Source organism: Hyphobacterium indicum, from assembly GCF_003129605.1.
GTDB classification, from domain to species: Bacteria; Pseudomonadota; Alphaproteobacteria; order Caulobacterales; family Maricaulaceae; genus Hyphobacterium; species Hyphobacterium indicum.
Genome location: NZ_QBDX01000002.1, coordinates 37,501 through 95,171, shown reverse-complemented (window position 1 = coordinate 95,171; position 57,671 = coordinate 37,501). Strand labels below are relative to the sequence as shown.

Here is a 57,671-nt window from a genome sequence, read left to right as displayed (position 1 = left end):
GCGCACATCACGATTGGTGATGATGCCCAGGAGCTTGCCCGGCCGGTCGGCCCCGCCCTCGACGACGGGAATGCCGGAAACCTTGTGATGCGCCATCAGCGCCTGCAGATCGGCCAGGGTGGCGTCGGGGCCGATGACCACCGGATTGACCACCATGCCGCTTTCAAAGCGCTTCACGCGGCGCACTTCCTCGGCCTGCTGCTCAACGGTCAGATTGCGGTGCAGAATGCCCAGCCCGCCTGACTGCGCCATGGCAATGGCCATGGGCGCTTCGGTGACGGTGTCCATCGCCGCCGACAGGATCGGGATGTTGAGGTTCACACCGTCGGCAATGACGGTGCGGGTGTCCGCGTCTGCGGGCAAAACTTCGGATGCGCCGGGTTGCAAGAGCACATCATCGAAGGTCAGGCCTTCGCGAATCTCCGCCATGGAGACCTCCTTGCTGCTTGCGGGGGCGGATTAATGCGGAATCGCCGGCGGCGCAAGGGGGGATGTCTCATCCTTCGTCATTCCGGGGCACCCCTTATTGTCATCCCTGCGAAGGCAGGGACCCAGAGCAACATTGAAGCTCCACTGCCCTGCCCTCAATCTGTGCAGCGTGGATGACTGCGGCTGGTTGGCACACGGTGTGCCGGTGGGACGGGCGCAACTGGGTCCCTGCCTTCGCAGGGATGACGGTGATTTTCCGGCCTCATGGTGAGGTGCTTTTCGCAGAAATGCCTCGAACCACACAGGGCGCTACGCCTGCACCGCCACCGGGTCGGGGCCGTCATATGCGGCGAGCGTATCCCAATAAAGCTGCGGCGGCTTTACCTTCAGACGCGCCCGGGCCTCGTCCAGCGGCAGCGGCAGGAGCGCTGTCAGATCCGTGGACGGGAAATGCGCCGCATTGCGTGCGAGGCGCTTGGCCTCGGCCATCATCCGGCCCACCGGCCAGGCCGGGATTTCGGAGCGGATTTTCAGCCCCGCCATGCGGCCCAGCCAGATCGGGCCGCGCCCGCCGGTCTGGATGCCGGAAAACAGGAGCAGCAGGGCCTCGCCCAGCGGATCGCGGCCATAGCCGGTCAGCACGTGATAGAGGTCATGGGTGAGATTCATCATGTAGGACATGGCATAGAGATGCGGCCAGTCGTCCTTCAGGGCCTGCATGCGCGCGGGCGCATTGTCCCAATTGGCCTGATAGACGCCCTCGGGATGCAGATTCTCGCTGTCGAGATAGTGCAGATAGGCCGCCGCAAACGTGCCGGGGCCATGGCTTTCCAGCGTCCCGCGATCCATCAGGATGCGGCCGATTTCGGTATGATCCGCCATGACGCGGCGGCCATAGTCCGACGCCGCAAAGCGATTGTGGAAGCGCTCATAGGAGCGGCCATTCACCGCCTCGAAAAAGGCGAAGACATAGCGCGTATCCTCCTTGTCGCGGACAAGGCCCTGAAAGGCTTTCCAGGCGCGCAGGGGCCGGATCGGCTGGGCCGGCGGAAAACCACCTGCGGCCGCTGTGGCGGGCGCGTCCGGGCCCGGCCCGTTCTGGAATGACTGTGTATCCGGCATGATGCCCCGCTCCTCGGAGACACCATAAGTGAACACTGTTTACTTATTGGTCAAGGGGAAGGTGAGGTGCGGTTTGCGAACCTTTGACGCCTTCCCCTCCCCTTGATGGGGAGGGTCGGCGATCCGTCCGGATCGGCGGGGTGGGGTGATCAGCGCAGCTGTTTGATGTTCTCCCCCACCCCTACCCCTCCCCACACAGGGGGAGGGGAAAATGTAGCCAACCCCTCACTTCTCCGGCGTGTCGCCGCGATAGCCTTTTGCAATCAGGTAGGTTTCAGCGCTTTCGGAGCGGCTGGCCGGGGGTTTGGCGTGGCGGATGGTTTCAAATCTGTGCTTCAGACGGTGCAGAAGATCATCCTCGGTGCCGCCCTGGAATACCTTGGCGACGAAGCTGCCACCGGGGCGCAGCGTCTCCAGCGCGAACTCGGCGGCGAGCTCGACCAGGGCGACAATACGCAAATGGTCGGTCGATTTGTGGCCGGTTGTCCACGGGGCGAGATCGGACAGCACGATATCCGCCGGCCCGCCCAGCGCCGCCTTCACCTTTTCCGGGGCATCGGCTTCAGAGAAATCCAGGGTCATCATGATGGCACCCTCGATCGGGTCCATTTCCAGCAAATCAACGCCGACGACATGGGCCGCGCCCTTTTTCAGCGCCACCTGCACCCAGCCGCCGGGGGCGGCGCCGAGATCGACGATGCGGGCGCCGGGTTTGAGCAGTTTGAAGCGCTGGTCCAGCTCGATCAGCTTGTAGGCGGCGCGGGAGCGATAGCCTTCCTGCTTCGCCCGCTGGACATAGGGATCATTCAACTGGCGCTGCAGCCAGCGGGTCGAGGAGAGCTTGCGGCCGCGGGCGGATTTCACCTTTTCGTGCAGAGACTTGGCGGCACGGGCATCGCCGCCCTTCTTCACCGGGCCGGAACGCCGGCGGCGCTTCTCCTCGGGGGGATTTTCCTCGTCACTCATTCGGCGGCCTTCGGTGTGGATTTTGCTGCACCGCCACCGGTCTTGCGCGGGCGGCGGCGTTTGGGTTTGCGCATCAGGTTGAGCAGCAGGCCTTCGCGCAGGCCGCGGTCGCCGACGCGGATCTTCTCGACCGGCCATTTGTCCATGACCACTTCGAGGATGGCACAGCCCGCCAGCACCAGATCGGCCCGGTCCTTGCCGATCACCGGATTGGCGGCGCGGCCGTCAATATCCTTCGACGCCAGGTCCAGGCAGGCGGCGCGCGCATCGGCGGCCGTCATCCAGCTGCCATCAACCAGCGAGCGCTCGTATCGCGGCAGGCCCATATGCACGCCGGCCACCGAGGTGATGGTGCCGGATGTGCCGATCATGTGGGCGCGGCCGGAGGTGAAGAGCGGGCGGAGCTTGCGCGCCCCGCGCGGTGTCCGGATGGCGTCGGCGGCAAAGGCCTTCATCGCCTCATACCATTTGTCGCCATGGACCGCTTCGGGGATGTGTTCCGACAGAGTGACGACGCCCACCGGCGCGCTGGCCCAGGTGCGGATGGGCGGGCGTCCGCCGCTCTCGAATCCGCCGCGCTCGCGCCATTGGGCCAGATCCACCCAGGACAATTCGGTCGAGCCCCCGCCGATATCGACGACCAGGGCGACGTCATAGTCTTCATCCATCAGATCGAGGCAGCCGAGCACCGCCAGACGGGCCTCCTCCTCCGGGGTGATGATATCGAAATCAAGGCCGGTTTCGGTCTTGATGCGCTGCATCAGCTCGGGGCCGTTTTCCGCCAGCCGGCAGGCCTGTGTGGCCACGGCCCGGTATTTGATGACGTCGCGGCGGTTCATCTTTTCCGCGCAAACGCCCAGCGCCGAAACAACATTGTCCATCGCGGCGTCGTTCAGCCGGCCGGTCTCGGTGAGCCCGCCGCCCAGCCGGACAATGCGCGAGAATGCGTCAATGATCCTGAAACTGCGCCCGGCCCGCCGTGCGATCAGCATGCGGCAATTATTCGTGCCCAGATCAATCGCCGCAAAGGCCGGGCCCGGCCCGCCCTTTTTGTGCTGGCCGGGCGTTGGCCCCGTGAATCGCGATTGCGCGGCAGCAGGCTTGTCCTGCGCCATTATATACCTACCTCTCGCCGTCTCGCGCGTCAGCCCGGTGGGCTCGCCGCGTTTCGGCCTGATCTTTGCCTTCATCCCCCAGCATAAGGCGAAGTTCGTCAGCATCAAGCGAAACCGGCTCATACCGGCACAGCTTAAAAAGGATCGGTACACGCATGACTCTGGAACGCGACGCAAAGTTCGGCATCGGCGATGTGGTGCGCCACCGGCTCTTCCCCTTCCGGGGCGTGGTGTTCGATGTCGATCCGCAATTTGCCAATACGGAAGACTGGTGGCTGGCCATTCCGGAAGCCATCCGGCCGGCCAAGGACCAGCCCTTCTACCACGTCCTCGCCGAGAATGAGGACAGTTTCTATACCGCCTATGTCTCGGAGCAGAATCTGCTGCCGGACGCGGTCAGCGGCCCGGTCAAACACCCCCAGACCCGCGAATTGTTCGAGAGCTTTGACGGGCAGCGCTATCTGCTGAAGGCGGGCGATATGCGCCCGAACTAGCGGGTGTAGCGGACGACTTTCTGGTCAATCGCGCCGAAGATGGACTGGCCATCCTTGCCCGTCATCTCGATGCGGATGGTGTCGCCGGGTGTCATGAAAGGTGTTTTCGGCACGCCGTCATAGATCGTCTCGATCATGCGGATCTCGGCAATGCAGGAATAGCCCTTCCCGCCTTCGGACACCGGCTTTCCGGGGCCATCATCCATCTTGTTGGACACCGTGCCGGAGCCGACAATCGTGCCATTCGTCAGGGGCCGCGTTTTCGCCAGATGTGCGATCAGCTGGGCAAAATCGAAGGTCATGTCGACCTCGCAATCGGGCTCGCCGAATTTCTCGCCATTGAGGTGGCTGACCAGCGGCAGATGCACCTTTCGGCCATCCCAGGCCTCGCCCAGCTCGTCCGGCGTCACGGCGACCGGTGCAAAGGCCGAGGGCGGCTTGGACTGGAAGAAGCCGAAGCCCTTGGCCAGTTCGCCCGGGATCAGTCCGCGCAGGCTGACATCATTGACGATCATGATCAGGCGGATTTGCTCTGCGGCCTCATCCGGCGTCAGGCCTTGCGGGCCGGATCCGGTGACAACAGCGACCTCGCCCTCGAAATCACAGCCCCATTTATCGTCGCCCAGCGGGATATCCTCGGTCGGCGCGAGGAAGGCATCCGAGCCGCCCTGATACATCAGCGGGTCGGTCCAGAAGGTTTCCGGCATTTCGGCATTGCGCGCCTTGCGAACCAGCTCGACGTGATTGACGTAGGCCGAGCCATCGGCCCACTGATAGCTGCGCGGCAGGGGCGACAGGGCTTTCGCCGAGTCGAAGGGAGAGATTTGCGCGCTGCCGTCATTGACCTTGTCAGACAGCGCTTTCAGCGCCGGTTTGCACCGGTCCCAGTCATCCAGCGCGGCCTGCAGCGTTGGCGCGATGTCACCGGCATCGGCATAACGCGAAAGGTCCCGGGAAACGACGACGAGCTGGCCATCGGGATGTCCGTTGCGGAGCGAGGCGAGTTTCATGTGGGTGATCCTTCAGCAGATTGGCTTTGCCGCTTTACTAACGTGCGGACCGGAGGGTTCAAGGCCTGTCTGCGGGATCAGAAATGCTCGGCACGGATGACCGCGACGTCCGAGACCGTCACAATGCCGATCTGGCGCGCCACAATCGCATAGACTTCATCGAGGACGCGCGGCAGATCCCTGGCGTCCAGCACGGCGAAGAGCACATACATGCGCTGGCTTTCGCTGATTTCCCCCTTGCGCGACCAGGAGCCGTTCCTGCCGCGTCCGGAGACGGCCGGAAGCACGGTGTAGCCGCCGAGTTCGAGCTGGTCCAGAAGCCGGCAAAGCCGGTCCAGCATCGGGGCCTCGATAATGATTTCCAGCTTTTTCTTGGCCGTCGTGTCCATGGTTATCCGCCCAGCATCATTCCAGCGACCGCATAATAGAGCGGAATACCGAATATCAGGTTGAAGGGGAAGGTGATTCCAAGCGACAGCGTCAGGGATATCGCCGGTTTGGCCTTTGGCAAGGCGAGCCGCATCGCGGCGGGCACCGCGATGTAGGACGCGCTGGCCGAAAGCGTCATCAACAAGGCGCCGCTCCCGGGTTCCATGCCGATCAGCAGGGCGGCGATCAGGCCCAGCGCGGCCCCGATCAGGGGCATGTAGAGGCCATGCAGAATGACCGGGAAACGGATATCGCCGGCCTGACGCACGAGCCCCCGCCCGGCGACCAGGCCCATATCCAGCAGGAACAGGCAAAGCACGCCGCGGAAGATGTCATAGAAAAACGGCTCGACGACCAGGCGGCCGGAATCTCCCGTGGCCCAGCCGATCAGGAAAGCCCCGATCAGCAGGACAATAGACCCGTTGAAAGCCACATCGCGGACCAGTTCCCTGCCGGATTGGCCTTCCTGTTTTCCCGCCAGCATCAGCCCGGAGAATATCGCGGGCGCTTCCATCGCAGCGGCCACGGCGACCATGAAACCGGCCGCCGCCAGACCAAGAGCGGCACCGGCATCGGAGGCCGCAATGAAGGTCACGATGGAAATCGATCCGTAATGCGCGGCGATGGCGGCCGCGTCTGTCCGCCCGGTCCGGCTGGTTGTGCGCAGCAATCCGAAACTGATGAAGGGGATGGCAAAGGACAGCACGATCCCGGCCCCGATCGCCAGGGCCGCATCCGCCAGGCTGCTGCTGGCCATCTCGACGCCGCCCTTGAAGCCGATCGCCATGATCAGATAGATGGAGAGCGCCTTCGCGACCGCTTCCGGGACTACAAGGTCAGACCGTACCATTGCCGCGCCCAGCCCGAGGGCAAAAAACAGGATGGGCGGCGAAATCAGATTGGCAACAGCAAGATCAAACAGGCCCACCGGCAACTCCTATCAAGGTCCGGAGGCGGGTAGCAGGGCTGCGAGTCATTCGCAAGGACAATTTATTGATGGTCAACCTGTGTGAAATCATTGTCCACGGTCAGCCATTCCAGCTCGCCATCCGCGATACCAAAGCGCGCACCGTGTATTTTCAGACGGCCGGCTTCCACCTGTTCCGCAATAAACGGATAGGTCATCAATCGCTCCATGGAGCGGCGGATGGAGTATAATTCGGTCCGTTCGGACAGACGTTCGATATCGCCGGTTTCCGGCAATTCGGCCTTCGCATCGGCGAGCGCCTCGGAAATCGGCTCGATCCATTGGTCGATAAAAAGCGATTCCGGGTCTTTCTCGCCGCACACGCAGGCATTGACGCCGCCACACTGGCGATGCCCGAGGACCAGAATGTTCGGCACTTCCAGCTTGCGGACCGCGAATTCGAGCGCCGCTGAAACGCCGTGGTGCGCCCCGTCAATTTCGCAGGGCGGTACGATATTCGCGACATTGCGCACGACGAATAATTCACCCGGGCGGGCATCGAAAACCTGGGCCGGGTCGACGCGGCTGTCACAGCAGGCGATGACGATGGTGTGCGGCCGCTGCCCCTTGTCGGACAGGGTTTCATACAGCCTGTGCTGCCGCGGATAGAGCTCGGCCCGGAACCGGTTGAAACCGTCAGACAGGTCCGCGGGCATGGAACGTTTGGGCATACAGGTCTCTTTGTCTGGCCTGATGGCAGACTAAATCCTGTTGCACCCTATCGGCAAACACATGCCGCAGAGTCTATGCCGGATCCGGTGTTTTCCAGGAATTCACATAGTCGCGGTTTTCAACGCTGGAGGCCCCCTCGCCGACATCCAGCGGGTCGCGCGTGTCGATCATGACGGCGTATTCGTCGGTCGCGTCCTTGGTCTGTTTCAGCATGTTCTTCAGCGCCTTGGGATGCGGTCCATGGGTGAAACCGGCCGGGTGGAAGGTCATCATACCGGCATCGATATTGTCGCGGCTGAAGAAGTCGCCCGCGTGGTAGAACAGGACTTCATCATAGTCGTCATTATTGTGGAAGAAGGGCACTTTCAGCGCGCCCGGATCGGTCTCGAACGGGCGCGGCGCGAAGGTGCAGACCACGAAGCGATCCGACAGGAAAGTCGTATGGGCGCTCGGCGGCAGATGATAGCGATGGCTCATCAGCGGGCGGATATCCTTCACATTCAGGCGCACCGGCGCGAGCTCGCCATGCCAGCCGACGGCGTCCAGCGGATTGAAGGGATAGGTGATGTGGGAAACTTCGCCGCGCTTCTTCACCTCGACCACCCATTCATGGTTTTCGTCTGCCTGCTGGGACTTGAAGGCCTGATCGATCTTCGGCGCATCCAGAATGGCGGGGTCAAAGACGGCATGGGGTCCGACCAGCCCCTTGTCGGGCAGGGTGTAGTGGGTGTTGGTGGCCTCGATCATCAGCACGGCCAGCGGTTCGGACGGGGACAGCCGCCACATCGTGCCGCGCGGCAGATAGACATAATCGCCCTGCGTGATTTCGATATGGCCGAAATCGCAGAACAGATCGGCCGTGCCGCGGTGGATGAAGAGCAATTGATCGCCATCGGCATTGCGGGCCAGCGATGTCATCGGTTCGGCCAGCTTCCAGAAGCGCACATCGGTGGCGTTGTTATGCAGGACGGCGCTGGAATTCCACGGCGAGTTTTCCGCCGCATTCAGCCTGTTGAGATCAAAGGCGCGCGGTTGCAGCGGGCCTTCAAACTTCACCCAGCCCGTCGGCGGGTTTTTGTGGTGCAGGAAAGCCGCCGGCCCGAAAAAGCCTTCCTTGGACATTTCCCGCTCATAGGTGCCTTCCGGCATGTCGGCATGGGCTTGCCGGGAGGCGTTGCCTTCCACGCGAGAAGCGTAAATCCATTTGCGATTGGCCATGCGTCATTCTCCTGCCGAACGGGTTCATATCCAATTTAGTTACAAATGAAACTAAATGGAAGCCGTCAATTTCGCCCGGCAGGATGCACAAGGGGGATCAGGGCAAAGGCCAGCTGTCCGGCCAGACCCAAAGCGCCCGGCAGGGTCAGCCAGTTGGCCACAAATCCCCTCACCCCGCCGTCTGCGATGACGGCGGAGAGGACCAGTTCCAGTGCGATCAGCACAATGAAGGCCACCAGCCCGACCCGCCATTTTGCGGGCAATGGCCATGCGGCCCGGCCTCTGGCGAGCCCGCCGAAGACGACCCAGGAGACGCCCAGAATGACGGGCAGCTCGATCCCTACGGCGATCAGATCCCCGGCGCGCGGCGCGATGACCAGCGTGCGCAAGGTGCCCAATGCGAAACCGGCCAGAAAAACCGCCCCCGCATAGAGGGCGCCCAGCCGGATGGCGGTCAATCTAGTCCTCATCACCATAAATCGCGATGACGGGTTCGCGGCCTGAGCCCCAGCTCGCCCGATACATGCCGGGCGTATTAAAGCTCCAGGCGGTCTCTCCGCTGCCCGACAGGACAATCACGCCGCCATCGCCGCCGAGATCGGTCAACGCGCCCTGGATCACCATGTCGGCGGCATCCTGCGCCGCAAAGGCGCGCTCTTGTGCGCCGCGATCCATCACCTCCAGCTCATGGCAGATGCGCGCGGCAATGTTCAGGCGGATGAAATACTCACCCGTGCCGGTGGCCGACACGCCGCAAGTCTCCGTGGCGTAAGTGCCCGCGCCGATGACCGGGCTGTCACCCACCCTTCCCCAGCGCTTGGCCGTGGTGCCGCCGGTCGACGTGCCGGCGGCGATGTTTCCGGACTGGTCCAGCGCGACCACGCCGACCGTGCCGAAGCGGTGTTCGCGCTCCATCAGGTCGAGTGCGCCTTCCTGGATCTCTTCGGGCTCGGGCGCGCCTGCGGGGCGTTCCGGCAGGGGCAAACCCATATCGCCCACGGCGCGTTCCATGGAGCGCCAGCGGCGCTCGGTGAAGAAGAAGGCCGGATCGACAAATTCCAGTTCCTGTTCGCGGGCAAAGATTTCGGCCCCCTCACCGGCCAGCATGACATGGCGCGAATTTTCCATCACGGCGCGGGCGGCGGAAATGGGGTGGCGAATGCCCGTCACCCCGGCGACGGCGCCGGCATTCAGGCTCGCCCCGTCCATGATGGAGGCGTCCAGCTCATTGCGGCCCTCGGCGGTAAACACCGCGCCGCGCCCGGCATTGAACAAGGGATTGTCTTCCAGATCGCGGATGACGGCCTCGATGGCGTCCAGCGACGACCCGCCTTCCGACAGGATCGCCCCGCCGGTTTCCAGCGCGGCGTCCAGCGCGGCGCGATAGGCGGCCTCGGTCTCGGCGGTCATCGACTCGCGCTCGATCACGCCGGCCCCGCCATGCACCACAATCGCCCAGCGGGCTTCGTCCTGCGCCAGGCTGGCCGACGCGGCGAGCCCCGCCAGAAGTGTTGCTGTGAGTGTCGCTGTGAATATCCGCATATCCGCCTCCCTTTGGTTAGCCCCATTCGGCCTGATTATGGCGGGAATGCAAGGGGGGTATCAGGCGATGATATGCGCCGCGCGGCAGGCGACATCGCGATTGGTGGGGCAACAAACCCGCTTGTGCCCGTCGCGACAATCGCCAAGGACCAATTAGAACTGATCGGACAGGACTATTCGAAGCCATCTCAATGCCGCGCGGCTAAACACTCGATTGTTGCAGGCGATGTCAAAAATCGCAGCTTGGACGCCCCCCCTTCGCCTACGCTAGCATTGGAGTGCCTAGGTTAGTTTATCGCTTCCACCAGATGCATTCTAAGTTAAGCTTCGTGTCGATAGAAAGCGCGCGGGAGGGTAAGACTTGGATCAAGACGTCTTTGCCAAAGAGGTGGCTGGTGATGCGCTTGCTGCTTTTAAAGTTATATATGAGGCCGCCTCAGAGGGCTTCCTTTCCGGAAAAGTCGACGGCGCAAATGTGCTTGCTGACTTAAACCAATGGAATGGCAAACCGGCATTTGCGGGACTCCGCTCGGCGATAGCTGCCTCCGAAAGCGGGAACCATCGCCTTCGCGAGGAGCCCGCAATTGCAAGAGTTGTTGTGGAAACACTTGATGGAAAAGAACTCGTATTCTTCGTCTGCCGATCAATGCCACCGAGAGCACTGGCAAATTTGCGATTAGCAAGCCAGCGCTCACCGGTGGGGCGCCTAGCAGCCCTCGAACCTGGTGATGAATTGGTGATCCCGCAGTATGGAGTAGTATTCGTCCTTCGAACAACCAGTTTGAAACCGGTCCGAGAAGATGGCGAGTGGGATTCCAGCAAGAGTGTTTTTCGCGATTTAGAGGAAGCTACCTTTTCGCTTCAGTCGTTTCGAAAATATCTAGCAGACACTGAAAGCACAGATGGCCTCCTAGCGGCATTACTGGACGAAGAAGCGCCAAATCTAGTCGCAGGCGAAATCAAGGAACGTATCACACGGCTAGGCCTACGTGATCAGCCAATTCTTGATAAAATACAGGACGAAATCTTTCGATTGCCGATTGATCATCGACTATACATTTCCGGCCCACCGGGCACCGGAAAGACGACCACTTTGATTCGTCGGCTTGGTCTTAAATTGGATCTCGATTTTCTCTCCGAAGAAGATACAGCAGCCATTGAGCGCTCAGATGGAGCAAGTGGCCACACATCGAGTTGGACGATGTTTACGCCAACTCAATTGTTACGCCAGTATTTGAAAGAATCATTTCAGAGAGAAGGAATTCCGGCTCCCGACGCACGCGTAATACCGTGGGAGGTGATGCGCCGTGAATTGGCGCGTTCCGTTTTTCCAATTTTGCGAAGCGCCACGCGCAAACGCGGATTTGTCGAAAATCGGGAGATCGAAAACCTGCGCGACAGTGCAATTCGCCAGCAGATAGCATTCTTCGAAGAATTCAAAGATTGGCAATCAGAAACGTTTTTCGCTGACCTGATCGAGCGAGCCAAAACAATCAGGTCGCAGAAAAAGACATCACTTGTGAAGCTTGGCGAAGATCTTCTTCGGCTTTGCGAGGCCGCCACTAAAATTGGTGCAGAGCGAACACTTATTCGAATTAGCGCGCAATCCTCGGATGTAATCAATGCAATCCAAAAAGAGCGTGAAGCAATAAACCGAATTCTCGAAAATCAGATGAATCAACAGCTGGCCTCGAACAAGAGGTTCTTGGATGAACTAATCTCGTACTTAGAAGAGGCAAAAAACCCCGCCGACGAAACAGATGAAGATGAAGATGTGTTCGACGTCGAGGATAATGGCGACGAAGCCCCTGCAAAAATCGTAACTCGGCGAGACGCCTTTGATGCATATAAACGGGCATTGAGCGGACAAGCTCGCGCGAAGCTGAAGGGGCGAGCTGTCAAGCCAGGCACAAGAAACGCTCTTATCCTCGAGTGGCTCGGGGAGCGACAGCCCGATTCCGCAATCATTGATGAACTCGGAACTAGGCTGGAGCTCTTGGATGCGCTCAGGCCGTTTCGAGCATGCGATGAGCAATATGTGTTTGGCTTGCCATCGAGATATCGCGCATTCCGTCGTGCAAGTCGTCGAGATGGCACCTGGTTTAGCGTGTCAGAAACTGTGCGAAACCAGATTCACCCACTTGAAACCGACGTGATCATTCTTGCCAGCATTTTATCCGTTCGCTCGCTGTTTGATTTGGCACCGGCATCAACGAAGCAGGGGTTATTAGAACGCTTCTCAGCACTCCACGACCGCTTTGTGAATCAAGTATTCATTGATGAAGCAACTGACTTTTCGCCAGTCCAGCTGGCGTGTATGAACGGGCTGGCTAGACCAGTCTTGGATTCGGTTTTCTTATGTGGAGATTTTAATCAAAGACTTACTCCATGGGGCGCAAGCAATCGAGCTAGTTTGCAATGGGCGTTTCCAAATTTGGAGTTCCGGGAAATCAATATTGGTTATCGGCAAAGTCGGATACTAATTGATTTTGCCCAAGCAATCGCAGAGCGCCTTGATGGCGAAATTCCAGACGTTCAGAGCCCTGATCGTGTCGAGCCCGAAGGGCGCGCTCCGACCTTGCTGGAGGGCGTCGAAGCATTGACTGACCAAGCCAACTGGATAAGCGAGCGTATCCGAGAGGTTTATCGAGATGTTGGAAATCTTCCCGCGACGGCCATATTCGTTGAGTCTGAGGACCAAGTGAAACCTGTCGCCAGCGCGCTTGAAGATGCGCTTTCAGACATCAATATCGATGTAAAACCATGCCTAAATGGTGAAGTAATGGGAGACGATTCGAGCGTACGTGTGTTTGACGTCAAGCACATTAAGGGCTTGGAATTCGAAGCTGCCTTCATGTTGGGAGTGGATAGGTTGGAAGCGGAAGATGAAACTGCTTTGGCGAGATATCTTTACGTCGGCTCCACACGGGCTGCTAGCTATTTTGGCGTAGTATGCGCCGCAAAACTGCCGACGCTTTTAGCCCCTCTGAGGGAACGGTTTGTGGCGAACTGGTCTGCCAGCTAAGCTTTTGGGCCAAGGCCAATAGTTATTGCGATTACAGGTCAAGCTACTGGTGCCAGCGCCTATGATTCTGGATCTTATGACCGCCGAAATCTCTAGCGGACCTTCTGCGCTATTAGGTTCGCCAAAAACAGACACATACCCTTTAACCCTCCTCTGAACGCGGCCGCCCGCGCCGGCGCGGCGAGAGACGCCGGACCGGCTTCGCCTCCGGATCATGCGCGCTATGCGTATGGGAAACGGGTGGGTGTCCCCGTTTTTCTGTCTGGCTTCCTGTCCGGCTTTGATCCACCGTCCCGTCTTCCCCACCCGATCACGACGATCTTCCCTACCCGACCGGTATGACCGCCCTTTTCTGTTTTAATGTGCTAACACAATGACGGAATGAAATCATGGCGGGCGTGGAAAGGTCTGGATGGGCGCTCGTGAGCGGCTGATGCCACGCCGTGCAAGCGGCACACATCGCCTTATCCCCGTTGCGCCCGAACCGCTTACACTTGCCGCGTGAAAGCCTGCGCAGGTTGCGGCTCTGCGCCGGCCGTGGTGCGCGCCGGACTCCGGAAAACAGCCGGAGACAATTGGAGACAGTTGGAGTCGCGCTGGAGATGTCTGGAAAGATGAGAACAAGCGGAAACGCCTTGCCCCACACACGATCCGGGCGCGCGCCCGCCCGGCCCGCCGGAGCAATTGTAGTTGTAGTTGTAGTTGTAGTAGTAGTCGTAGGAGACAAAATTTGAAAAACCGGAATCTTATCCACGCCCGGCGCTGGCCATGCGCCGTCCGGCCCGAACCCGGCCCGATTGCCCGGGCAGAACGGGGACAGGACTCGCGGGAAGGGAATCCCGATTACAATCCCTGCACACATGCGGCATAGTTCGGCCCGACAGGAGGTGACAGCGTGATCAAGGCGATAATGGGACTTTTCAGGCGATCGGGCGGCGGCATGGCGGCGGCCGGCAAACGCGCGGCTCAGGCCAGCGCGGTGAAAGCGGCCGGCACGCATTCTTACGGCGCGCATGCGGAAGTGTCGGAAGACGCGCGCGATGTCGAAAAGGCGCTGTTTTTCAAAAGCTTTCCGCGCCCGAAAATCATCGCCCTGCGCGCCTCCGAGGTCGATCACGAGGCCGCCCAAGCCTATGCCGAAAAAGCCCGGCGTTTCTTTGCCCACCCGATCAATCTCTTCAATCAGAGCAATGTCTTCTACGAGGAATCCGAAGCCGGATATATCGAGTCCATCTATGGAAACGAGGCGAAAAGCTCGGCGCTGTCCGGCGAAGAAGATGCGCCCAACGAGAAGCTGAAAACCATCGAGGAAGAAGACCGGTATTATGTCGGCACGCTGACGCGGATGCGGCATACGACCAATCAGAATACGGCGACCTATTTTCTGTGGCTGCTGACCGCCGGGATGGTGCTCGGATTTGCACCTTTTTTTGCCGCTTTCATCGACCATGCACGCGGGCGCGATGTGTTCGCCGGCCTGCAAATCCTCCAGGATCAATGGATGTTGCTCAGCCTGATCGGGCCGGTCCTCGGCCTCGGCTTTGCGACCTTTTCCTACTATGTCAGCTACAAGAACCAGCAGATCCGCAACACACAGAATTTCAACGGCTATATCGAAACGCGGCTGAACCGGATCAATACGATCCGCGCCGATGCGTTGAAGGAATCGGCGAATGCGGAGAAGGAAAAATCCAATGAGGCCGAAGTGCTCACCTCGGCCGTCGACTGGATGCTCTGCTATCACTGGATGATCTGGCGGTCCTTCCTGAACGAGCAGGGAATCCGCAACATATTGTTCCAGATCCGGCGCAATACCGATCTTTATAAATGGGGCAGTTTTCTGGTTCTGCTCGCCGCCAATGCCGGCTTCGTCGCGGCCAGTTTCTCCTTCGGTCTGGAATGGCCCGAGGCGCTGACCATCGCGGTCGCGTCGACCATCTGGTTTACCGTCCTGCCCTATTTCTACATCTTCCACATCTGTGCTGACCCGGCGTCTCTGGTGGAGCGGAAAATGTATGCCAGCGAATGGGCACGCTTTCATACGTCCGGGATCGACAAGGGGCTGGAAGACCAGATCCGGCGCGACAAGGGAGAGATTCTCCACTATCGCAACCGGTTGAAAAACGAAAGCTTCTAGCTTCAGGCGGTGAGAACGACCTTGCCCTTGACGCGGCGTTGCATCAGATCGTCAAAGGCTTTCGTGACCTCTTCAAGCGGGTAGCTCGCCGAGACCATGGGCTTGATCTGACCCTTGGCATAAAGCTCGAACAACTCGGCCATGTTCTTTCCGTTCTCCTTCGGAAACTGGCCGGCCCAGGCGCCCCAGAAAACCCCGCGGATATCGCGGCTGTTCAGCAAGGCCAGGTTCAGAGGCATCTTCGGAATGTCACCGGCGGCAAATCCGACCACCAGGAAACGCCCGCCCCAGCCAAGACCGCGCATGGCCGGTTCCGAGAAGGGTCCGCCAACCGCATCATACACCACATCCGCGCCCTTGCCGCCGGTCAATTCCTTGAGGCGGGCTTTCAGGTCTTCCGTTTCGTAATCCACCAGCTCGTCCGCTCCGGCCTGTTTCGCCGCGGCGAGCTTGTCTTCGCCCCGGGCGCAGGCGATGACACGGGCACCATACGCCTTGCCCAGCTGGCAGGCCGCCGTGCCCACACCGCCGCCCGCGCCCAGCACGACCAGGGTTTCGCCTTCTTTCAATTCGGCGCGCTGTTTCAGGGCGTGAATGGTCGTCGCATAGGTGGTGATCAGGGCCGCCGCTTCTTCAAACGGCATGGCATCGGGAATGGGCGCGACCTGGGCGGCGGCGGTCGCCACCTTTTCCGCAAAGCCGTTCAGCAGGGTCGCCGCGACCACGCGGTCACCGATTTTGAAGCCCGTCACGCCTTCGCCAATGGCCGAAACCGTGCCGGACACCTCGCCCCCCGGGATAAACGGGAGGGGCGGCTTCATCTGGTATTTGCCTTCCACCAGCAGGATATCCGGGAAATTCACGCCCGCCGCCTTCACTTCGATGACGAGATGACCGGCGTCGGCTTTCGGGTCTTCGACCTCTTCGATGCTGAGCTGCTGGTAGGGCGCAAATTCCTTGCAAACAACGGCTTTCATGAATTGTCTCTCTCTTGCTTCGCGTGATCCTGCATCAATTGCTCAACATAGGCGATATGGGTCTGAAGCACATAGACCTCATCAAAGAAGGTCCAGGGCACTTTCATCGCCCGAACATCGGATTTGAGGGTGGCGATCCGGGCCAGCAGCGCCGAATGATCCGGCGTCTCGCTCTTATCGAACAGGCTCTGCTCTATCACCCGCAAATCCCGATAAGAGCGTTTAATGCGCCTGTGAATTTGCCACAAATAGACAGGCGGGGCGGATTTGAACAAGGGGAGCAGCAAGGTGAGGACCGGTATGGCCAGGATCCAAATGCGATCGACGAGATTCGCGGCCCAGAAAGGAAGATAACGCTGCAGGAAGGCGGGTCCGCCACGATCATAATATCGGGCCGCCTCATCAGACAGGTCGAATGTGACCAGATCCCTGTTCGGAAAGTCCGCCGGCGCCGACAAAACGGTCCCATCCCGAAAGTCAGTATGCATGGCCTGCAACAACAATGACTGGATTGCCGGATGCAGGCCTTCCTGAATGACAGCTGCAGCCGCAGCGGCGACAAGCGGAATGTCCTGTGCCGGAATATCAGCGGCGGGATCAAGAACGCCTTCATGCAGAGTCACGATTGATAAATAGGGAAGCAAACGTACATAGGCCGGGCCGCGCTCAATCTGCATGACAATAATCCCGGGATCCGCCACAAGGTCACGAATGTAGGCAGGATCAGGCGATGTCATGAATGCCGCAATGTCGGCGTTACCGGTCCTCAGGGCCGCCGCAGCATCGCTTCCTGCCTCCTCGACCCAAATGGCGTTCTCAACGCCATTCAATTCGAACAATGTGGACAAGAGAACGCGTGTTCCTGACCCGATATCACCCGCAGCGATCCGCATGCCATCCAGCTCGCGGATGTCACTGACTGGCGTTTCGGCCGACGCGAATATCCAGAGCGGCTCGTAAAAAAGTGCCCCGAGCGATTGCAGTCGCCCCATGGCAACAAGCTCCGCACCGACGCCGCCCTGGACGATGGCGACATCCGCACTCCCGGCCATCAGCCGGTTTATATTTTCTGCAGAGCCGGCGGTTTCGATGAGTTCGACCGTCACGCCCTCGCTTTCCAGAAACGACGCCAAGCGGCGGCCGGCAGCATCATAGGCACCGCCTTGGCTGCCTGATGCGAGTGTGATTGATCTTGGCGGTGCCGGATCAAGCGACAATGCGATCCAGACCAGAATGAAGGTGACTATGAGTGAAATAGCTGACCCGATGAACCAGATCCACTTTTCGCTCACACTCAGTTTTTTCCAGCGCGCCAGAAGATTGCTCATCGCTCCCCCATTCCCTGTTCCCGTTGTTCAATCCGCGATACACGCCGTTCCAGTGAATTGAAATCGTCCCGGTTAAGAAAGACGTGTGGGCGCTCCTCAATGGGCGGCGGGTTGGCTTCCATGGCGTCATATTGTTCTGTCAGCCAGGCGGCCCATTCATCATTTTCCAGCCAGTCCGCCCGGCGCGCGGTTACATCGGCCCAGTGCTGGTCCAGGTTATCAGCGGTCAGGCGGACGCCGAACTGTTCCGGCGAGACGGGAGGCCTTCTATCCTCACCCAGCATGCGGTCGAGAATGGCAAGCCCCAGCGCGGGCCGGTAATGCGACGGTTCATAATACCAGGGATTCAACACATCGCCGGAGTGTGAGGGCGGCGCGCTCTGTGAAACTTCTGAAAATCCGGCAAAATCCCAGACCTCCAGCGGCTCCCCCGGAAAGCACGGCGCGCGTGACGGCGCCGGGTTGCGCGCGGCGGCCAGCCGCACCAGGTCGCGGCGGATCTGAAGATCAATCGGGTCGATCCCGGCTCGCCAGCGCGCTTCCTCAATGCGGGAATGAATAGGGTGGATGAATATCCGCACCTGAACGCCGCGCGCCAGCAGGGCATCTATTCCCCGGAACACAAAATCGGATCGTTCAGGATCATACACAAACCCCAAATAGCTGCGATAGCGTTTGGCAAGTTCCGTATCGAAGCGTTCGCGGGAATTTTCCGGCGCATAGGCGGTTTCCCAATCCACATCCGAACCGCCCGTCGCGTTGTCGATCACGGTCTGCAACGCCCGGGCAAAGGCATCCAGCGACAGCGAGGTCTGTATGTGGGATTGGAGTTGCGAACCGCCCGCCAATGGCGTCAGCCAGTAGGTCGCATCAGCGCGTGGGTAATCGCCGAATTCGCGCAGATCCAGGCCGATAATGGCGCAATCGAGATGATTATTTTCTGCTGCCAGCACAGCCGCATTGGCAAGCTCGAAGGCGTTGGTCCCCCCCATCGCCATGTTCTCAAAACCGCCCGGCCAGTCAGGGATGTTATCCGGGAAACCATCATGCGAGCGCGAGGATCCGAAGAGCAGGGTTCCTGCCTGTGTTTCGACCAGACCATGACCCACAGCGACCCGGTAGCCATCGGCATGAGCACGGGTGCGGCGCTCGTTTACACCCGGTATCTCGCTCCACGCATTCACATGATACGGATCGACGATGAAGGTGAAGCTGCCAAACAGGATCAGCCATGCCGCCAGCGTCAGCACCAGGCGCACAGCATAACCCTTCATCGTCAGGGGCGGTTTGGACTTAGAAGTTGTAATAGATAAACTCCGCGGTGTTCCAGGCGTTTACGATCGACAGGAAAAGCAGGAAGGCCAGCGTCCCCGATATCCAGGGGCGCGTGGTAAATCGCAGACCTTTTTGAGGCACCAGTCCTGCTGTTTTCAGCGTCGCGTCATCAAACCATTTCATGAAGACTGACGCGGTATCCGGCAATCCCCAGACAATCGCGAGGCCAATGGCGATGGCGATGAAGGGTTCGTCACCCACGCCCGGTCCGATGCCGTGCAGCCCTGCCATACCCTGTAACATCAAAAGCGCGGCATCAAATGATGTCGCACGGAAAAAGACCCAGGCGATGACGACAAAAAGAAAGGTAAAAACCACAGACACCCAGGGTGCGGATGGTAAGAGCCCGTTGGGCCGCACCTTGTTGAGCCAGTTGCACCAGCCCAGTGCCAGCCCGTGCAGGGCGCCCCAAAAAACGAAAGTCCAGGCCGCACCATGCCAGAGCCCGCCCAGCAGCATGACCACGGCAAGATTGATTGCCCGGCGCACCTGACCATTGCGGTTTCCCCCGAGTGGAATGTAGAGATAATCGCGCAGGAATTGCGATAAGGTGATGTGCCAGCGCCGCCAGAAATCAATGATCGACCGGGCCCGGTAAGGCGCATTGAAATTGATCGGCAATTTATAGCCGAACATGCGCGCCAAACCGATGGCCATGTCGGAATAGCCCGAAAAATCGAAGAATATCTGGAATGTGTAGCAAAGCGCGCCGGTCCAGGCTTCCAGCAGGCCGACTTCATCGCCGCGGGCCGCCGCCCCGAATGCGCTGGCGGCGAAGGGTTCGAAATTATCCGCCAGCAGGACTTTCTTGGAGATGCCGATGGCGAAGATGGACAGGCCGACACCGATATTCTCCGACCAGTCGTCCTTGCGCTGCGTGTCTTCATATTGCGGCGCAATCTGATCGTGGCGGACAATCGGACCGGCAATCAATTGCGGGAAAAAAGATACAAAAAGCCCATGGCCCAGCCAGCCGGAGGGCCGGGTTTCACGGCGTGCGACATCGACCAGAAAGCTGATCTGCTGGAAGGTGAAAAAGGAGATGGCGAGCGGCAGAGCAAAGCCCGGTAGTGGCAGATCAGTCCCTGCCACGGCGTTGATGTTCGACAGGAAGAAGTCCGCATATTTGAACAAGCCGATACTGGCGAGATTGAGCACCACGCCAATCGCCAGCCAGGGCTGTGGCCTCCATCGCGCAATGGCGAGACCGAAAAGGTGATTGATGATAATGGAGCCGAGCAATAGCGGCAGGTAGCGGACATCCCACCACGCATAGAAAACGAAGCTGGCAATCGTCAGCGCCACCAGCGCGGCATGGTGCGCCACCCATCGGCGCAGCACATAATAGACGCCGAGCGTTGCGGGCAGAAAAAGAAACAGAAATTCGAAGGAATTGAACAGCATTCATCCGCCCCGCGCGTGGCCGCAAATAGACTGTGCTTCACCGCGAGGGTCAATTGACGGAAACAGGCCGGACAATGCCGCGAATGTGACTTGATGCCCGGTCGGGAAGAGGCAAGATTTGTCAAAGCTGCATTCGGAGACTGATATGAGCGTACTGGATAAGGCTGCCGAAACCCAATTGGCGAATATCGAGACGAAGACCGGACGATCCCGCGCCGAGTTGTCGAAAGACATTCTGGCACAAGGCCTGTCCAGGCATGGCGAAATGGTGAGCTGGGTAAAAGAGACCTGGGGGCTCGGCCATGGCGATGCAAATACGCTGGTGCATGTCGCGCGGCGGTCTGTTGAAGACGCGGGCGCTCCCGCCGACCCGCTGGACGCCATCTATAGCGGCACAAAGGCACATCAGCGCCCGATCCATGACGCGCTGATGAAACGTATCAACGGTTTTGGCGCGTTCGAGACGGCTCCGAAAAAGAGCTATGTCGCTCTGCGGCGGAAGAAGCAGTTCGCCATGCTGGGCCCCAAAACCAAGGACCGCTTTGAACTCGGCATCAATCTGAAGGATGATGCCGATCACCCGCTGATGAAGGCCGTGCCGCCCGGCGGTATGTGTCAGTATATCGTCTCGCTGCATTCCCCAGACGAGGTTGATGATCGTATCATCGCCATTGTCCGTCGCGCTTATGACGCGGCAGGTTGATCCGGGCGCAGGATGAACCTGCACTCATGTTGCGTGTCAGCCCATATTCAGCTTGCAAGGGGCAGGCTTCCCGCATGAAACTGATTTATCGACGGGGAGGTTTGTCATGTTGTTCCGATTTCTGATCACTGTCGGGTCGCTGGTGGGGTTTGTCACCGGCGGTCTGGACCTGCTCGAGCGCTTCGGCGTTCCGGTCAATCAATGGCTGGCGGGCCTGCCGGACGTTGTCTCCGGCCTGTTTTACCGCTTCGGGTTTTTCGTGGACGAAACAGCCCTGGCCGTTTTCGGCGCGTCGGAGCCGGAGATGATGGTGCGCAACCACTCTGCGGATAGCGCAAATATGGATGGGGTGGCAGCCGCAAGCCCGATGATGGCTGGTGCCTCGAACGAAGCCCTGATCGTCTCCGGCGTCTTCACCCTGTTGATGCTGATCATCCTGATGATCGCCCCGCGGCGCCGGGAGCGGTGATTTTTGACTGGGTAAAAATGGTGCCCGGGGACAGAATTGAACTGCCGACACGCGGATTTTCAATCCGCTGCTCTACCAACTGAGCTACCCGGGCGCCTTGCAGGCCTTGCAGGACAAGGCCGTTTGAGAGGCGGGTTTATAGGCGGCAGATTGCAGCCTGTCCACGCCCTCTTGCGTTGAAAGATCAGTCTTCTGCAGAGGGATCAAGCAGGTCAGGGGGAGCTGGCGGACCGGGTATTGTGTAATCCTCTGCCAGCCAGTGGCCGAGATCGGCATCGGCACAGCGTTTCGAACAGAAGGGCAGCCATTTCTTCTCCGCCGGCTTCTTGCAGATCGGACACTTCACACCCTTCATCTCGCCGCCACAACCTCCATGAAATCACGCGGAACATCCTGCCGCGATTCGAGTGCGAAACGAGGACCGATCCGGTCAGTCATGGCGGCACGCCAGCCGATCGAATCCGCCTCAAGCCAGAGGGCGATTTTCGCAGATGTGCGCAGGACCAATTGCGTGGCGCGGTTGGCCATTGCTTCTTTTTCAAGCCCTCTGAGAGCGGTCAGCGCCAGTGTTTCAGCGGAAGCTAGCCCCGTCTGCCCGTCATTGATCACTTCGGCAATAGAGCGCCCGGTCCGCTGACGCACCAGCTCGATCAGGCCAAAGGGCGACATCGGCAGAACATCTATGCGGGCAGGGTCGGCTTTCAGGGCGCGCTTGAGCGCCCCTTCTACCGCCTTGCGGTCAGGCTGAGCGCGCAGATGCAGGCAATCCACCACAACATTGCCGCCAATCCCGCGCAGGCGGAGCTGACGGGCGATTTCGGGCATTGCCGCAACGTTGAGATCCAGCGCCAGTTTGCGGCCGGCCTTGGCGGTGCGTCCGGCACTGTCGATATCAATCGCGGTCAGCGCCGATGTCGGCTCGATGATCAGCACGCCGCCCCCGGGAATCGGGATGCGAGACGTCATGGCCGCCTCGATGGCGGCTGAAATATCTATTCCGGCCTCATCAGCCCAGATTGCTTCGGCCTCGGGATAGCGGCGCAACAGCCGCTCAGCCAGATTGGCATCGGCCTCAATCAGTTGCGGTGCATCGCCCGATACGTCACGCTCGGCCAGCGTCAGGGTCGGGCCCTTCTCGGCAAAGGCTTCACGGGTCACGCGCACAGGGATCGCCGCGCCTTCATGCAGACCGGACGGTCGCCCCGCCTTGCCGAAGGGCAGAAAACCTGGCTCGCCACGGCCCAGATCGACAAAGGCGGCATTGAGCGCCCCCTCGACCTTCCTCACGCGGGCCAGAAAAAGTTCGCCGGCAAAGGCGCGCTGGCCCTGTTCGGACCAGCGGTCGAAATGAAGCTCAACAATCTGCCCGTTCTCGACGATGGCGGCGCGGGTTTCACCGACCCATTCCTCGACCGCAATCTGCCGGTTCATGAGGACAGCACCGGATAGCCAAAGCCGCGGAGGAGATTTGCGGTTTCATAAAGCGGCAGCCCCATCACACCGGAATAGGAGCCCGCCAGGCGCATGACGAAGGCCTCGGCCATGCCCTGAATGCCATAACCACCGGCCTTGCCCTGCCATTCGTTGCTGGCGACATAGGCGTTGATTTCATCCTCTGACAGGCGTTTGAAGGTGACCCGGGTTTCCACAAGCCGCGAGGCCATGCGGCCATCGGGGGCCGTCAGTGCCACGCCGGTCCAGACGCGGTGACCGCGCCCCGATAGCAGAGCCAGGCACTTGCGCGCCTCGGCTTCATCCTCGGTCTTTGGCAGAATGCGGCGGCCCACTGAGACCACTGTATCCGAGCCGAGCACGATGGCATCGCTTGCTTCCACGGCCGCAGCTTTTGATCGCGCTAACCTTTCGGCCAGTTGCCGCGGTGTCTCGCCCGGGATTTCGGATTCGTCGATATCGGCGGGGCGGATCTCGTCCGGCTCCACACCGATGCGGCGCAGCAATTCCAGCCGCCGCGGAGAGGCGCTGGCCAGCACAAGGCGCAAGGGCTCAGTCATGCCAGCAACACGCCTGAAAATTACTTGAAGCGATAGGTGATCCGGCCTTTGGTCAGATCATACGGCGTCATCTCGACAAGCACCTTGTCGCCGGCAAGAACGCGAATACGGTTCTTGCGCATCTTGCCCGCCGTGTGGGCAATGATCTCGTGATCATTTTCCAGTTTCACGCGGAAGGTGGCATTCGGAAGCAATTCCGTCACCTCGCCGGGAAACTCCAATAGTTCTTCTTTCGCCATGAGCTCCTCTTGTTGGCGGTGAATCAACGCTCAACCCTAACACAAATGGTCAAGCGGCGCGGTATATAGACTTGGCGGCCGCCACAAGTCGAGCCCAAAACCTGTTAATTGATTGCGAGATCAGTTGCTGCCCGCGCGATGGTGCAAGGCGCCAATCAGGGTGAAGAGGCGGCGGGCGGTCTCGAAATCAACGTCGATCTTGCCCATGAAGCGTTCCCGCAGGAGTTCGGCTCCTTCATTGTGCACACCCCGGCGCCCCATATCGATAGCTTCGATCTGTGCCAGGGAGGAATCACGCACCGCCTCATGATAGCTTTCGCAGATCATGAAATAGTCCTTGAAGATGCCCCGGAACGGGCCGAGCGAAAACATGAAGACGTGAACGGCCTCGCCGGCTTCGGTGCGGATATCGATGGCCAGCTTGCCATCATCAATCGAGAGATTGACGTTATAAGGCCCCAGATTATCGCCCTCGGGCGAGAAATGATTCGACTCAAGCAGGTCAGAAACCGCGACACGGCGTTCGCGATCCGCCGTCGTATCGCTGCCGGACAGGCCCAGCAATTCGATCGAGACAATATATTCCGAGGCACTCATTCGTCCGTCTCGTGTTTCGGACGCCCCTTGGCGGGCCAAGGCTCGGCGATATCAACCAGCAAAGCATCGATACATTCCACCTTGATGCGTAACTCGCCGCTGCCGGAAAAAGCGAGGCATATTTCGCCCCCGGGCGCATCGCCTTCCTCGAATATCAGGGATAATAACGACACGATGGCGCCCGGGGCATCCTGCTTCAGGCGTTTGGATCTGACATGCAGAACGCCTGAGACATCCAGGGCGGAACGCGTGCGCCATCCCTGACGGGCCTTGCCGTCTTCCCAGCGGAAACGGTTGAAAACCGCCGTAAACCGCCGCGTCTTGCGGTCAAAGGTGAAGTCACCCAGCTGCGCCACAGCATCCTGTAACGCGGCAGAAATCACAGCCAGATCGTCAGCATCCTGCGCTGCAAGCCTGATTGGTTGGCGTCGTGCCACGGTCCGGTCCTATTCCTTTATCCGTTCGATATCTGCGCCACAGCCGGCCAGTTTGGCTTCCAGATGCTCGAATCCCCGATCCAGATGATAGACTCGCCCGATCGTTGTTTCACCTGTGGCAACCAGTCCTGCTATCACCAGCGACACAGAAGCGCGCAAATCAGTGGCCATCACTGGTGCGCCCCGCAGTTTTTCAACGCCGGTCACAACCGCCTCATTGCCCCGCAGATCAATCCTTGCGCCCATTCGCATCAGCTCGGGCGCGTGCATGAAGCGGTTCTCAAAAATTGTCTCGCGAATGACGGACCGGCCTTCGGCCACGCACATCGCAGCCATGAACTGGGCCTGCTCATCGGTTGGGAAACCCGGATAGGGTCGCGTTTCCATATCGGTGGCCCGCAAGCGCCCTCCAGAGGCTTTGATGCGGACGCCCTCGTTTTCTTCGGAGACCGATGCGCCTGCCGCTATCATCAGGTCCCATAGAGCGGAATTATGCTTCCAGACCGCATCACGCAGCAGGACATCGCCGCCTGCTGTGGCCGCAGCCAGGGCATAGGTTCCCGTCTCGATCCGGTCCGGCACAACCGCATGACTGGCACCGGTCAAGTGGTCGACTCCTTCAATGGTGATGGTGGCACTACCCGCGCCAGATATTTTCGCGCCCATGGCGTTCAGGCAATTGGCGAGATCCTGGATTTCCGGCTCGCGTGCAGCGTTTTCCAGCACTGTTTCGCCTTTCGCCAGAACCGCCGCCAGCATGGCGTGTTCGGTCGCGCCGACGGAAACGAAGGGGAAAACAATCTGCGCGCCTACAAGGCCGTTTTTCGCCCTGGCCTCAACATATCCATCAGCAAGCTCGATCCCGGCTCCCAGCGATTCGAGCGCCTTGAGGTGGAGGTCGACGGGACGAGCACCAATGGCGCACCCTCCTGGCAGGGAGACGCGAGCCTCTCCATTGCGGGCCAGCAAGGGACCGAGAACATTAAAGCTCGCACGCATTTTTCGGACCAGGTCATAGGGCGCTTCGGCACTGGACAGGCTGGCCGTTTGCAAGGTCATTTCACTGCCATTGCGGGTAATATCTGCGCCCAGATGTTCCAGCAAGGTAGACAGAAACCGCGTATCGGCGAGATCGGGCATCCGTGTGAAGGTCAGTTTTTCGCCGGTTAGCAGCGTGGCGACCATCAGCTTCAGCGCCGAATTCTTGGCGCCTGAAATCGTCACTTCACCGCGTAAAGGGTTGCCGCCGCGTATTTTTATCGAATCCATGAAACCCTGCTTTTGCCTGTGAACCGCAACAGTTCAACCCCTGCCAATGGCCATTTCAAGGCATTCTGGCAGCCTTCGCTGCGGCTTTCCGGCGGCGCAAATTCTTGCGTAGCGCCGCCGCAAGGCGAACTTCGCGGCTGGTGCCAGGTTTTGGGCGGCCGGATGTTTCACGAGAGGCGTCTTTCTTACTCATGGACACTGATGTGACGATGCTGCACCTTCTCGTCAAGGCGGACTTGGCGAGCGCGGTAGCATGGGGTATACGCCGCGATCCATGGCTTTGGCCGCAGTAGCTCAGTGGTAGAGCGCATCATTGGTAATGATGAGGTCGGCAGTTCAATCCTGCCTTGCGGCACCATTTTCATGACTCTTTTTCCTGAAACCTCTCCTTTCGAAACCGGCTTTCATTCCACAGATGACGGTCATTCGCTGTATTGGGAAAGATGCGGGAAAAAAGGCGGCCTACCCGCTGTCTTTCTGCATGGCGGGCCAGGGTCCGGCTGTACCTCAACCCATCGCCGGTATTTCGATCCGGATGTGTTTGACGTGGTGCTGTTTGATCAACGCGGCTGCGGCCGATCAAAGCCGCTCTTCTCGCTGGACGGAAATACGACTCAAAACCAGATCGCGGACATTGAGACCTTACGATCACACTTCGGGTTTGAGCGCTGGATCGTGGCCGGCCCCTCCTGGGGATCAACGCTCGCCCTCGCCTATGCCGAGACCTGCCCGGATGCCATCGGTGGCCTTTTGGTAGAAGGCATTTTTCTGGCGTCAGACAAAGAGCTGGCCTGGTGGCATTGCACGCCCGGCGCGCCCGGCCTGTTTCCCGATGCGTTCGAGGATTTTCTCGGCGGAATGGCCGGTCCGGATCATATGAATGTGCGAGCTTTTTTCGCCTCGGTCCGCGATGCCATGCATGAGGAGATTGATTCACGAATGCCAGACCTCAAGCGTCTGGCAGATCCCTCTGTCTCTCTGACAGAATTGCGGCGATCCTTGCTTTACCGGTGGACCGAATACGAGGATCGCATCTCCCGGCTCGACGCCTCGCCCGAACATGTACGCCAAAGCCTTGCCGGACGCGGGCCGGAATTCGTGGCGGCGCATTCGCTCATAGAAGCGCAGTATTTTGCCAATGGCTGTTTTCTTCAGCCGGACGAGCTGATCCGCAATGCAGGTCGCCTTGCCAGCATTCCGATGGAAATCATCCAGAGCCGGTATGACATGGTGTGTCCTGCCGACGCTGCGTTCCGGCTGAAAAATGCCTGCCCGCATGCAAGGCTGACCCTGATCCAGCAAAACGGCCATGCCATGACCGAAGCCGTTTATCCCGCCCTGAAAGCGTCGCTGGCCCGGCTTGCAAAAATTGCCGCCTAGCGCCGGGGTAAAGGCCGCGCACGGTCTCCGAACCACCACAATGTCGCAGCACTCGCCGTAAACGCGATGTTGGAAATGAAGTATCCGATGAATTCAGCTTCCACATCGTCAGCTATGAAATGATCTGCGGTGCCATTCATGACGGCAAAGAAAACAATCAGGTAAAGCGCCCACAAGAGCGGTGTCAGAACCGGCCGAACGAGTGCGCGAACAGCGGATACCCAAGCATAGCCGGACTCAAGTGCTGCATCGCCGCGGAAACTTTCGCCGAGCGCATCAAACCGTGCCGTTTGCAACGCTGTTTCACGTTCGCTCTGCGCTGCTGAAGCTGCGTTCCGGGCACGCAGTTCTTCCATTTGCAATTCGTGTGTCCAGCGTTCCCGTTCCTGGCCGAACTCCGCACGGCGCTCGAAATACCCGGTAATGCGTCCCAATGCTGTCCCCAGAGTGCCGAGAAGACCGCCCGACAGGGCCGACGCGCCGATATCTGCGATATCCATCGTCTATACCTCCGCACCGAAATGTACAGTGCATTTCGCGTTTATGATGCGCGCAGTATCGCGCGAGGGAGAGTCAAACGTTTCTGTCATGTGGAACCTCCTAGAGTTCAGCGCTGGCCGTGGCGTGCGCACGGGCCAGTTCCAGCGCGGAATGCGACGCTGATTGAAAGCCTGCAGAAGCGGCAGAAATGTTGAGCGGCAGCACATTGAGATCGGTACCGTCAGCGTCGATTTTTCCAGTCGCAGCCGTTGCCGGCGAATAAATCGTCAGGCTGGGCGCGGCGCACATCTCTACCGGGAACCGCCAGTCAAATATTGCAGTCGTGGATGGACCGGACGTCGCACTCAGAAGGCTGCCCTGCTCAGTGGCACTGCCCGGCTCCACACCTTGCGGCCAGGTTTTCGCAAAATATCGCTGGCATGAACGTAGATTGTCGGCGGCGCTCAGGCGCTCGAACCGGCTGGCGACGGGGCCGCATTCCAGCTGGACGTCAGCGAGATCAATATCGACCGAGGTTTCTCCAGGCGATAAATGGAATTCCAAGCCGAGAAAATGTGCTGTTCCCAGGACTTTTCCGGACAGGCTGGTGACGGCGGCCGGGATTTCAAATCTCTGCCAATCCGTCGTCAGTGCAAGGGACTCCTGTACAAGATTCTCGGTCGCCGATCCGCCTGAGCCAAAATTCCGGCTGAGTCCTGAAATGAGTGTGACTGCGCGCGACCCCCGGGCGAAAAAACTCATCATGGCCTCGCCTGCTGGCAAAGACCGGACATTTTCCACACGCTGTTCAATCCGGGGGTTGCCGCTTGCCGTACCGGTCAGGCTCCAGTGCAGATGGTATGCCGGGGCACCGGGAATATCTGCCTGACCTGGCGCAAAACTTTCTTGCGATATGCTGGCAGCCATTCCGCCTTCCGACGCCAGGAGCCACCGGTCCAGCGTGTAGTTTCCCGCTGAAATTCCGGAGAAATCGGTACCCCGCTGGGCAATTGAAAAATCGCCATTGATCACAAGATTCCGGCGCTGGCCGGGCGCCGTGCCGTTGATGGAAGCTACTGTCAGACCGTCGCTGGCCGGAATGGAAAGCCGGGTTGGTGATGCACACAGCAATTCGGTCCAGCCGCTGCCATCATCGCTCATTTTCAGGAGAAGCTCATCGTCGCCGATCAATCCCAGTTCGGCGCGGCCGGAATACCCGCTCTGGAACAGCAGGGAGAGCACATCGCTGCTGGTTTCCTTGTTCAGGGTATATCGCAGATCACCTGAGCCACCCTCCCCCACCGTCTTTGCCGTCCACAAGGCAGCGTTCAGCTTGGCCGAGAGCGGGTTTGCCGCATTTGCCGTGGTGCCAATCCCCAGAAAGTCGAGGCCTTGCAGTTCGCCGATCGTGTCACCGGCGGCAATCCAGCCGGTTCCGTCGAAAATGACGGCACCTGCTTCGTCGCTGACCCAGACGGTCAGACCTTCAACCGGCAGAATCTCCGTCCACTCCCCATCCCGGAAAAATGCCAAACTGTCCGGCGACATCAGGGACCATGCCTCCCCTGACCTCCCCGCTGTAAGAATGTAGGCATCGCCTTCGGCCGAGCCAGATGGCTCCGCCTCTACCGTGCGGCTCAAGGCGCGCGCCTGAACCAGACCATCCAGCCGCCGGAATGTCTCATTTACAGTGACGTGTTTCTGGGCCTGCGCCGCCATGACGTAATCAAGTCCGAGCCGGGGAGAGTTTTCTGTGTTCATGCTAGCGAAGCTCCTTATTCGGACCTCAAGGCTAGACGCAGACCGGGACGGGGCGGATAACGTCAGGCGCTCTCCATGCCTTCGCGGCTTGACCTCTGGCCTTGCCCGCGCCTTTTTCTTCTCAAGAAAGCGGCCTGCAGGAATTCATTGATGACCGAAACGCTCCACACTCTGATTGACGGATTACCCACACGCAGCGCCGATCACTGGCGTGCACTGGCAGACGCAGCTTTACGCGGTGAAGACTTCGATACGACATTGGTGCGGCGCACGCCGGATGGCATTGAACGCGGGCCTGTTTTCTTCCAGGCGGATCGCCTCGGTGCCGCTGCTGCGCCTCGTACTGATGGGTTTCTGCCCTGGCAGATCCGGCAGTTTTTCACCGAATCCAGCCCGTCAGAGGCAAATACGGCAATCCTGGCAGACCTGATGGGCGGCGTTTCTGAAATCGGGCTGCATATTGACCCGCAGGGCGTTTTTGGCGTGGCCATTTCCGATCAGGATGACCTGGGCCGAGCGCTTGATGGCGTAGACGTTTCGATTGCGCCCGTGTTTCTGGAACCCGGACATGATTTCGACCCCGGCCTGTTTGCAGGCTGGATGAAAAAGGCGGGCGCGAACCGGGCCGGACTGGGTGTCGATGCCGCTGATGACCGCTTGGCCGACCTGGCCAAAAACCACCCTGGTTTTTGCATCGCCTGCATTGACGCCCGCGTCATCCACGAAACCGGGGGGACCGAAGCGCAGGAGCTTGCCTTTGCAGCTGCAGGGTTTGCTGAAGCCTTCGGCAAGCTCATTGAGGCAGGCCTTTCTGCCACCCAGGCGGCCGCACAGATCGAAGTCCTTTTTGCCGTCGACGCCGATATTCACCTGTCGCTTTCCAAAATCCGGGCAGGCTATCTGGTGCTCCAGAATATTCTGTCAGCATATGACGCCGCCTCCAGCGCGCCGAAGATTCGTGCAGTGACGTCTGGCCGGATGATGACGCGCCAGGCGCCGTGGACCAATATGATCAGAACGTCCGCCGCCGGGTTTGCCGCGGCCTGTTCCGGCGTGACCAGCCTCACCATCCTTCCGGCGACCCACGCCCTCGGCCGGCCCGACCGGCTGGCGCGCAGGGCTGCCAGAAATCTGCACATTCTGCTGCAGGAAGAATCGCATTCCGGCCTGGTGGATGATCCGGCACGTGGTTCCTATCTGCATGAGCATCTGACGGTTCAACTGGCGGAAAATGCCTGGAAAATGTTCCAGTCGATTGAAGCCGATGGCGGTTATTCCGCGATCAGGGCCGGCCGCGAATTCGTCTCTCAGGTTGAAACGGCGAGGCAGACCTTGCTTGCCATGTATGAGCGCGGCGAACGCGTCCTGTTCGGTATCAACCGGTATGCTGCACCTGATCTGCGCGAGATGAAATATAAGGAGGGCCGGACACCACCCTCCAGCGTGCTGCTGTTTCCATCCATCCGGCTTGAGGATGCCGCGCAAAACGGAGCGAGTTCATGAGCCATCGCGTCGATTTCTCGAAACATGAATTCAAGGCAAATCTGTCCGGGAAAGGCACCGCTCAGACTCGCTGGAAAGCCCCGGAAGGTATTGAAATTAAATCTGATTATAGCGCGGAAGATGTTGATGCTCGCCTGTGCACGACCCTTCCGGGTGCCGCACCGTTCATTCGCGGCCCCTACCCGACCATGTTCCTGCAGCGTCCTTGGACGATCCGCCAGTATGCCGGGTTTTCAACGGCCAGAGACTCAAATGCTTTCTATCGCCGTAATCTGGCTGCGGGTCAGAAGGGTCTGTCGGTTGCTTTCGATCTGGCGACGCATCGTGGATATGACAGCGACCATCCACGTGTCGCCGGGGATGTCGGCATGGCCGGCGTGGCCATCGATTCCATTTATGACATGCGGGAATTGTTCGACGGAATACCGCTCGATGAAATGAGCGTTTCCATGACGATGAACGGTGCCGTCCTGCCGGTTATGGCCCTGTATATCGCAGCCGCCGAAGAACAGGGCGTCAAACCGGAACAGCTGTCGGGCACCATCCAGAATGACATTCTGAAAGAGTTCATGGTGCGTAACACCTATATTTATCCGCCTCAGCCTTCGATGCGGATCATCTCGGACATTTTCGCCTATACGGCTGAAAACATGCCGCGATTCAACTCCATTTCGATCTCCGGCTATCATATGCAGGAAGCAGGGGCACCGGCCGATATCGAGCTCGCCTATACGATTGCCGACGGCCTCGAATATATCAAAACCGGCATTGAGGCGGGGCTGGATGTCGACAGGTTCGCGCCACGTCTCTCCTTTTTCTTCGGCATTGGCATGAATGTCTTCATGGAGATTGCCAAATTGCGGGCCGCACGTCTTCTGTGGGCCGGGCTGGTGCAACAACGCTTCGAGCCCAAATCGGACAAGTCCATCTGCCTGAGGACCCATTGCCAGACGTCTGGCTGGTCCCTGACCGCGCAGGATGTATTCAACAATGTCGGACGTACGGCACTCGAAGCTATTGCGGCCATCGACGGTCACACACAGTCGCTTCATACCAATTCACTGGATGAAGCCTTGGCGCTACCAACGGATTTCTCTGCCCGCATTGCGCGCAACACCCAGCTGGTTCTGGCCGAGGAAAGCCGCCTGATCGACGCTATCGATCCATGGGGCGGATCCCATTATGTCGAGCGCCTGACACAGGACCTTGCAGCTCGAGCGCTCGATCACATCCACGAAATCGACGCACTTGGTGGAATGGCAAAAGCCATTGCTGAAGGCACTCCAAAGCTGCGGATCGAGGAAGCCGCTGCCCGGACCCAGGCTCGCATCGATAGTGGACAACAGACAATTGTCGGCATCAATAAATTCATCCTCGAGGAAGACGAGGACGTTCCGGTACTGAAAGTGGACAATTACCAGGTCCGCAAGGAACAGGAAGAGAAACTGAAGCGCATACGGGAGGAACGCGAAGACAGTGCTGTTGAGGCCGCGCTTATGGCACTGACCCGTGCCGCCCGCGAAGGCGGAAACCTGCTTGCGCTATGTGTGGACGCTGCCCGGGCAAAAGCCACTGTTGGTGAAATGTCAGCTGCGATGGAGCAGGTCTTCAATCGCCATGAAGCTGAAATCCGCGTTATCAAAGGGGTGTATGCCGACGAAGCCGGAACTGATGCCAAGGTGGCTGCAGCGGTCAAGGCCGCCCGTGCCTTCGAAAACCGCACCGGCCGTAAGCCAAAAATCCTGATCGCAAAACTCGGCCAAGATGGCCATGATCGCGGACAGAAAGTTGTGGCATCCGCTTTCGCAGATATGGGCTGGGAGGTGGTGATCGGCCCCCTTTTTCAAACACCGGAAGAGGCGGCCGAGCTGGCAGACGAGGAGAATGTCCACGCGGCGGCTATGTCATCACTGGCGGCTGGCCACCTTACCCTCTTGCCAGCTTTACGGAATGCCTTGCGTGATCGCGGACGTGAGGACATGCTGGTTATCGTTGGCGGGGTTATTCCGCCGGACGATGAAGCCGTCTTGCGTCAGATGGGAGCCGCAGCGGTCTTCCCGCCCGGAACCGTGATCGCGGAAAGCGCATTGAATCTCCTGCAACGCATGGAGGTCGCCGTAAAGTCTTGAGGAGACCGGCAATGTATAAACTGATCATCATCGGGCTTTGCGCAAGCGTTGCCGCATGCGCCTCCAGCCCAACCATCTATGCCCCCGCAAATGGTACTGACCGCGGGTATTCCGAGCGGCAGATCGAAGCAGACCGGTTTCGCATCCGGTTTGATGGCGGTTCTGATGTCAGTTTTGAGGAACTCGAAAATCTTGCCTTGAGGCGTGCTGCCGATCTCACTCTGGAACAGGGAGGAGACTGGTTCGAAATCGTCTCGCGTTCGAGTGATGGGGACAATGAGCGTCCGGTTCGCGTCGGGGGCTCTGTAGGCCAGACATTCGGGTCCCGGCGTTATTCAGGGAGCAGTGTCGGGCTAGGAATCCAGTTTGCGCCAGGAGCCGGTGACAAGACCGTCTATCTTGAAATTTTGATCCGGTCGGGCCCACGTCCGGGCAGTCCTGAAGCCTATGATGCCCGGGACGTGCTACGCGCAATCGGCTAGCTCAGCTTTGCCTTCGCCTGGCTGACCCAGTCCTCGCGGGCGATCCGGCCCCGGGTCTTCAGTCTTTCGTCCCATTCAGTAATTTCGGCTGAGGTCCAGTCTGCAATCTGGGCAAAAGACGTAATACCATCGGCATTGAGCGCAGCGGCGGTCTTCGGTCCGAGTCCCTTGATCGCCGTCAGATCATTCACAACTGGTGTCGCTGAGGCGGTTTTTTCCGCTTTTTTTCTCGGCGCATTCTTTTTCGATTTAAGAGACTTCGCGGCTTTCATTTTCGACTCAGATGCTTGCGTTTCTCCAGCCGTTTTGCGGGTTTCCAGCGCTGCCTGATGCCTTGCGGCAACGCTGGAAAGACTATCATTCTCGCGTTGCAAGCGACCGATTTCATCCTTGGCGGCTTGCAATGCGCGTCCGGCTTCACCAGAGGCCGACCAAAGCCGCCAACCCAGCCCCAGTCCGATCAGGAAAGCGAGCAGCAGGAAAAACCACATCTGCCAGATTAACCAGAGCATTCACCCGTCTCCTTCATTACCCAGAATAATCCGGACAAGTTGATCCTGATCCGCATCTGCGATTACGCCAATCCGCGCTTCTGCGACGCCAAAGATAATGAGCGCCGCCCTTACAGTCTGTGCACGCTGTATCGCCAGGCTTTCGGCTTCGGTGTCGCCACCGACGACTGGCCTTACACTGACACTCAACTGGTCCGCCGGGCACGCTGAAATAACAGCCGCGACATGCTCCAGTCCAACACGCCCCGCTGGCGAAAGCGATGCGCTCCCGGGATTGAACCTTAAACGGCCCATTGCAAAGGCCGCCTCAAGTAAAATCATGCACTCGGCTTGTGTGGTTACGCTGCCCACTATGTCGTCATCGGCCAGAATGAGGAAAACCGGCTGAATGCCGTCCGGCAGGCTGGACAGTGTTCCCTGGATTTCCTGAGCATCATCATTGCTTCGGGCGACACCGTACAGAACAGCTGTATTGGAATCGAGAATGGCCGCGCCTTGTTCAAGCCGTTCCAGACCGGTCAGGAGCGCCATCGCGGTATCAATCCAGTCATCCGGGCTGTCCGTACCTGACCTCGCCGCGAGCCGTGGCTGTATGCGTCCCCGGAATAGAGGAAGCGCCTGATCAAGCAATCCGGTTCTCGCAGCATCGCCCGGCGCAATGCCTGTCAGCGTAACGTTTTCCGGCGTCGACACAGCAATGATCCGGCTTGCCGCCTCGCCCTGCTGGGCGGTTGTCTCGTCGATGATCCGCGTAATGCCACCGGCCAGCCAGCCACCCGACCATTCCGAGGCCCACACTGCATCCATCGCCGCCTCATAAACGGCTTCATCTGGCCAACGCCCCGACAGCGTTGCAGTCTGACCATCGACCGTAACGCTCGCCCATCGGAATCGCCGGTCCGAAATGGCCGTTTCGGCAGCAGACTGAAGCCGTGCTTCGAGACGCCCTGGCGATGTCGGGCTGAAGACAGTCACATAAACAGAAAATGCCAGGAACACGGCAATCCCGATCAGCAATGTACGGCGTTCCGGTGACATTCAGCACTCACTTTCCCAAGGCATCATAATACAAGATGCCCCTGCATCCAGAGTCTGTGATTCTTTGGCAAAGAAAAAGGGCCGGAGCATGGCTCCGGCCCTCATTTACTGCCTTGAGCCAGTTAGCGGCGGGCGCGGAGCGTTACACCCCAGGTCCGCGGCTGGCCGAGAAAGGCGTTGAATGACCCCGGCTGGAAGGGACCGTCAAAGCCGACCTGAATGTAGTCCTCATCGAACAGGTTGTTGGCGAAGAGTTCCAAAGCCCAGCTCTGGTCATCTGCCCCGATTCCGATACGGCCATTGAAAACAGCATAGCCGTCCTGGATTTTCTCAGGATCCAGATCAGAGCCTGTATTCTGATCCGACATGTAGCGGCCACTCAAATGCGCCAGCCATTCCATGCCGTCACCGAACGGCCGGACATAGCTGATGGAACCCGACGTATACCATTCCGGAGCCAGCGAGAAGTTCTGGCCGGAAAGACGGTCGACATCCGGTGTGCCAGTAGGAGCAAAGCTGTTGTAGGTCGCGTCCGCATAGGTGACACCGCCCTGGATTGTCAGGCCTGGAACCGTTTCCGGGAACCAGAGCAGTTCGAATTCAGCGCCTTGCGTGACAGCGCCTTGATTCAAGGATGTCACGAAGAAGGCCAAGCCGTTGAACGTGTTCAACTGGAAGGATTCGAAGTCCGAATGGAACAGATAAAGGTTTGCCAGGAGCGTATCGTTGAGCGCTTCAGTCTTGATACCGATCTCAAACGAATTCACGATTTCCGGATCAAACTGGGCCGGATACGGGCTGGTGCCCGCCAGGACATTCGTGAAATTCACCTGATTGGACCCGGCCTGTGTGAAGCGATCCAGGTTGAATCCGCCGGCCTTGTACCCCCGCGAATAGGTCCCATACATCAGGAAATCATCGTTGAAGCGATGCGACAGCGAAATCAGGCCGGTGACTTCGTCTTCCGACAGAGATTCGTTGAAGTTGATGTTGGAGTAGACATCACGAGCGCTCGGCAGGCAGGTAAAGGTTCCGAACTGGATCAAGCTGGCAACCGGCACCTGGGAAGCTTGCGAGAAGCCTGCGAGGATTGCCTGGTTCTGGGCCGTCGAGAAATCGAGAGCTTCGCCAAACACGGCCTCCCAGACGTCACAGGCCGGAGCATTCGCCGGAGAGAATTGAGCCGTAGCGTCCTTCTCGGTTGAGTTCCAACGCAGACCGAAGGTGATGTCTGTGTTTTCCGCTACAGCAAAGGTGTTGTGAGTGAAGAGGCCGAAAGTCTGTCCATCCTGCTCATAACGGTCGCCACCGCTGTTTGCGCTTCCTGCCGGGAAGCCCTGACCCGGTGCAAATGGCGTGAAACCGGGAATGAAGGCGCCGCCAAGTCCATTCGCCAGGGTGGTAACGAGCGTTGGGTTACCGCCCCCAATCAGACCCAGATAGGCTTCGAAATCGGAGCCATACTGGATCGCATCGCGGCGAACGAGGTCTTCGGTGGAAAAGAAGCCACCAACAAGCCAATCCAGATTGCCGCGTTGACCCTGCGCCCGCAATTCGAACGTGGAATTGCCGAATTCGAATGAATTCAGTGAGGGGTCGCGATAGACAATGTCGGCACCGGTAAAGTCGGTATCCTGCCCGGTGGTGATTTCATAATCACGCGTGGAGCCGATGGCCGTCAGCGAGAAATTCTCGAAATCATATGTGTATTCGAACTGGAAGCCGCCATCCTCGATATCCTGCGTCGTGTCCCGGTTGGACTGGATAACGCGGCTGAACGGATCTTCCGCGCCCGGCAGCGGACGGCCTCCCGGGACGAGCGCATTGATCGCGGCCGCGGTCGGGCCCGAAACAATGCTTGGAGCGCCACAGCAATTTTCGTCACGGTTGGTAAAGTCCGCCTGAAGCGTCAGCTCGCCACTCTCACCCAGATTGAAAAGCAATTGGCCACGAACCGTATAAAAGTCCTGATTGTTGTCTTCGCCAATCGTGCGTGGGCCACCAAAGGTCTGAACAGTCTGGAAACCGTCACGGTCCCCGCGAGCAGCATACAGCCGGAATGCCGCCTGATCTTCGACAAGCGGTCCGGTCACGCTTCCGGCAATTCGGAAGCCGTCTGCACCGTCTGTCATATAGGTGGCTTCAGCATTGGCGCCGAATTCAAATTCCGGCCCTGCGGTGACGATGTTGATAATACCAGCCGAAGTGTTGGCCCCGAAGAGCGTGCCCTGTGGCCCGCGCAGAACCTCGATACGTTCGACTTCGCCCAGATCGCCAAAGCTGACGCCATTGCGGGCACGCGGCACGCCATCAATCACGATACCCACCGAAGATTCAAGGCCCGGATTATCCCCCACCGTGCCGACGCCGCGGATGCGCGCCGTTGTCGAGTATTCGCTGGATGTTGACGTGACATTCAGGCCGGGCGCGATGACTGCCAAGTCGCGAATATCGCGAACCCCCGAGTTCTGCAGCAGTTCGGCGGTGTAGGCTGTCACGGCCACCGGAACATCCTGGATGCCCTGTTCACGCTTTTGCGCCGTCACGGTGATGACATCCACCGTCTGACGTTCCTGAGCGAATGCCGGTGCGGCAAATGCGGCGGCTGATACGGCAGCCATTAGGGCCGCGCGGGTAAAGGTTTTCATTCTGTTTCTCCCGGTCCTGGTCTCGCCAGTTACACACTGTTCGGTTTTTTCACCGTGGTATCGGCTTTCCGCCGTTTTTCGTTTTATAATTCTGTCTTATTTCCTGCCAAGGCAAAAGGACCTTGCGGCAGAGAATGGGAGGTGGCACGGACGCCCGAAGGGCTTTGGCGGCGTTTTTGATGCTTATCGTTGCAGTGAAGCCACATAAACGCTGTTCACTTCCTGGTGCTTGGCCGCTGGGCGATCGCCGTTTGCCACTCGATCAGGGCAGTCTGATTCCGGTTTGGAGCCAGCTTCACCCAGCCTGCGAACTCAACCGCGACAAAAGCAGTAATGTCGGCAATGGAAAAATCACCACCGGCAAGATAAGCATCGTCCATCAAGCGGGAATTCAATAACTCGAAAAATTGCCCAATGCGTTCTTTTCCACGGTCGGCCAGTTCGGGAATTTGCGCGTAACTACGCGGGCCGGTCAGCGCCCTCCCCTTCATGCCGGGCAAGGAATTGCGGATGATTTCTGCCATGGCCAACAATCCGTCGCTTTCCCCGATGGCGTTCCATTCTGCAATGACCGCTTTTTCTACGGCTTGCCGGCCCATCAGCGGCGGATCCGGACGGACTTCCTCCAGATAGCGGGCAATAGATGCGTTATCCCCCAGGACAGTTCCGTCTGGTAACTTCAACGCCGGGACGGTGCAGCGCGGATTGATGGCCCGGAATTCGTCTCCCAATTGTTCGCCATTTCGCAAATCGACCTGAACAGTTGGAATCTCCAGTCCTTTCTCCGCAATGAAAATGCGCGCCCTGCGTGGGCTGGGCGCTGTGGCACAATCATAGAAAACGTGATCTTCCATCATGAAAACTGCTCCGGCCGTTCATCTGACATACCCAGTCGCGATTTGATGGCCCGGCCCAACTGGAGCAACCGATCTTCCCTGAATAGCGGTCCCCAGAGTGATGTGCCATGCGGCATACGGAAAGTGGTATCCAGAGGCTCCGCCCCACTGGCAGTTAACGGATTGAGTGATCTGTCGACAAATCCCGACCGGAAAATCAGGCCGGGATGGCCGGTGAAATTCGTGATCAGCAACATGTTGGAGGCAAAATTCGGCCCGATGACCACATCGCATTGTTCAAAAATGCCTGCCATGACCTCACAAACACTGCGCCGGAACCGGTCGACATTGATGTAGTCAACCGCCGAGCGGAGCCGGGCCCGGCGCCAGGTATTGGGCCATGCTTGAGGCTCCTGCCAGCGCAATGCATCATCCCGACCGGCCAGGGTAAGCTCTTCGAATGCGGCCGCTGCTTCCACCTCTACCACCGTCGCCAGCGCGCCATACGGCAGGTCCGGCATCTCTATTTCGACCAGTTCGCAGCCGAGGTCACGTACAGCCTGGAGGGCGGCGCGGTCGGGCGGCGCAGCATTGTCAAAATCGCCGGGAATATGGCCAACTCTCAGCCGTGACGGGTCAAAGGACCAGTCAACGCCGAAGTTCGTGTCCAAGGATGATGCATCTGCCACATCGTGACCATTAAGTACGCCAAGAATGAGTGCCGTGTCCGCTACTTCACGCGTAATCGGGCCAATCTTGTCGAGCGACCAGCACAACGACATGGCACCGGCCCGCGAAACACGCCCGAAAGTAGGGCGGAGTCCTGTCGTCCCGCAACGGTGCGAGGGCGAAACTATCGAGCCCAGCGTTTCAGTGCCTATTGCAAAACTGGCCAGACCTGCGGCGACTGCTGAAGCTGAGCCGGCACTTGAGCCGGAGGACCCTTCATCCGTGTTCCAGGGGTTTCTCGTCAATCCACCAAACCAGAGATCATTATAAGCTATTGCGCCGCTTGTGGATTTGCCCAAAAGGACCGCTCCGCCGTCCCGGAGGCGTTCATATGCGGCCGCATCAATTTCACCGACCCGGTCCTGATACGGAGTCGCACCCCAAGTGCTACGGATACCGGCCACGTCGATTATGTCCTTGAGCGCATAAGGCAAACCGTGGATCGGGCTTGTGGGTTCACCGCGAGCGTGCACCGCATCTGCCTCCCGGGCCTGGCTCATGGCGAGTCCCGGCGTCACGGTAACGAAACATTCGAGGGCCGCCCCGAAACGCTCGATGCGATCGAGATATATCCGTGTCAATCGTTCGGACGAAATCTGCCCGGTTCGGAGCCAGATTGACTGCTTCCATGCCGGCGCGAATGCAATGTCAATTTCGGCAGATGGCACAGGCCCCGGATCTTCGCCGGGTACGAGACCGCTCCCTGCGGCATGCGTTTCATACGTCATGCCCGGCAATCGCGGATCGAATGTTGTGGCCGGTTGCAGCGTGTTGGGCTGATCAATGGCACGAAGCCGCGCCGCGCTTTCTGCCCAATCATCAAGGCCGATGATCATCTGCTCGACTTCTGACTCCGTATAGTCAATGCCGAACAAGCCTTCCGCGCATTGAAGCGTTTCTGCAGTCAAAGCTTCCTGCGCCTGTGCCCCCGTTCCGAGCGCCAGAGCACCGCCCCCCAACGCCAGACCGCCCAGTAATTCACGCCGTGTCGCTGCCATTCCGACCTCCCTTTATGAACGCAACATAAACAGTTTGATCCGGTTTCCCATCAAATCACCCAAATTCAGCCCGCATTGCCGCCGTAATCTGCCACATTTCATGGTTAACGATTTCATTGCGTCACTCCCGACGCGGGCTGTCTTGAAGAATTCTTGGGGGAGAAAATGGCTTTGAACGAATTTGACGAAATTGCCACGCGGCAATTCTACAAGCCGGAGAATGAACGCGATCACAGGTCGCGCGCTCTTGCGAGTGATCATTTTTCCAATGGTGCACACATTCAGGATTTTGACCTTCAGTTTGCATTGTCCCGGGCACGCCGGGATTTCGAGAACCTGCGCGCTTTTCGCCGTACATCCGGCTGGGCCTTCGATGATCCTATCGGCAAGGAAAAGAGCGGCAATCCCGGAAAGCCGATCGAGCGGTCTGCTATTTACCCGGATTCTCATATCCTGACTTTCTCTGTTCTGGCGGCCCTGGTCCTGTTTGAGGGCCTTGCGAATGCCTATTTCTTCTCCGGCAGTTCCGATCTCGGCCTCCTGGGTGGCTGGTTGCAAGCCATCACGGTTTCTTTCGTGAATGTGATCACGGCTTTCTTTGTGATCGGATACCTTTGCTTGCGTCACCTGACCAATCCGCAAAAACGCTGGTCCTTTGCAGCAGCGCTTATCGGGCTGCCGATCGGCATCGCCTTCATCGTCGTGCTAAATCTGGCGGCAGCGCATTATCGTGACCTGCTTGAAATACATGCTGCATCTCTGGCACTGGGTGGTGCCAATGTGACGGGCGAACTGATTGCTCCGATCCAGCACCTCATCGCGGCTCCATTCTCTTTCCAGACCCTGGAAGCCTATCTTTTGCTGACACTGGGCCTGACCTTTGGCATCATCGCTGCCTACAAAGGCCGCACGTTCGATGATGCGATCCCGGGTTTTGGTGTGGTGCAACGCCGCGCCGAGCGTTCGGCTCGTGAACTCAACCGCGTGGTCAAGAAAGCTGCGGGCGGCCGCAATTCGCCGGAAGAGCAAATTGCCGAAGCTCAGATTCTGCTGATGGATATGGCAGAAGATTTCGGATCAGCGCGCCCGCGCTGATCCCGCTTTGGGGGGTAAGTGATGTCCGGACGCGATCTGCTTGGAATATTCAACCTGTTAATCGTGGCCGGGGTGGTGGCAGCGGTCAGCTATTTCGCGCTGACGCTGCGGCCAGCGGAATATGATGCCGAAACGCTCTGCATTGCGGGCATTGTCCCGCCTCACCGCGTTGTCATCATCGACAAGACAGACCTCTATTCTCAACAGCAAGCAGCCGCCATCGAGCGCATTATCCTGACCCAGCGTGATACGCTGGCTGTGGGTGAACGCCTGTCCCTGTTCGAACTGGACGAGAGCGGCCGGCTGGACGATACCAACTTCTCGCTGTGCAATCCAGGCAGCGGCGATCAGGTCAATCCACTCTACCGTAATCCGGACCGCATCCAGGCCCGCTATGAATCCCTGTTTGATGCTCCGCTTCAGCAGGCACTCGAAGACCTTGTAGTGCCTAAGGATGCACCGCAAAGTCCTATACTGGAAGCGCTGGCCGAGCTTGCGCAGGAGCGGTCCATGGCACAAACCGTACCCGGACGGCGGATCATCTTGGTATCCGACATGCTCCAGAATTCAGCGATTTTCTCGGTCTATGGCCGATCTCGCGGCGTGGTGTCTGACCGTCTGCCGCCGGTTGCCGATACGGTTCAAGCCATCCGCGAAGAATTTGGCATGGCATTGGCTGGTGTAGTGCTGGATATCCACCTGATCGAGCGGCCTGGCTGGGAAACAGAACAGAATGGTGCCCTCCGAACCTACTGGACACAGGTCTTCAGCCAGCTTGGCGTCGCCTTGAGCTGGCAGGTCCTGCCCGCTGACACCTTTTCCTGAGGCAGCAGACCTGTCAGAAGTGCCAGACCGCACGGGCGATAAACGCCTGATCATCGGTGTCGCCGACGCCGAAGCGATATTCCATCTCCAGATCCAGACGCTGCGCCGGTGCCGAAGTTTCGCTTTCGTCAAACCAATGCGAAAACACCACACCCGGCCCCACTTCAAGCCGCTCGCGCGTCTGGAAGGTGTCGTCTGACCATTGCGCCACGCCGGTTACATAGGGCGTGAAGGTCCAGCGTTCGCCCGTCCGGAAACGCCGTCCCTGACGGACGGAAGCATAAGCGGACAGGAATTCCGGATTGTCCGGAATATAGGCCAGATCGGCGAAGACCGTTGTGTAATTCCAGTCCGCCGCGTTGGGATTCCAGTCGAGTCCGTCCGCCCAGCCATAGCTCGCCCGCAACAGCCACGCGTCCCGCGCCAGATCGCCGCCAGCGACCATGCGTTCGCCCGACAGATAGAAATCATGCCCGCGCAGTGGCTTCCAGCGGGCACCAAGGCCCAGCTGAAGTGTGCTTTCGTTGAGCGTTATGGATCCTGGATCCGCTGAGACATAGCCGCGTCCGAACAGTGTCAGGCCTGTATTCTGATTATTAAGGGCATCGGGCCGCCATCCGAATTCGGCGCCCGCCTGGGTTTCATTGGGCCCGGTTTCCGGCAGATTGACGGAATTGGGTGCCGAGCCATCACGATAGGAGGCAAAGACAAATCCGTAGGTGGATCGTTCGAGTTGCTCCACCTGACGGCGCAGCCTGTATATGCGTTGTTCGCGCGCGTCAGCCGTTTCACCATCACGAGGTGAAGAATCCAGGATGGCGGCGCGGAAAGCCGCGGCGGCCTCATCCTCGCGGTCGGCCTGCATCAGGGCATAGCCCATGTCCTCGCGAACCGTGCTGCGCTCGGGATCAATAATCAATACGCGCTGGAACAGATCGGCCGCCAGGTCCGCATCACCCGCACGCTGAGCGCTGTAAGCAGTCGAAAGCAGAATGTCGATATTGCGCGGATCACCTTCCAGCGCCCGGCTGAATTCGGCGAGCGCGGCGCGCTCCTGCCCAGCCTGCTGAAGGAGCACCCCCCGCTGGAAACGGCGGTAGGGGCGATCCTCGATTTCAATGGCACGGGCGAGATACATGGCCGCTGCATCCGGCTGTGTATCAGCCATGACCAACGCCCGCTCTTCATAGTAGAGCGCCAGATCAGATCCAGAAAGTCCTGTTATATCTATTTGTTGTAGGCGGGCCGCGCCGGATTGCGGCCGGCCATCGAGACGCGCAGCCCGCGCCGCCATCAATTCGTCGTATGGGTCACCTGTAATACTGGCAGCCTCGTTCCACCCGATTGCCGCGCGGGACCATTCACCAGCCGCTTCCGCCTGGTAGCCAAGGCTCCGGAAGACGTAAGTGCGCTGCGCTTCATCCAGTTGATGCCGGAAAATGACCGCCTGCCAGAAGGCTTCAGAAGCTTGCGCCGCATCGCCTGTTTCCACGGCACATTCGGCGGCCGCGATGTGGTCGAGCGCCTGCTGCGCTGATGCTGCAACCGTATTGAGCGTTGGCAGCGCAGTCTCACATCCCGCCCGGGCGAGCAGCTCCCGTGCATCTGCACGGCGTTGATCAAGTGTCCGCGGGTCTTCATCCGCGGCGGCCGAGACCGCAAAACTCAATGCCGTCAGCGAAGCGGAGGACGCCAGCAGGAGCCGTGGCCGCAAATTGTATTTCGCCGGGGTGATCCAGCCGCGATTATAATAACGGGACATCAGGCATCCTCCATAACCAGATCGGCATGCGCCTCCTGGATTTCGGTCCATTCCACATCGGTCAGATAACCCAGCGCCCTTGCGCGCTGGACAAATCCTAGCGGAGTTTTGGGTTGGGCGGCGAGTGCCGCGTCGAGATCGGTTTTCTTGATGATACGTTTCCGGATCAGCGCTGCGCCGAGCGCGTGCTCGTCAGCCGCGTCGACACCTTTTTGTTCGGTCAGCAATTGAGCATGGCTTAGTGCACCACGCCGGACCAGATGATCACCCAGCCGGACCCAGTCCTTGCGCAGGCTGCGCCAGACGGCCGACACTTGCTCATCATCCAGAATCGACAGGCGTTTGAGCACGCGCGCGGCGCGGCGGTCGGCCTCTAGCTCATCCGGTTGATAGCCGAAGCGGATGCCAAAGCTGACATCGCTCAACGGCGCAACACAGACCTTCAAGCTGCGTCCCAACCGGTGCCTGAGGTCGGTCATCTGGGTTTCACTGGGAGGCTCACCCACGGCAACTTGCAGGCTGCGACCATCCTTAGCCACAGGGAAAGCGCCATATTTGGCCGCCAGGTCTTGTGGGAAATGCTTCAGGATATCGGGTTTTGCGGCCATAGGATCCAGCGCAATCCGTTCCAGACCTTTGTGTTCGGCAACGGCATCTGCCAGCTGATCATCATTTATCTCGCCCAGATCAAGCAGAAGCAGGCCCAGCGGGCGGTATTCGTCCTCCTGCAGGGCAAGGGCGCGTTGCAACCCACGCTCATCAATGGCGCCCCAGTAGATCAAGGCTTCGCCCAGGCGGCCCCCTTCGCCCTGCCCCAGCTCAGCCATGGACGGATAGGCATGGGCGGTCTTGTCCCAGGTGATACGGTTGCCGCTGATGACGTGCCATAGATAACGGCGGGCCGCGCGCATGGAGGCGAGGTATCCGATATAATTGCCCCACACCATTCGAACGGGGGTGAGGACCGCGTATTTCAACCCGTGGGCAGCGCCGGTAAAAATGAGGCGGTGGACAACGCGGTTCACCAGGAAGACGAAGTTGATCAGCACGATCGACCAGACCCAGCTACCGGGATCAATCAGCGGCGGCAGCCCCCCCGCTTGCGGAAAGACTGTCGAGATCCGCCAATACAGCGCCCATTGCAACAGGATTGCATAGGCCAGCATGCCCGTCGGGGCGGTCCAGATGGCTTTCCTATCGCGGTAGAGGAAATAGCGGTGGGAGGCCGGGCCGATCCAGCCCAGCTGTTTCCAGCCGAGATAGGATATGCCCAGCATCCAGCGGGATTTCTGGCGCACGGACACTTTCACACTGTCCGGGAAAAACTCACGCGTGCACACCAGTTCGCGCCGGTGCTTGTGGACGTCCCGATTGGCAAACCACGCTTTGCGCGTGGCATAGGGCATCCGGGCCCAGTAACGCACGAACATCGATTTCAGACCGGCTTCGTAAAAGCGATGGCCGATATCATAATCCTCTGTCAGAGAATCCACATTGAAGGGTTGATTATGCCGCTCCTTGCGCAGGAGTTCGATTGCATCCCGGCTGAAGGCCGTGGCGACACCGGCTGAAGGGACAAGGTCGGTCATGTGGGACCGGGCAATCAGATCCTTTCCATGCCATTCCGCAAACTCATCCATGTAGTGACAGGCCGTCAGCGCAGTCCACTTTCGCGGCATGGACAAGACCGGTAATTGCAGCATATCGGCGCGGTCGAGATAGGCGTTGATCACCTTGAAAGACATAGGGTGAATAACGTCTTCGGAGTCCTGCATCAGAATGCCGTCAAAGCGCTCACCAAGCTCTTCTTCGCGCTTGACGATCCCGGCTATCATCCAGTTGAGATTGTCCGCCTTACAGGTCGGGCCGTTGTGACCGACAAAAGCGATATTGATGCCGTCATTCTGGCGGACGATGCGATTGACCTCGTCGATGGTTTCCTGATCGTTGGGATAAACACCAACGAAAATCTCGTAATTGCGGTAATCCATCGTCTTGAGCGTATTGACCAGCATGCGGCCAATAACGTCGGCTTCGTGCCAGGCTGGCACCATGACAGCGAGTTTTTTCTGCTCCATTTCATGGAGCTGCTTCATGGAGGGCACGTAGCGGAAGGGCCGTGTTGCAATCCGCTGTGCGGTCAGGACCCAGTAATAGAGGTCCAGAAAAGCGTCATCGACTGATGAGATAAAGATGGCGATGGCGGCATAAACCGTCAGACCGCTCAATATCGTCCAGTAAACACGGATCGCCTCGCCCGAGAGCAGGCTGGCGAGCACGGTTTCACCCCATGCCGCAAGGCCCGCATCGGCTGAGGCGATTTGCGCCAGGGAGGGATCAAAACCTTCCATCAGCCCGCCTGCCGCAATTCTTTTTCTGCGAGCAGCTTTCTCGCCAGAATATCGGTGATGCGCTGACTGGCCTTGCCGTCGCCAAACGGGTTTTTGCGGCTTGCCATTCTGCCGTGAGCGGATGGCCGGGTGAGCAGAAGCGACGCTTCGCGCACTATGACCGCCGGATCGGTGCCCACCAGTCTGGCAACGCCTGCGTCGATCGCCTCCTGGCGTTCTGTCGTCTCGCGCAGGACCAGCACCGGCACATCAAAGCTGGGGGCTTCTTCCTGTACCCCGCCGGAATCTGACAGGACGAGATGGCTGGCTTTCAGAACCGCAATGAATTCGGGATAGGCGAGCGGTGCGATCACGTGGATGCGATCGGCTGCGCCCAGCATGGCCTCGACTGTTTCCCGGACCCGCGGATTGGAGTGGGCCGGAAAAATGATGCGGATGTCCGGATGCCGGTGAACAAGTTCCAGCGCAGCCCGGCAAATGCCAGCGATACCCTCGCCCCAACTTTCACGGCGGTGTGCGGTCAGCAGAATGATCCGCTCGCCCGGCTTCACCTGATCAAGAATCGCCGGTGCGCGGACGCGGTCCGCCATATCGAGAACGGTGTCGATGATGGTATTTCCAGTGACCCAGATCTGCCGGGGGCGCACGCCGTCCAGCCGCAGGTTTTTCTCGGCCAGTCGTGTCGGTGCGAAATGAAAATCGGCAATGGGCGCAATCAGCCGCCGAAAGCTCTCTTCGGGAAACGGGTTATTGGTGTCACCACTTCGAAGTCCCGCCTCGACATGGCCCACTGGCACCTTGTTAAGATGCGCTGCGAGCGCGCCGGACCAGGCGCTGGCGGTATCACCCTGGACGATCACAGCGCTTGGCTGATGGCCGGCAACCCAGCTGCCCAGCTGATCAAGCAGGCCTGATGACAAGCTGGTCAGCGAACGGGAATCCCATCCACCGTCGAGCACAATATCAGGCACAATGCCAACCGCATTCTGTGCCTGTTCTGCCAGATCGCCGTGTTGTCCCGTGGCGACCCAGACCGGATCCAGAGTTGCGTCTTTCAAACTCCGGAAAACCGGCGCGAGCTTTAATATCTCGGGCCGAGTTCCTGCAACAATCGCGATTCCCATAATCGCCCCCCAGTGCGATTGGCGGGCAAGCCCGCCGGAAATCCCTCGCACCGGGAAAGTCGCTTTGAATCAGGGAGTAATAACCGCCGCTAAAAGGCAATTCCGGGACAGAAAAGACAAAACCGCCCCGATTGGGGCGGTTAAGTGTCCGTTAAGCCCAATACGGGCGATCAGGAGGCAGGTTTATTCATCCTGCGTTCGGAATTCGACATTTGAGTCGGCAGCAAGCCAGACGATGGCGGCCCATGCCGCGACGTTCTGAGCGAGCTCATCCGGGTCGATCTTGTCGAATGTGTCATCCGGCGTGTGATGGAGATCAAAGTAATCCGTCCCGTCCTGGGTCAGGCGAAAGACCGGGACACCCTGCATGGCGAGCGGAATGATGTCGGGTCCGCCTCCACGATTGGCACGGTCACCGCGGATTATCCCCAGCGGGGCAATGATGCGCTGGGCTTCATCAAGAAAAGCTGTCCCTTCCTCGCTGGTGCCGGATGTCAGCGACCAGACCCGACCGGCCCCGAAATCGGACTCTGATGCAAGAACGATATTTTCAATCTCATCGGCATTCTGTTGCGCATAGGCAAAGGCCCCCAGCAATCCGACCTCCTCTGCGCCAAACAAAACAACGCGAATGGTACGGCGCGGCGCGCGCGGCAATTGGCTGATCAGATGCGCTGCTCCGGTGACAATTCCGACGCCTGCACCGTCATCGACCGCGCCGGTAGCTTCGTCCCAGCTATCCAGATGAGCGCCAATCAGGACGACTTCGTCAGGTAGTTCGCGGCCCGGGATTTCCGCGATAACATTTCCCGACTGACGCATGCCTCTCCACCCGGCAACCGCCGAGAGGTGAACCGTCAGCGTTTCACCGGATGAATGAATGCGCTCGATCTGGTCGGCATCCGGCGCCGAGACCGCAACCGCCGGAATTGAAGACCAGATCCGGGTTTCATTGAAATCCGGATGCTCTGAATTCAGATAATCAATAACGGCCTGCGAATGAGTGTCCGAGGCGACAGAAGATGCACTCGGCGTGCTCATCATACCGGTATGGGGGAAACGGTGGCTGTCCGTGCCCACGGACCGGATGATGACTGCCGCTGCTCCACGTGCCTCGGCCTCAAGCCAGGCAAAGCGGCGCTTCTCGTTGGCCGGACCATAACCGGCACCTGTTTGCGCCGAAATCATCCGGTCATTCACATAGGCAATACGGCCTTCGAGCGAGCCGTCATCGGGCGCATCACGGAGGGCATCAAAGCTCTCAAAAAAGACAATTTCCCGCTCCAGCCCGTTTTGCGGGGTTGCAGCAGAGCCGCCGAGCGCAGATGCAAAAAGATTTTGCGGAAAAGGCTCGACGACGCGCAGTTCGATGTCACCCCGATCCCAGTAGGGCATTTCAAACGGCTCGATGCGGACATTCTCGAACCCAAGCCCCGTGAACATCTGCACAGCCCAGTCACGTGCGCGTGCTTCCTGATCGGAGCCGCCGAGGCGCGGACCAACTTCAGTGGTGAGCGATCTGACAATCTCATAACCGGTGTCCGATTCCAGCCCCTGTTCCATCAGTTCGCGCGCTGTATCCGCCGCATCCGCGCTGATCAGATTGGAATCCTGGGCAGCAGCATTGGCGGACAAGACAAGGCAAGCGGCAGTGGCGATGCGGATTAACATGCTGGATATCTCCCGTTGAACACCGTGCGGCGCGAAAGCTAGCCCGCCTGCCCGCTCCCCTCAAGACGCCCGCTCAGACGACCTCTTCACGTGCGGGTGCAATGCCCGGAAAAGCACCCTATATTCGCGGTTGGAAACTGGAGCGGTGCCATATGATTGAAATGACGATTACCGGACGTGCAAGGGATCTTGGCGGATTTTCAGTCCGCCGGCTTATACCTGTCGCCAAGAAGCGTCTCGTCGGACCATTCATTTTCTTTGATCATATGGGCCCTGCGGAATTCGAGCCCGGGAATGGCATTGATGTCCGCCCGCACCCTCATATCGGTCTGGCGACGGTGACCTATCTTTTCGATGGCGAGATGGATCATCGTGATACGCTCGGCGTTCACCAGACCATCAAGCCCGGCGATGTGAACTGGATGACGGCCGGGAAGGGTATTGTCCATTCCGAGCGCACGGGAGAAGGTGCCCGCGCCGCCGGTCACAAGATCCACGGCATACAGACATGGGTGGCCCTGCCTGTTGAAGACGAGGAGACGAGCCCATCCTTCCATCACCACAAGGCAGAGGAGCTGCCGGCAATCGAGATGGAAGGCGTGAAAATGCGCCTCATTCTGGGCTCGGCCTATGGCGAAACCTCACCTGTGAAAGTGTTTTCTCCCATCTTCTATCTGCATGCCGAAACACAGGAAGGATCGGTATTCAAACTGACTGACGAACATGCCGAGCGTGCCGTCTATGTTGTCAGTGGCGAAATCGAGATCGATGGCCGTTTGTTTGGCGAAGGCGAGATGATCATCCTGGATGACGAGGCGGAAATCGGAATCCGGTCAATATCCGACGCACGCCTGATGATATGCGGCGGCGCCCACCTGCCCGGAGACCGGCACATATTCTGGAATTTTGTTTCGAGCCGGAAGGACCGCATAGAACAGGCGAAAGCGGACTGGAAAGCCTCGGCGGACGCCGGATTTGAAAACAGCGTCTTTGCTCTGCCCCCGGAAGAATCGGAACATATTCCGTTGCCTGAGTCATAATTCGTTATCTGGCCCTGCATTTGCAGTGGGAGAATAGACTTGATGCCGGGCGTCCCGTCGCTTAGTGAGGGCGTTTATCCGGCGAAAATGTGCAACAGAATGGATCATGCGGCTGTAGGGGCAGCATCCAGCAACCCGGGGGATTTCATGTTCGAACAGGCGAATGATCGCGATACGGATGTTCTGGCCTATCTGGGCGTGCCCCGGACCGGGCCGCTGAATCATAACTGGAATGAAGCGGCGCTTTATCAGGAAGCAGTCCGCCGCGGCGAAGGCGAAGTCGCAAAAGGCGGGGCGCTGGTGGTCAAAACCGGCCAGCACACCGGCCGGTCTGCCAAAGACAAATTCACGGTTCGCGACGAGACGACCGAAGATACAGTCTGGTGGGAGACGAATGCGTCGATCACGCCTGATCAGTTCACGGCGATCTGGGACGATTTCAAAACCCACATGGCCGGCAAGGAGTTGTTTGTTCAGGATCTTTTCGGTGGTGCCGATCTGGATCACCGGCTGCCGGTGCGTGTCGTTACCGAGCTGGCCTGGCATTCTCTCTTTATCCGCCATTTGCTGCGCCGCCCCGACGCCAGCGAGCTGGACGGATTTGACCCGGAATTCACGATCATCAACCTGCCGAGCTTCAAGGCCGATCCTGAGCGCCATGGCTGCCGGAGCGAAACAGTGATCGCGGTCGATTTCGCGCGCAAAATGGTTTTGATCGGTGGCACGTCATATGCGGGTGAGACTAAGAAGTCGGTCTTCACCATCCTGAATTATCTGCTGCCGGCCAAGGGAATCATGCCGATGCACTGCTCGGTGAATACCGATGGCGACAATGCCGCGATCTTCTTCGGACTCTCCGGTACCGGGAAAACCACGCTTTCGGCCGATGCCAGCCGCACACTGGTTGGTGATGACGAGCATGGCTGGTCGGAAAACGGTCTCTTCAATTTTGAAGGCGGGTGTTACGCCAAAATGATCCGCCTGTGCCCGGACGCCGAACCGGAAATTTTCGCTACGACCCAGCGCTGGGGTACGGTGCTGGAAAATGTGGTTATGGATCCGGTCACGCGGGAGCTCGACCTGGATGACGGCTCGCTGGCGGAAAACAGCCGCGGTGCCTATCCGATTGATGCCATCCCGAATGCCTCCGATACAGGCCGCTGCGGACAGCCGAAAAACCTTATCATGCTGACCTGTGATGCATTCGGCATCATGCCGCCCATCGCCAAGCTGACGCCGGCGCAAGCCATGTATCACTTCCTCTCCGGGTATACGGCAAAGGTCGCCGGCACGGAAAAAGGTGTGACCGAGCCGACCGCGACGTTCTCCGCCTGCTTCGGAGCACCTTTCATGCCGCGTCATCCGGCCGAATATGGCGCCCTGTTGCGCGAGTTGATTGCCGAGCATGGCGTTGATTGCTGGCTGGTGAATACGGGCTGGACGGGGGGTGCGTATGGCGAAGGCCGGCGTATGCCAATCAAAGCGACCCGCGCCCTGCTGAATGCGGCACTTGATGGATCGCTCAACACCACAACTTTCCGCGAGGATCCGAATTTCGGATTCATGGTACCAACCATCGTCCCCGGTGTCGAAAGCGGCATTCTGGATCCGCGTTCAACCTGGTCCAATCCGAATGCCTATGATGCCCAGGCCGCCCGGCTGGCCGATATGTTCGTCGCCAATTTCGCGAAGTTTGAGGATCACGTCGCCCCTTACGTCCGAGCTGCCGCACCGCGTCAGACCGAGGCGCGCGTGGCTGTCGCAGAATAAACGCAGCGTATTCGCTGAATATTTGAGCCCCGGCATCCTGTGATGCCGGGGTTTTCTATGTCCCTGCTGATCCCGCAGCGCCTGGCCATAGGTTTGCAATTGCCCCGGAAACAAGAAAGCCCTCGCCAGATAAGCGGCGAGGGCCTTTTTTGGGTGCGGGAGTAGGATTTGAACCTACGACCTTCAGGTTATGAGCCTGACGAGCTACCGGGCTGCTCCATCCCGCGTCAAAAACCACGCCCTTCAAGGGCGGGAGGGCGTATCTAGGCCATGACAGAGGGGGATGCAAGACCCGTTACACTATCATGACAGCTTGGCGGCTGCTTTTGTCTCGCCTATGCAGAGCGCATGACAACATCCGATACCCAGACTTGGGGTGCGGCGGCGCCCTCCGGCTTGTTCCGGGCCTTTCTCGAGCAGGCCCGCTCGCGCAACAGCAAGGCCTGGTCGCGCATGGCGAGTCTCCTCGCACCGGAGGCCGTGGATGTTGAACGGCTGGGTTTCCGGGCGCGATTGCACCCGAAGGATAATCTGTCGGAAAAGCGGATCCTGTACACACCGGGGCGATTTGATCCTGTGGAGCTGGCCCATCTGTCGTCGCTCATCGGGCCGGACTTCACCTTTGCCGATCTGGGTGCGAATTGCGGCGGCTATACGCTGCACCTGGCGGCGAAAGCGCCTGCCAGTGCGCGTTTTTTCGCGATCGAGGCACAGCCGGAAATGGCCCGGCGTTTCCGTTTCAATCTGGGAGCCAATGCCTTCGCTGCATCGATCCAGCTTGATGAAGTGGCCATTTCGGATAGGCGCGGCGATATCATTTTCACGATCAACACCCACAATCGGGGCGAAAGCGGCCTGGAGGGTCAGGGCGAAAGCATCAGCGTGCCGGCCCTGCCGCTGGCCGACTATCTCGCAGAACGGTCCATTGAACGCCTTGATGCCATGAAGATTGATGTTGAAGGTCTGGAACACCGCATACTGACCCCCTTTTTCGCGTCTGCGCACAAATCCTGCTGGCCGCGTTGCCTGATCGTTGAACAGTTGTTCTCCACACCGGAAAAAGACCCCGTGGCACTGGCGGTTTCGCAAGGCTATAACGTCGAGCGCGATCTCGGCCGAAATGTGATCCTTTCATTGTCATGAGCGACACACCGGAAGCCCAGATAGAGCAGGCACAAGCCGCCTTTGCGCGGGGCGATTCCAAGGCGGCACGCACCCTCCTTCACTCGGCCAGCAAAAGCGGGAATCCTGATGCGGTCTATGCCTATGCTGTCGCGCTCGCCTATGGCCAGGGTGGCCCCATTGACCGTCCGGAAGCCGCGGCCCTGATCTCCGGGATCTACGGATCCAGCGCTGCGGCAAACAGACTCCATCGCGTCGCGCTGGCATCACAATGGGCGAAGGGAAAAGGCTGGCGCGATGCCGCTGCCGAACTCGTGAAGGATGCGCGCGCCGGGCAGCCAGCTGAAACGCGCGAAGCGGGCCTGCTCTGCCTGATGGCCGGTGAAGACACTGCCGGACGCGCCTTGCTGAGCCTTGCTGCGTCTGCCGGCGATCCTGCCGCTGGAATGGCGCTGATGCGGATGGGCTATGCCAACCGGAATGCGCACAAATGGGCCAAGGCAACGGCCGAAGGTCTCCAGCGGTCAAAGCACCCTCTGGCACAAGAACTTCTGGCCATTCCGCAGATATCCCTGCCATCCAGTGATACCCTGGACTGGAGCCTGATCGAAGAGCAGCTGGCGACGGATTTCTTTGCCGCCGGCCCGGCGGACACTGTGATCGAAGACATCTCGGCCACGCGCTATAAAGCGGCGCTGCCGCTACCGGTCTGCGATTACATCCTGACCACCGGGCTTCGTGCCTTGCGGCCTTCCATGATCGTGGACCCGGACACCGGAGAACAGAAAGCAAATCCGCACCGGCAATCACTGTCGATGACATTCGCGCTGAATTTGCAGGATCTCGTCCATGTCGCAGTCGAACACCGCATGGCGGCGATGGCCGGGTTTCCGGCGGAGAATACAGAACGTCTGAATTTGTTATTCTATCGTCCGGGAGAACACTACAAGCCGCATGTCGACTATTTTGCGCCGGACGACCCTGGCAGCACCGGCGAATTGAACCGCGCCGGGCAGCGCGCTGCCACCAGCCTCATCTGCCTCCACGCCGCCAGTCAGGGCGGCGCGACGCGCTTTCCGCGCTTTGATACGGCTTGGACCGGCACCATTGGCGAGGGGCTTTCATTCCAGAATACGGACGAAAGCGGCAAGCCAAATCCGCTGACTTTACATCAGGGTGAACCCGTCATTGCCGGCTGGAAAGCTCTTGCCAGCCTGTGGATTCGGGAGCGTGATATGGGCGTCAATTAATCGCCCGAGCCAACTGGTGCCGCCACTAATACCTCTATCTCGCCGTTACGCACGTCCAGCATCTCAATCTGATACCCGGATTCCAGCTGCCGGTGGAAAACAAGGCGATTCCCCTCGGGCGACCAATGCGGGCCGCCGACGCCGCCCAAAGTCGTCACAGGCACATCTTCATGGCCTGTTTCAAAATTGTGTATCACCAGATGGTTTCCGACGTTATCGCGCCGACTGTAAGCCAATGACACACCGTCCGGCGAAAGGGATGGCGATGTTGCGCGTTCATCCGCGCCATCCATCACGATAACGGGTTGAACGTCGCCATCGGAGAGCCGGATACGATAAATACCGGTATTTTCCTCCAGCGTTCGATCAAAATACAGCCATTCACCATCCGCAGAGAATTTCGGATGGAAGTGCTGCGCTACCCCCTCAGTCAGTTGCGTTTCAACGTTGGTTGAAATGTCGAGCAAAAACAGATGAGCACCGGTGTCGATAAATCGGACAAAAGCAATTCGTCTGCCATCTGAATCTGAACTGGGGTGTATCTCGCGCTCTGGCGTTTCGGTTAGCGCGGTGAGCGACGCATCAGTCCCTAGTCGATAAAGCTCCCAACTTCCCCGCATGCCGTCAGTTGAGCCGGCAAGAATGATGTCTTCGGAATCAGCGATGTAACCGGGATTGCCGTAATATCCGTCATCAGCAAGCAATACCGAGTGCTCTCCACTCTCCAAGTCTATAATCTCAACAGAAGCGGATTCGCCCGTGCGGTTATAGAAAACGATCTGCTCGCCATTGGATAAAAACCGTGGATGAATAGTTTGAGCGAAAACATCCGGACTTAACCAAGTAGCCAACACAATGAAAACTGCCAAACGGAGCATTGTAAATTATCTCATCTAGTTACGCTCGACGCTGTATTCCCGCCGCATCTGCCAGTCGTCATCCGCTGCGCCGCGCGTATCAATACGGAAAGTCAATCCATCGTCCGATATTTCGAGCCAGCGAATACGTTGCAGGCTGCCAGACAGATCGTCCTGCGCATGAATGAGGTAAGGCGTTTCCGCGTCAACAATATTGACGGCGGGATTCAGGTGAAAGGCGATGCCCTCACCCGCCGTTTGCGCCGAATAATAGCGATGCCCCTGTCCCGGCTGATTGTTGAGATAGAGTGCGAACCAGCGCTCGATCTGCGGACTCCATGACCAGAAGGTCAGCGAGCGATATCCGGATTGCGGGCGCTCGAAGGCCACGATCAGGCCGCAACCATCGAGCATACGGCCGGCCGTGATATGTGCCGTCTCTTCCGAACCATCCGGGGAGATGGCGGAGCCGGACCATGTTCCGATCAGGCCGTCCATCGCCCTGTGAGCACTATCTGTGCAAAGCAGGCCTTCATTATAACCCGGCAATGGCTGATCGGCTGCCGGCAGGTCGACATCCGGGTCGATTTCGCGGAAATCGACAGCCATCCAAGTGAACCAGTTATTTCCCCGGTCAACAGTGTTGGCCCCGTCCCAACGAAATGCATCCTCGCGAATGTCCGAGAATGTATAACGCCGAATCTGCGGGTCTCCGTCTGGCGTAGTGCGGCGCAGATCCGGACTGTAGACCATGATCCGGCCAAACCTCTCGGTACCCGTCAGCTGGTCGAGAAAGGCAAAGCCGTCACTCGGGGGGCCAGGCCAGTGCTGGGCCATGATCCAGCGTTCATTCTGTTCATCATAGTAACGAAGCGAAAAGCCCCGGCCCTGGGCCTGGCCGGGCGTAAGATCGCGTGGCATCGCCAGTTCCATGATCGCCTTGCCATCCAGCACCGGCACAACGAACTGATGCGTATGATTGCCATCCTCGACGTGATCGAGCCCTTCTTCCTGGCGTGGGCGCCAGTTGGCATCCCACTCCCCCACCCAGAAGTCGTATTGCCGGTGGGGCGGAGTTTCCCAGCTCTCTGTGATCCGCGTGCCCAGGACGTCATCCCAGTCCCGGACATCGTCGGACTGGGCGGTCAGTATCGTGGCGATCAGGAATTCCAGCAGCATGACATATCTCCCCATTTCGGAACCAGCATGCGCATGAGGGTCCGCCGGGCAATGCAAGTTTTCGTGAGCTTTGACATCAGTCCGCAAGCCTGATTGCAGACACAAAAAAACCCCGCGGGAAACCGCGGGGCTTTTTAATGAATTGTTCGGATCAGGGCCAAATCAAACGTGCAGACCGGGCAGCGACCTACTCTCCCATGCCTTAAGACATAGTACCATCGGCGCAGAGGGTCTTAACGGCCGTGTTCGGAATGGGAACGGGTGGTTTCCCCTCGCTATAACCACCCGGTCGGCACGTTTGATTCAGTTTCATTGAGACATCCAGATATCCGACGCTCAGACACGCGCGAACGAAGCGTTCGCCGTGCATGAACCGTCAAAAGATCAAGCCAATCGAGCTATTAGTACCAGTCAGCTTCATGTGTCGCCACACTTCCACACCTGGCCTATCAACGTGGTGGTCTTCCACGACTCTCAAGGAATACCTGGTTTTGAGGGGGGCTTCCCGCTTAGATGCATTCAGCGGTTATCCCGTCCGTATATAGCTACCCTGCTATGCCGCTGGCGCGACAACAGGTCCACCAGAGATACGTCCATCCCGGTCCTCTCGTACTAGGGACAGCTCCTCTCAAGTATTCAACACCCACGGCAGATAGGGACCGAACTGTCTCACGACGTTCTAAACCCAGCTCACGTACCGCTTTAATTGGCGAACAGCCAAACCCTTGGGACCTGCTCCAGCCCCAGGATGCGATGAGCCGACATCGAGGTGCCAAACAATGCCGTCGATATGGACTCTTGGGCATCATCAGCCTGTTATCCCCGGCGTACCTTTTATCCGTTGAGCGATGGCCCTTCCATTCGGGACCACCGGATCACTATGGCCGTCTTTCGACTCTGTTCGACCTGTCAGTCTCACAGTCAGGCGGGCTTATGCCATTGCACTCAACGAGCGATTTCCGACCGCTCTGAGCCCACCATCGCGCGCCTCCGTTACTCTTTGGGAGGCGACCGCCCCAGTCAAACTACCCACCACGCAGGGTCCCGGATCCGGGTTCACGGATCGCGGTTAGACGTCAACAAAAATCAGGGCGGTATTTCAAGGATGACTCCACCATGACTGGCGCCATGGCTTCAAAGTCTCCCGCCTATCCTACACAAATTGTCGCTAACGCCACTGCGAAGCTGTAGTAAAGGTGCACGGGGTCTTTCCGTCTGACCGCGGGAACTCCG

The 57,671-nt window shown here is 59.0% G+C and carries 50 protein-coding genes, 3 tRNA genes and 2 rRNA genes (2 of these 55 only partly in view); 16 read left to right on the top strand and 39 right to left on the bottom strand.

The window, feature by feature from the left end:
• The 4 genes from guaB to DBR16_RS04800 all read right to left on the bottom strand — a co-directional run.
• Positions 1-429: the beginning of an IMP dehydrogenase gene (guaB, locus tag DBR16_RS04815; protein WP_109260130.1), read on the bottom strand. Its footprint begins 1,044 nt before the window's first position; only the first 429 of its 1,473 coding nucleotides appear in the window; it begins with the start codon at positions 427-429; the stop codon falls past the left edge of the window.
• Positions 430-738: 309 nt separating this feature from the next.
• A complete protein-coding gene (locus DBR16_RS04810) occupies positions 739-1,551 on the bottom strand; it encodes a Coq4 family protein (protein ID WP_125184501.1) in 813 nt (270 codons plus the stop codon).
• A gap of 225 nt (positions 1,552-1,776) precedes the next feature.
• Positions 1,777-2,517: an RlmE family RNA methyltransferase gene (locus DBR16_RS04805; RefSeq protein WP_109260128.1), complete on the bottom strand. Its 741-nt coding sequence runs from the start codon at positions 2,515-2,517 to the stop codon at positions 1,777-1,779.
• Positions 2,514-3,632, bottom strand: coding sequence for a Ppx/GppA phosphatase family protein (locus tag DBR16_RS04800; protein ID WP_199288375.1), 1,119 nt, complete (start codon positions 3,630-3,632; stop codon positions 2,514-2,516). The genes DBR16_RS04805 and DBR16_RS04800 overlap by 4 nt, the downstream gene beginning before the upstream one ends.
• Before the next feature lie 155 nt (positions 3,633-3,787).
• Here DBR16_RS04800 and hspQ point away from each other — a divergent pair, with 155 nt between their 5' ends.
• Positions 3,788-4,126 carry a heat shock protein HspQ gene (hspQ, locus tag DBR16_RS04795; RefSeq protein WP_109260126.1) on the top strand — a complete coding sequence of 113 codons (339 nt, stop codon included), beginning with the start codon at positions 3,788-3,790 and terminating at the stop codon, positions 4,124-4,126.
• Here the strand turns inward: hspQ and DBR16_RS04790 are convergent.
• From DBR16_RS04790 to DBR16_RS04760, 7 genes are all read right to left on the bottom strand, one after another.
• Positions 4,123-5,136: a fumarylacetoacetate hydrolase family protein gene (locus DBR16_RS04790; protein ID WP_109260125.1), complete on the bottom strand. Its 1,014-nt coding sequence runs from the start codon at positions 5,134-5,136 to the stop codon at positions 4,123-4,125. The two genes, hspQ and DBR16_RS04790, sit on opposite strands and share 4 nt — an antisense overlap.
• 77 nt (positions 5,137-5,213) lie before the next feature.
• Entirely contained in the window at positions 5,214-5,525 is a 312-nt protein-coding gene (locus tag DBR16_RS04785; protein ID WP_109260124.1) for a P-II family nitrogen regulator, read from the bottom strand.
• Positions 5,526-5,527: 2 nt separating this feature from the next.
• Positions 5,528-6,493, bottom strand: coding sequence for a sodium-dependent bicarbonate transport family permease (locus DBR16_RS04780; RefSeq protein ID WP_109260123.1), 966 nt, complete (start codon positions 6,491-6,493; stop codon positions 5,528-5,530).
• Positions 6,494-6,555: 62 nt separating this feature from the next.
• Positions 6,556-7,203 (bottom strand): carbonic anhydrase, encoded by a 648-nt coding sequence (locus DBR16_RS04775; protein WP_233347587.1) that lies wholly within the window; start codon positions 7,201-7,203, stop codon positions 6,556-6,558.
• A 73-nt stretch (positions 7,204-7,276) separates the two neighbouring features.
• Entirely contained in the window at positions 7,277-8,422 is a 1,146-nt protein-coding gene (locus DBR16_RS04770) for a homogentisate 1,2-dioxygenase (protein WP_109260122.1), read from the bottom strand.
• Between the two features lie 65 nt (positions 8,423-8,487).
• Positions 8,488-8,880, bottom strand: a complete 393-nt coding sequence (locus DBR16_RS04765) for a hypothetical protein (protein ID WP_109260121.1) — start codon at positions 8,878-8,880, stop codon at positions 8,488-8,490.
• A gap of 1 nt (position 8,881) precedes the next feature.
• Positions 8,882-9,964: an isoaspartyl peptidase/L-asparaginase family protein gene (locus DBR16_RS04760; RefSeq protein ID WP_109260120.1), complete on the bottom strand. Its 1,083-nt coding sequence runs from the start codon at positions 9,962-9,964 to the stop codon at positions 8,882-8,884.
• A 361-nt stretch (positions 9,965-10,325) separates the two neighbouring features.
• Here DBR16_RS04760 and DBR16_RS13855 point away from each other — a divergent pair, with 361 nt between their 5' ends.
• Positions 10,326-12,989: an ATP-binding domain-containing protein gene (locus DBR16_RS13855; protein WP_125184500.1), complete on the top strand. Its 2,664-nt coding sequence runs from the start codon at positions 10,326-10,328 to the stop codon at positions 12,987-12,989.
• Between the two features lie 895 nt (positions 12,990-13,884).
• Complete coding sequence (locus DBR16_RS04745; RefSeq protein ID WP_125184499.1) at positions 13,885-15,126, top strand: hypothetical protein; 1,242 nt, start codon at positions 13,885-13,887, stop codon at positions 15,124-15,126.
• A 2-nt stretch (positions 15,127-15,128) separates the two neighbouring features.
• Here the strand turns inward: DBR16_RS04745 and DBR16_RS04740 are convergent, their stop codons facing one another.
• Genes DBR16_RS04740 through DBR16_RS04725 form a run of 4 tightly spaced genes read right to left on the bottom strand, consistent with a single transcriptional unit; the run spans position 15,129 to position 20,170 of the window.
• Positions 15,129-16,103: an NADPH:quinone oxidoreductase family protein gene (locus DBR16_RS04740; RefSeq protein ID WP_109260116.1), complete on the bottom strand. Its 975-nt coding sequence runs from the start codon at positions 16,101-16,103 to the stop codon at positions 15,129-15,131.
• Positions 16,100-17,431: a TAXI family TRAP transporter solute-binding subunit gene (locus DBR16_RS04735; RefSeq protein WP_109260115.1), complete on the bottom strand. Its 1,332-nt coding sequence runs from the start codon at positions 17,429-17,431 to the stop codon at positions 16,100-16,102. Before DBR16_RS04735 ends, DBR16_RS04740 begins: the two co-directional genes overlap by 4 nt.
• Positions 17,428-18,705 (bottom strand): hypothetical protein, encoded by a 1,278-nt coding sequence (locus DBR16_RS04730; protein ID WP_109260114.1) that lies wholly within the window; start codon positions 18,703-18,705, stop codon positions 17,428-17,430. Before DBR16_RS04730 ends, DBR16_RS04735 begins: the two co-directional genes overlap by 4 nt.
• Positions 18,706-18,724: 19 nt before the next feature.
• Complete coding sequence (locus tag DBR16_RS04725; RefSeq protein WP_109260113.1) at positions 18,725-20,170, bottom strand: MBOAT family O-acyltransferase; 1,446 nt, start codon at positions 20,168-20,170, stop codon at positions 18,725-18,727.
• Between the two features lie 145 nt (positions 20,171-20,315).
• Here DBR16_RS04725 and DBR16_RS04720 point away from each other — a divergent pair, with 145 nt between their 5' ends.
• Both DBR16_RS04720 and DBR16_RS04715 read left to right on the top strand, forming a co-directional pair.
• Positions 20,316-20,873 carry a DUF5655 domain-containing protein gene (locus tag DBR16_RS04720; RefSeq protein ID WP_109260112.1) on the top strand — a complete coding sequence of 186 codons (558 nt, stop codon included), beginning with the start codon at positions 20,316-20,318 and terminating at the stop codon, positions 20,871-20,873.
• A gap of 106 nt (positions 20,874-20,979) precedes the next feature.
• Positions 20,980-21,342 (top strand): hypothetical protein, encoded by a 363-nt coding sequence (locus DBR16_RS04715; RefSeq protein ID WP_109260111.1) that lies wholly within the window; start codon positions 20,980-20,982, stop codon positions 21,340-21,342.
• A gap of 18 nt (positions 21,343-21,360) precedes the next feature.
• Here the strand turns inward: DBR16_RS04715 and DBR16_RS04710 are convergent.
• From DBR16_RS04710 to murA, 8 genes are all read right to left on the bottom strand, one after another.
• A tRNA-Phe gene (locus DBR16_RS04710) sits at positions 21,361-21,436 on the bottom strand.
• 90 nt (positions 21,437-21,526) lie between these two features.
• Positions 21,527-21,697, bottom strand: coding sequence for a DNA gyrase inhibitor YacG (locus DBR16_RS04705; protein WP_109260110.1), 171 nt, complete (start codon positions 21,695-21,697; stop codon positions 21,527-21,529).
• Positions 21,694-22,773: a ribonuclease E/G gene (locus tag DBR16_RS04700; RefSeq protein ID WP_109260109.1), complete on the bottom strand. Its 1,080-nt coding sequence runs from the start codon at positions 22,771-22,773 to the stop codon at positions 21,694-21,696. The genes DBR16_RS04705 and DBR16_RS04700 overlap by 4 nt, the downstream gene beginning before the upstream one ends.
• Positions 22,770-23,354 carry a Maf family protein gene (locus tag DBR16_RS04695; protein WP_109260108.1) on the bottom strand — a complete coding sequence of 195 codons (585 nt, stop codon included), beginning with the start codon at positions 23,352-23,354 and terminating at the stop codon, positions 22,770-22,772. Before DBR16_RS04695 ends, DBR16_RS04700 begins: the two co-directional genes overlap by 4 nt.
• Before the next feature lie 20 nt (positions 23,355-23,374).
• Positions 23,375-23,593, bottom strand: a complete 219-nt coding sequence (gene infA, locus DBR16_RS04690; protein WP_019961978.1) for a translation initiation factor IF-1 — start codon at positions 23,591-23,593, stop codon at positions 23,375-23,377.
• Positions 23,594-23,713: 120 nt separating this feature from the next.
• Entirely contained in the window at positions 23,714-24,190 is a 477-nt protein-coding gene (locus DBR16_RS04685; protein WP_109260107.1) for a UPF0262 family protein, read from the bottom strand.
• Positions 24,187-24,627 carry a DUF2948 family protein gene (locus DBR16_RS04680; protein WP_109260106.1) on the bottom strand — a complete coding sequence of 147 codons (441 nt, stop codon included), beginning with the start codon at positions 24,625-24,627 and terminating at the stop codon, positions 24,187-24,189. The genes DBR16_RS04685 and DBR16_RS04680 overlap by 4 nt, the downstream gene beginning before the upstream one ends.
• 9 nt (positions 24,628-24,636) lie before the next feature.
• Positions 24,637-25,896: a UDP-N-acetylglucosamine 1-carboxyvinyltransferase gene (murA, locus tag DBR16_RS04675; protein ID WP_109260105.1), complete on the bottom strand. Its 1,260-nt coding sequence runs from the start codon at positions 25,894-25,896 to the stop codon at positions 24,637-24,639.
• Positions 25,897-26,179: 283 nt separating this feature from the next.
• On the opposite strand from murA, the gene DBR16_RS04670 reads away from it, so the two are divergent.
• Positions 26,180-26,254 (top strand) — tRNA-Thr (locus tag DBR16_RS04670).
• A gap of 5 nt (positions 26,255-26,259) precedes the next feature.
• Positions 26,260-27,276, top strand: coding sequence for an alpha/beta fold hydrolase (locus DBR16_RS04665; RefSeq protein ID WP_109260104.1), 1,017 nt, complete (start codon positions 26,260-26,262; stop codon positions 27,274-27,276).
• Here the strand turns inward: DBR16_RS04665 and DBR16_RS04660 are convergent.
• Together DBR16_RS04660 and DBR16_RS04655 are read right to left on the bottom strand one after the other, a co-directional pair.
• Complete coding sequence (locus DBR16_RS04660; RefSeq protein ID WP_109260103.1) at positions 27,273-27,776, bottom strand: hypothetical protein; 504 nt, start codon at positions 27,774-27,776, stop codon at positions 27,273-27,275. The two genes, DBR16_RS04665 and DBR16_RS04660, sit on opposite strands and share 4 nt — an antisense overlap.
• A gap of 100 nt (positions 27,777-27,876) precedes the next feature.
• Positions 27,877-29,517, bottom strand: coding sequence for a DUF2793 domain-containing protein (locus DBR16_RS04655; RefSeq protein WP_109260102.1), 1,641 nt, complete (start codon positions 29,515-29,517; stop codon positions 27,877-27,879).
• 150 nt (positions 29,518-29,667) lie between these two features.
• Between DBR16_RS04655 and DBR16_RS04650 the strand changes: the two genes are divergently transcribed.
• From DBR16_RS04650 to DBR16_RS04640, 3 genes are read left to right on the top strand one after another with little or no spacing between them, the layout of a single operon-like run.
• On the top strand, positions 29,668-31,020 hold the full coding sequence (locus tag DBR16_RS04650) for a methylmalonyl-CoA mutase family protein (RefSeq protein WP_161539412.1): 1,353 nt from the start codon (positions 29,668-29,670) through the stop codon (positions 31,018-31,020).
• Positions 31,017-33,149 carry a methylmalonyl-CoA mutase gene (gene scpA, locus DBR16_RS04645; protein WP_109260100.1) on the top strand — a complete coding sequence of 711 codons (2,133 nt, stop codon included), beginning with the start codon at positions 31,017-31,019 and terminating at the stop codon, positions 33,147-33,149. The genes DBR16_RS04650 and scpA overlap by 4 nt, the downstream gene beginning before the upstream one ends.
• Before the next feature lie 11 nt (positions 33,150-33,160).
• Positions 33,161-33,631, top strand: coding sequence for a CC0125/CC1285 family lipoprotein (locus DBR16_RS04640; protein WP_109260099.1), 471 nt, complete (start codon positions 33,161-33,163; stop codon positions 33,629-33,631).
• On the opposite strand, the gene DBR16_RS04635 is transcribed toward DBR16_RS04640, so the two are convergent.
• The 5 genes from DBR16_RS04635 to DBR16_RS04615 form a co-directional block, all read right to left on the bottom strand.
• Positions 33,628-34,143, bottom strand: coding sequence for a helix-hairpin-helix domain-containing protein (locus tag DBR16_RS04635; protein WP_109260098.1), 516 nt, complete (start codon positions 34,141-34,143; stop codon positions 33,628-33,630). The two genes, DBR16_RS04640 and DBR16_RS04635, sit on opposite strands and share 4 nt — an antisense overlap.
• The gene (locus tag DBR16_RS04630; RefSeq protein ID WP_109260097.1) at positions 34,144-35,181 is read right to left on the bottom strand and encodes an OmpA family protein; all 1,038 of its coding nucleotides are present in this window, start codon (positions 35,179-35,181) and stop codon (positions 34,144-34,146) included. It abuts the gene before it with no gap.
• Positions 35,182-35,303: 122 nt separating this feature from the next.
• Positions 35,304-37,829, bottom strand: a complete 2,526-nt coding sequence (locus DBR16_RS04625) for a TonB-dependent receptor (protein ID WP_109260096.1) — start codon at positions 37,827-37,829, stop codon at positions 35,304-35,306.
• Positions 37,830-38,044: 215 nt separating this feature from the next.
• Positions 38,045-38,686, bottom strand: a complete 642-nt coding sequence (locus DBR16_RS04620) for a glutathione S-transferase family protein (RefSeq protein ID WP_233347585.1) — start codon at positions 38,684-38,686, stop codon at positions 38,045-38,047.
• Positions 38,683-40,392 (bottom strand): amidase, encoded by a 1,710-nt coding sequence (locus DBR16_RS04615; RefSeq protein ID WP_109260095.1) that lies wholly within the window; start codon positions 40,390-40,392, stop codon positions 38,683-38,685. Before DBR16_RS04615 ends, DBR16_RS04620 begins: the two co-directional genes overlap by 4 nt.
• Before the next feature lie 165 nt (positions 40,393-40,557).
• On the opposite strand from DBR16_RS04615, the gene DBR16_RS04610 reads away from it, so the two are divergent.
• Together DBR16_RS04610 and DBR16_RS04605 are read left to right on the top strand one after the other, a co-directional pair.
• Positions 40,558-41,487, top strand: coding sequence for a hypothetical protein (locus DBR16_RS04610; protein ID WP_109260094.1), 930 nt, complete (start codon positions 40,558-40,560; stop codon positions 41,485-41,487).
• 21 nt (positions 41,488-41,508) lie between these two features.
• Positions 41,509-42,312, top strand: a complete 804-nt coding sequence (locus tag DBR16_RS04605) for a hypothetical protein (RefSeq protein WP_109260093.1) — start codon at positions 41,509-41,511, stop codon at positions 42,310-42,312.
• A 13-nt stretch (positions 42,313-42,325) separates the two neighbouring features.
• Here DBR16_RS04605 and DBR16_RS04600 read toward each other — a convergent pair whose 3' ends face one another.
• The 4 genes from DBR16_RS04600 to DBR16_RS04585 all read right to left on the bottom strand — a co-directional run bounded on the left by DBR16_RS04600 (position 42,326) and on the right by DBR16_RS04585 (position 49,220).
• Complete coding sequence (locus tag DBR16_RS04600; RefSeq protein WP_161539411.1) at positions 42,326-44,074, bottom strand: NfrA family protein; 1,749 nt, start codon at positions 44,072-44,074, stop codon at positions 42,326-42,328.
• Positions 44,074-46,425 (bottom strand): glycosyl transferase family protein, encoded by a 2,352-nt coding sequence (locus tag DBR16_RS04595; RefSeq protein WP_109260091.1) that lies wholly within the window; start codon positions 46,423-46,425, stop codon positions 44,074-44,076. Before DBR16_RS04595 ends, DBR16_RS04600 begins: the two co-directional genes overlap by 1 nt.
• A complete protein-coding gene (gene wecB / locus DBR16_RS04590; protein WP_109260090.1) occupies positions 46,425-47,549 on the bottom strand; it encodes a non-hydrolyzing UDP-N-acetylglucosamine 2-epimerase in 1,125 nt (374 codons plus the stop codon). The genes DBR16_RS04595 and wecB overlap by 1 nt, the downstream gene beginning before the upstream one ends.
• A gap of 183 nt (positions 47,550-47,732) precedes the next feature.
• Entirely contained in the window at positions 47,733-49,220 is a 1,488-nt protein-coding gene (locus tag DBR16_RS04585; protein WP_109260089.1) for a M28 family peptidase, read from the bottom strand.
• Between the two features lie 152 nt (positions 49,221-49,372).
• On the opposite strand from DBR16_RS04585, the gene DBR16_RS04580 reads away from it, so the two are divergent.
• Complete coding sequence (locus DBR16_RS04580; RefSeq protein WP_109260088.1) at positions 49,373-50,260, top strand: pirin family protein; 888 nt, start codon at positions 49,373-49,375, stop codon at positions 50,258-50,260.
• Positions 50,261-50,407: 147 nt separating this feature from the next.
• Positions 50,408-52,030 (top strand): phosphoenolpyruvate carboxykinase, encoded by a 1,623-nt coding sequence (locus DBR16_RS04575; RefSeq protein WP_109260087.1) that lies wholly within the window; start codon positions 50,408-50,410, stop codon positions 52,028-52,030.
• 150 nt (positions 52,031-52,180) lie between these two features.
• Here DBR16_RS04575 and DBR16_RS04570 read toward each other — a convergent pair.
• Positions 52,181-52,257, bottom strand: a tRNA-Met gene (locus tag DBR16_RS04570).
• A 121-nt stretch (positions 52,258-52,378) separates the two neighbouring features.
• Between DBR16_RS04570 and DBR16_RS04565 the strand changes: the two genes are divergently transcribed.
• Together DBR16_RS04565 and DBR16_RS04560 are read left to right on the top strand one after the other, a co-directional pair.
• Positions 52,379-53,173 carry an FkbM family methyltransferase gene (locus DBR16_RS04565; protein ID WP_109260086.1) on the top strand — a complete coding sequence of 265 codons (795 nt, stop codon included), beginning with the start codon at positions 52,379-52,381 and terminating at the stop codon, positions 53,171-53,173.
• Complete coding sequence (locus DBR16_RS04560; protein ID WP_109260085.1) at positions 53,170-54,402, top strand: 2OG-Fe(II) oxygenase; 1,233 nt, start codon at positions 53,170-53,172, stop codon at positions 54,400-54,402. The genes DBR16_RS04565 and DBR16_RS04560 overlap by 4 nt, the downstream gene beginning before the upstream one ends.
• On the opposite strand, the gene DBR16_RS04555 is transcribed toward DBR16_RS04560, so the two are convergent.
• The 4 genes from DBR16_RS04555 to DBR16_RS04540 form a co-directional block, all read right to left on the bottom strand.
• On the bottom strand, positions 54,399-55,280 hold the full coding sequence (locus DBR16_RS04555; RefSeq protein WP_109260084.1) for a TolB family protein: 882 nt from the start codon (positions 55,278-55,280) through the stop codon (positions 54,399-54,401). The genes DBR16_RS04560 and DBR16_RS04555 overlap by 4 nt on opposite strands.
• Positions 55,281-55,295: 15 nt before the next feature.
• Complete coding sequence (locus tag DBR16_RS04550; protein WP_109260083.1) at positions 55,296-56,438, bottom strand: hypothetical protein; 1,143 nt, start codon at positions 56,436-56,438, stop codon at positions 55,296-55,298.
• Between the two features lie 174 nt (positions 56,439-56,612).
• Positions 56,613-56,727 (bottom strand): 5S ribosomal RNA (rrf, locus tag DBR16_RS04545).
• 91 nt (positions 56,728-56,818) lie between these two features.
• Positions 56,819-57,671: ribosomal RNA gene (locus tag DBR16_RS04540) — 23S ribosomal RNA — on the bottom strand; it runs 1,875 nt beyond the window's last position.

Bases quoted from the DNA above. Each gene is read 5' to 3' on its own strand.
- DBR16_RS04585 (WP_109260089.1), bottom strand. From the start codon at position 49,220: ATGTTAATCCGCATCGCCACTGCCGCTTGCCTTGTCTTGTCCGCCAAT.
- DBR16_RS04720 (WP_109260112.1), top strand. From the start codon at position 20,316: ATGAGCGTACTGGATAAGGCTGCCGAAACCCAATTGGCGAATATCGAG.
- DBR16_RS04685 (WP_109260107.1), bottom strand. From the start codon at position 24,190: ATGAGTGCCTCGGAATATATTGTCTCGATCGAATTGCTGGGCCTGTCC.
- scpA (WP_109260100.1), top strand. From the start codon at position 31,017: ATGAGCCATCGCGTCGATTTCTCGAAACATGAATTCAAGGCAAATCTG.
- DBR16_RS04810 (WP_125184501.1), bottom strand. From the start codon at position 1,551: ATGCCGGATACACAGTCATTCCAGAACGGGCCGGGCCCGGACGCGCCC.
- DBR16_RS04595 (WP_109260091.1), bottom strand. From the start codon at position 46,425: ATGGAAGGTTTTGATCCCTCCCTGGCGCAAATCGCCTCAGCCGATGCG.
- DBR16_RS04735 (WP_109260115.1), bottom strand. From the start codon at position 17,431: ATGAGCAATCTTCTGGCGCGCTGGAAAAAACTGAGTGTGAGCGAAAAG.
- DBR16_RS04655 (WP_109260102.1), bottom strand. From the start codon at position 29,517: ATGAACACAGAAAACTCTCCCCGGCTCGGACTTGATTACGTCATGGCG.
- DBR16_RS04580 (WP_109260088.1), top strand. From the start codon at position 49,373: ATGATTGAAATGACGATTACCGGACGTGCAAGGGATCTTGGCGGATTT.
- DBR16_RS04665 (WP_109260104.1), top strand. From the start codon at position 26,260: ATGACTCTTTTTCCTGAAACCTCTCCTTTCGAAACCGGCTTTCATTCC.
- infA (WP_019961978.1), bottom strand. From the start codon at position 23,593: ATGGCGAAAGAAGAACTATTGGAGTTTCCCGGCGAGGTGACGGAATTG.
- DBR16_RS04565 (WP_109260086.1), top strand. From the start codon at position 52,379: ATGACAACATCCGATACCCAGACTTGGGGTGCGGCGGCGCCCTCCGGC.
- DBR16_RS04620 (WP_233347585.1), bottom strand. From the start codon at position 38,686: ATGATGGAAGATCACGTTTTCTATGATTGTGCCACAGCGCCCAGCCCA.
- DBR16_RS04740 (WP_109260116.1), bottom strand. From the start codon at position 16,103: ATGAAAGCCGTTGTTTGCAAGGAATTTGCGCCCTACCAGCAGCTCAGC.
- DBR16_RS04760 (WP_109260120.1), bottom strand. From the start codon at position 9,964: ATGCGGATATTCACAGCGACACTCACAGCAACACTTCTGGCGGGGCTC.
- DBR16_RS04640 (WP_109260099.1), top strand. From the start codon at position 33,161: ATGTATAAACTGATCATCATCGGGCTTTGCGCAAGCGTTGCCGCATGC.
- DBR16_RS04575 (WP_109260087.1), top strand. From the start codon at position 50,408: ATGTTCGAACAGGCGAATGATCGCGATACGGATGTTCTGGCCTATCTG.
- DBR16_RS04700 (WP_109260109.1), bottom strand. From the start codon at position 22,773: ATGAACCGGCAGATTGCGGTCGAGGAATGGGTCGGTGAAACCCGCGCC.
- DBR16_RS04800 (WP_199288375.1), bottom strand. From the start codon at position 3,632: ATGGCGCAGGACAAGCCTGCTGCCGCGCAATCGCGATTCACGGGGCCA.
- DBR16_RS04785 (WP_109260124.1), bottom strand. From the start codon at position 5,525: ATGGACACGACGGCCAAGAAAAAGCTGGAAATCATTATCGAGGCCCCG.
- DBR16_RS04730 (WP_109260114.1), bottom strand. From the start codon at position 18,705: ATGAAGGGTTATGCTGTGCGCCTGGTGCTGACGCTGGCGGCATGGCTG.
- murA (WP_109260105.1), bottom strand. From the start codon at position 25,896: ATGGATTCGATAAAAATACGCGGCGGCAACCCTTTACGCGGTGAAGTG.
- DBR16_RS04610 (WP_109260094.1), top strand. From the start codon at position 40,558: ATGGCTTTGAACGAATTTGACGAAATTGCCACGCGGCAATTCTACAAG.
- DBR16_RS04600 (WP_161539411.1), bottom strand. From the start codon at position 44,074: ATGTCCCGTTATTATAATCGCGGCTGGATCACCCCGGCGAAATACAAT.
- DBR16_RS04615 (WP_109260095.1), bottom strand. From the start codon at position 40,392: ATGGCAGCGACACGGCGTGAATTACTGGGCGGTCTGGCGTTGGGGGGC.
- DBR16_RS04625 (WP_109260096.1), bottom strand. From the start codon at position 37,829: ATGAAAACCTTTACCCGCGCGGCCCTAATGGCTGCCGTATCAGCCGCC.
- DBR16_RS04550 (WP_109260083.1), bottom strand. From the start codon at position 56,438: ATGCTGCTGGAATTCCTGATCGCCACGATACTGACCGCCCAGTCCGAC.
- DBR16_RS04705 (WP_109260110.1), bottom strand. From the start codon at position 21,697: ATGAAGGGTGTGAAGTGTCCGATCTGCAAGAAGCCGGCGGAGAAGAAA.
- DBR16_RS04630 (WP_109260097.1), bottom strand. From the start codon at position 35,181: ATGTCACCGGAACGCCGTACATTGCTGATCGGGATTGCCGTGTTCCTG.
- hspQ (WP_109260126.1), top strand. From the start codon at position 3,788: ATGACTCTGGAACGCGACGCAAAGTTCGGCATCGGCGATGTGGTGCGC.
- DBR16_RS04555 (WP_109260084.1), bottom strand. From the start codon at position 55,280: ATGCTCCGTTTGGCAGTTTTCATTGTGTTGGCTACTTGGTTAAGTCCG.
- DBR16_RS04715 (WP_109260111.1), top strand. From the start codon at position 20,980: ATGTTGTTCCGATTTCTGATCACTGTCGGGTCGCTGGTGGGGTTTGTC.
- DBR16_RS04770 (WP_109260122.1), bottom strand. From the start codon at position 8,422: ATGGCCAATCGCAAATGGATTTACGCTTCTCGCGTGGAAGGCAACGCC.
- DBR16_RS04725 (WP_109260113.1), bottom strand. From the start codon at position 20,170: ATGCTGTTCAATTCCTTCGAATTTCTGTTTCTTTTTCTGCCCGCAACG.
- DBR16_RS04790 (WP_109260125.1), bottom strand. From the start codon at position 5,136: ATGAAACTCGCCTCGCTCCGCAACGGACATCCCGATGGCCAGCTCGTC.
- DBR16_RS04695 (WP_109260108.1), bottom strand. From the start codon at position 23,354: ATGACTGAGCCCTTGCGCCTTGTGCTGGCCAGCGCCTCTCCGCGGCGG.
- DBR16_RS04650 (WP_161539412.1), top strand. From the start codon at position 29,668: ATGACCGAAACGCTCCACACTCTGATTGACGGATTACCCACACGCAGC.
- DBR16_RS04560 (WP_109260085.1), top strand. From the start codon at position 53,170: ATGAGCGACACACCGGAAGCCCAGATAGAGCAGGCACAAGCCGCCTTT.
- DBR16_RS04635 (WP_109260098.1), bottom strand. From the start codon at position 34,143: ATGCTCTGGTTAATCTGGCAGATGTGGTTTTTCCTGCTGCTCGCTTTC.
- DBR16_RS04605 (WP_109260093.1), top strand. From the start codon at position 41,509: ATGTCCGGACGCGATCTGCTTGGAATATTCAACCTGTTAATCGTGGCC.
- DBR16_RS04660 (WP_109260103.1), bottom strand. From the start codon at position 27,776: ATGGATATCGCAGATATCGGCGCGTCGGCCCTGTCGGGCGGTCTTCTC.
- DBR16_RS04775 (WP_233347587.1), bottom strand. From the start codon at position 7,203: ATGCCCAAACGTTCCATGCCCGCGGACCTGTCTGACGGTTTCAACCGG.
- DBR16_RS04805 (WP_109260128.1), bottom strand. From the start codon at position 2,517: ATGAGTGACGAGGAAAATCCCCCCGAGGAGAAGCGCCGCCGGCGTTCC.
- wecB (WP_109260090.1), bottom strand. From the start codon at position 47,549: ATGGGAATCGCGATTGTTGCAGGAACTCGGCCCGAGATATTAAAGCTC.